The following is a 55,705-nucleotide window of genomic DNA, read 5'->3' on the forward strand; positions in this document are numbered from 1 at the left end:
TGTAGGAGCGAGCTTGCTCGCGAAAAACGTCAACGATAACGCGGGCATCCTGAATGAACGCCGCGCCTGTGAGTTTTTCGCGAGCAAGCTCGCTCCTACAAAAAGCCCTTAACGGACTGGCATTGGGGCAAGCCCGACCCCCACAGAAAAGCCTAGCTACATTCAGACCCGAAACTGATCCATCAACCCCTGCTGCTGGTTCGCCAGGCTGTTCAACGCCTGGCTGACCCGCGCCGATTCATTGGCCTGCTCCGACAACGATTCGGTCACATCGCGAATGGTCGCCACGTTGCTGTTGATCTCTTCGGCCACGGCGCTTTGCTCTTCCGCGGCGCTGGCGATTTGCAGGTTCATGTCGCTGATCACCGTGACCGCATCGCCAATCTGGCGCAAGGCGGTGACGGCCTGGCCGACCTGTTCGACGCTGCCCTGGGCCTGGCGATAGCTGTTGCCCATGGAACCGACCACATCGCTGGTACCGGTTTGCAATTGTTCGATCACCAGGCGGGTTTCTTCCACCGATTCCTGGGTGCGCCGTGCCAGGTTGCGCACTTCGTCGGCGACCACGGCAAAACCGCGGCCGGCTTCACCGGCGCGAGCGGCTTCGATGGCGGCGTTGAGCGCCAACAGGTTGGTCTGCTCGGCGATGCCGCGAATCACTTCGAGCACCGAGCCGATCTGTTCGCTGTTGGCGGCCAAGCCTTCAACTTGGGTCATAGCGGTGCTCATGTCGGCGGCGAGCTCGCCAATGTTGGCGGTGGTGCGGTCGATAACCGTCAAGCCTTGGCGAGTCGCCTGGTCGGCATCTCGGGCGGCTTGGGCCGCCTGGGCGGCGCTGCGGGCCACGTCCTGGGCGGTGGCGCTCATTTCGTGGGATGCGGTGGCCACCTGATCCACCTGACGGTACTGCTGCTCCATGCCGGCGCTGGTTTGCGTGGCAATAGCGGCGGACTGGTCGGCGGTGCCGCGAGCGTCCTGCACCGAGCGTTTGACCTCGGCAATGATCGGCTGCAGCTTGTCGAGGAAACGGTTGAACCAGCCGGCCAATTGGCCCAGTTCGTCCTGTTTGGCATAGGCCAGGCGCCGGGTCAGGTCGCCTTCGCCGCTGGCGATATCCTCAAGCATGTGCGCCACGCCGAGGATTGGCCGGGTCACGCTGCGTGCCATCAGCCACACCAGGATCAAGCCGACCACGGCGGCCAGCAGGCCCAGGCCCAGTTCCAGCAGGGTGCCTTTGGCGTTGTCGGCGTCCAGCTGGTTTTTCAGCGCTTCGGCGGGGGCGACCAGGACTTTTTCAGGTACATCCAGCAATACGCCCCACGCCTTACCGCCGGGAATCGGCGCAAAAGGCGCCAGTACCTTGAGTTGGTGGTCGGTGCGCAGGCTGCGGGTCTGGGTACTGCTGGCCAAGGCACTGGTCAGCTGTGCGCCGCTGGCCGGGTCGACCTGCTCCAGGCGTTGGCTGAGTTTGCTGGCATCCGGGCTGTAGCCAGCCAATAAGCCAGTGGCGCTGAGGATGCTGACCTGGGTCTGGCCGTCGTACAGTTTCTGGCTGGCCTGTTGGCTGACCGCCTGCAGGCTGTTGAGGTTGATATCCACCGACAGCGAGGCGATGACTTTGCCATTGACCATCAGCGGGAACACGATGCTGGTCATCAGCACGTTCTGGCCGTCGATCACATAGAAGTAGGGCTCGATCACACAAGGCTTGAGAGTCGTGCGCGGGCAGGTGAACCAGGCGTTGGCCTTTTCGCCGCTGGGGCCGATGGAGGTGTCGGCCATGTCGCTCTCGGGCAGCGCCATCGAGGTGATTTTCCCCGGCGTCGGTTGCGACCAGTACAGCGCGAAACGGCCTTTGTCATTGCTGCCCAGTTCCGCCTGGTTGGCGAACAGTTCGTCCTTGCCGTCCAGCGCATTGGCTTCGAACACCAGGGACAGGCCGAGCAGGTCGGGGTTGGCCTGCAGGGCGGCCTTGACCTGGCGCGTCAGGTCTTCACGGGTGTCGAAGGCATCGAGAAAGCGCTTCTCGGCCTGCTCGCGCAAAAACAACACCTGGCGGGAAAAGCCATGGCCGTACTGGTAAGCATCCATGAACTGCTGGCGAATGCCCAGCGCTTGCACTTCGCCTTGGGCCTCGATGCGCGACTGGGCAGCTTCGTCGAGCATCTGCATGCTGGACGCCTTGACCTGCTGCGAGCTCTGCGCCATGCGATACAGCGACAGACCCACCAGCAGGGTCACGATCCCCAGCAGGCAGAGGCCCGCCAGCAGGGTGATTTTCCATTGAATGGAGAGCTGCCTGAGCGACATCGGGACATCCTTACCTGAAAGCACATAGAGACAGCGTATCGGCCAGTGCCGGTATTTCTTTATCTGTGCAGAGGGCTTTGTCTCACCACAGTTTTTGACATGACAGCCCAGCTCCTGCAAAGTGCGCGCCCTCTAATAAGACCTCTTTCAAGCCTGCACGCCGGCAGCTGTTCCCATGGGCCGCGCGCGGGCATGCCTGTCTTTTTTGTTTCTGCTTGAGGTAACCATGATTAACGCAGTCATCGCCGCGGTCGGCACCATGCTGGTACTCAGCCTGTCCCGCGTGCATGTGGTCATCGCCATTATCGTCGGCGCCCTGGTGGGTGGCTTGACCGGTGGTCTAGGCATCGAGGCCACGCTCAAGGCCTTCAACGGCGGGCTGGGCGGCGGCGCAACCGTGGCCTTGTCCTACGCATTGCTCGGTGCTTTCGCCGTGGCGATTGCCAAGTCCGGCCTGGCCCATGCGCTGGCGGACAAAGCCTTGCTGCTGGTGGACCGCCAGGACGCCAGCGGTGGCAACCACGTCAAATGGCTGCTGATCGGCCTGTTGTGGGTGGTGGCGATTGCCTCGCAGAACATCTTGCCGATCCACATTGCGTTTATTCCGCTGCTGGTACCGCCGCTGCTGTATGTACTGACCAAGCTGCAACTGGACCGTCGCCTGATCGCCTGCGTGATGACCTTCGGCCTGATCACCCCGTACATGTTTCTGCCGGTGGGCTTTGGCAATATCTTCCTCAATCAGATCCTGCTGGCCAACGTCGCCAAGAGCGGGGTGGATATCAGCGGGGTCAACGTCACCCACGCCATGGGCCTGCCGGCGCTGGGCATGGTGGTCGGCCTGCTGGTGGCGGTGCTGATCAGCTACCGCAAAAAGCGTGTGTACGACCTGAAGAAAATCGAGCGTGTCGAGCAAGTGGCGGTGCAGTACAACCCGCTGACCCTGCTGGTGGCCGGCCTGGCAATTGCCTCGGCGTTCATCATCCAGCTGTGGTTGGACTCGATGATCATCGGCGCCCTGGCCGGGTTCCTGATCTTCTCGGTGTCGGGCATCGTGCGCTGGCGCGACACCGATGACCTGTTCACCGAAGGCATGAAAATGATGGCGATGATCGGCTTCATCATGATCGCGTCCTCAGGTTTTGCCGAAGTGCTCAAGGCCACCGGTGACGTGAACTCGCTGGTGCAAACTTCGGCGGCGTTCATCGGCCACAGCCGGGGCGTCGGGGCGTTGTTGATGCTGCTGGTGGGGTTGTTGGTGACCATGGGCATCGGCTCGTCGTTTTCCACGGTGCCGATCCTCGCGGCGATTTTCGTGCCGCTGTGTGTGCAGTTGGGCTTCAGCCCGGTGGCCATCGTGTGCATCGTTGGTACCGCCGGTGCCTTGGGCGACGCCGGTTCGCCTGCCTCGGACTCCACCCTCGGCCCCACCTCCGGCCTGAACATCGACGGCCAGCACCACCATATCTGGGACACCGTGGTGCCGACCTTCCTGCACTACAACCTGCCGCTGCTGGCGTTCGGCTGGCTGGCCGCGATGACGCTCTGATCCAGGCGAGAACCTCTGTGGCGAGGGAGCTTGCTCCCGCTGGGCTGCGAAGCAGCCCCAAAAAAGCGTGCGGGCGCTGCGCACCCCAGCGGCAGCAAGCTGCCTCGCCACACAAGCTCGCTCCTACAGTAATCGCTCACATGGCCGTTAACCTCTCAAGTCGCCACTAACAAGAGAGAAAAGCCATGCGTCTGAGTTTGAAGGCCAAAGTCCTGGCCCTTGCTGTCGTGCCGGTGTTGTTGTTTGCCGTGGTCATCAGCCTGACCACCGTGTGGATTCTGCAGGGCCAGGCCCGCAACGAGGTGGATGAAACCCGTCAGCGCCTGCTCAACGACGCCAAGGCCACCCTGCAAAGTTATGTCGAGGTGGCCATGACCACCATCAAGCCGCTCTACGACGCGGCAGCCCCCGGCGACAGCGCGGCGCGGGCGCAGGTGGTCAAGTTGTTATCCAATACCAGCTACGGCAAAGACGGCTATTTCTTCGGCTACGACTCCGAAACCATCCGCCTGTTCAAGGGCAACAGCCCGGACGGCGTGGGCAAAAGCTTCAAGGACAACCGCGACCCCAACGGCGTCTACGTCAACCGCGACCTGGTCAAGGTCGGCAAGGACGGCACCCACTACTTGCAATACAGCTCGACCCAGCCCGGCCAGACCGAGCTGGTGCCCAAGCTCGGCTATACCGAGTATCTGCCCAAGTGGGACATGGTGATCGGCACCTCGGTGAACCTCGATGGCATCGACGCCCAAGTGGCGGTGGTGCAGGCAAAAGTCGAGAAGCGCATGCAAGGCGTACTGTTGAGCATCCTCGGCGTGGCCGTGGTGGTGTTGCTGGTGATCGCCGCCGTGGGCATGCTGCTGGCCAATACCATCCTGCGCCCGCTGCACCTGATGAAGGCCAACCTCGATGACATCGCCGCGGGTGAAGGCGACCTGACGCGCCGCCTGGCCATTACCAGCCAGGATGAACTCGGCGATCTGGCCGGTGCATTCAACCGCTTTGTCGATAAAATCCACGGCCTGGTGCGCCAGATCACCGACATGACCGCCCAACTCACCGGGCTGGTGAGCCAGGTGTCCGACCAGGCCCAGCGCTCAGAGCAGGCCATGGAACGCCAGCGCCACGAGACCGACCAGGTGGCCACCGCGATCAACCAGATGTCCTCGGCGGCCCACGAAGTGGCACGCAGTGCCCAAGGCGCCGCCGTCGCTGCGCAGCAGACCGACGCCGAAGGCCAGGCCGCCAAGCGGGTGGTGGACGGCAGCATCGCGCAGATCCATGCGCTGGTGAACGACATTCGCAGCAGCGGCGTGTCCCTGGACAGCCTGCAGCAGGATGTGTCGTCAATCGTCAGTGTGCTCGGCGTGATCCGCTCTATCGCCGAGCAAACCAACCTGCTGGCGCTCAACGCTGCCATCGAGGCCGCACGGGCCGGGGAGGCTGGGCGTGGCTTTGCCGTGGTCGCCGATGAAGTGCGTGCCCTGGCCAGTCGCACCCAAACCAGCACCCAGGAAATCCAGGGCATGATCGATCGCCTGCAAAAAGGCACCGAGGCGGCCGTGGACGCAATGCGCCGCTCCAGCGATGCCGGCGACGGCACCTCGGCCCAGGCCAACCAGGCCGGCGCGTCCCTGGACACCATGGCGCAACTGATTGGCACCATCAACTCAATGAACGCCCAGATTGCCAGCGCCGCGGAAGAGCAGACCGCCGTGGCGGAAGAGATCAACCGCAGCGTGCATCAGATTGCCGTAGCGGTGGACAGCGTGGCGGACGAAACCCAGTTGGGCGCTCAGACGTCTCGCAGCCTGGCAGATCTGGGCCAGCGCCTCGGGCAGTTGGTAGGCCAGTTCAGGATCTGATCCATCCAACCCACGGCAGGGTTTAAACGTCGCGCATCAGCAGGCCAAAACGCAGGTCCATCTGCGCCGGAATCGGCACATACACCGTATGCCCGTCCCCCGGCGCCACCTCAATGCTTTCGCCCTTGGCGTTATGCAGGCTCGGCAAGTCAAAATGAAAATTGCCGGCGGGCGTCATCAACTCCAGGTGGTCGCCCAGCACAAAGCGATTCTTCACCTTCACCTCGGCCAACGCGCCACGGCGCTCGCCGGTCAGCTCCCCGACAAACTGCTGGCGCTCGGAAACCGAGCTGCCGTTCTGGTAGTTCTGGTATTCATCGTGCACGTGGCGGCGCAGGAAACCTTCGGTGTAGCCACGCTGGGCCAGGGACTCGAGGTTGGTCATCAAGCCGCGGTCAAACGCCCGGCCGGCCACTGCGTCATCGATGGCCTGGCGGTACACCTGGGTGGTGCGCGCGCAGTAGAAGTGGGACTTGGTGCGGCCTTCGATCTTCAACGAATGCAAGCCCATCTGTGCCAGGCGCTCCACATGCTGCACGGCGCGCAGGTCCTTGGCGTTCATGATGTAGGTGCCGTGTTCGTCTTCGAAAGCAGGCATGGGGTCATCGGGGCGATTGGCCTCTTGTAGCAGGAACACCTGATCGGTGGGCGTGCCGATGCCCAATGTGGGTTGGTATTCATGGACGATATCGCCAGTGGCATTCTCCACGGCCGGCGTGGCCTGGTATTTCCAGCGGCAGGCATTGGTGCAAGTGCCCTGGTTGGCATCGCGTTTGTTCATATAGCCCGACAGCAGGCACCGCCCGGAATAGGCCATGCACAAGGCGCCATGTACAAACACCTCCAACTCCATCGTCGGCACCTGCTGGCGGATTTCGCCAATCTCTTCCAGAGACAGCTCCCGCGACAGAATCACCCTGCAAATGCCTTGTTGCTGCCAGAACGCCACGCTGGCCCAATTCACCGTATTGGCCTGCACCGACAGGTGGATGGGCATCTGCGGGAAGTGCTGGCGCACCAGCATGATCAGCCCAGGATCGGACATGATCAGCGCATCCGGGCCCATGGCGATCACGGGCGCCAGGTCCTTGAGGAAGGTCTTGAGCTTGGCGTTGTGCGGCGCAATGTTCACCACCACGTAGAAGCGCTTGCCCAGGTCATGGGCTTCCTGGATGCCGAGGGCCAGGTTGGCGTGGTCGAACTCGTTATTGCGCACCCGCAGGCTGTAGCGCGGTTGGCCGGCATAGACCGCGTCGGCCCCGTAGGCGAAGGCGTAGCGCATGTTTTTCAGGGTGCCAGCGGGAGCGAGCAGTTCGGGGGCAGTTATCGGGCGCATGGGTGTGGGTCGCAAAAAGGCGCGAGGGTAGTGCTGGAGCGATAACGGGATATTGACCCAGGTCTAAATAACGCGATCTATGCTTGTTCGATAAACAAGGGCACTCCCACGTTTGGCTGCGGACTAAGCAACAGGGCCGCCATCGGCCCTGTTTTTCTGACATGGACCGGACATGAATCAAACCAACCTGCAATTCAAAACCCTGTTGCTGCTACTGGCCTTGGTCACCGTGGCTTTTATCTGGATATTGCTGCCGTTCTACGGTGCGGTGTTCTGGGCGGTGATCCTGGGCATTATCTTTGCGCCGATGCAGCGCCGCCTGCAGCAACGTTTTAGCTGGAACCGCAACCTGACCTCCCTGACCACCTTGATGGTGTGCCTGGTGATCGCGATTCTGCCGGTGATCATCACCAGTGCTTTGCTGGTGCAAGAGGGGGCCACGCTCTACAAAAACATCGAGAGCGGCAAACTCGACGTAGCGGGTTATATCGAGCAATTCAAGAACGTTTTACCGCCGTATTTCCAGCAGTTGCTCGACCGTTTTGGCATGGGCAACCTTGAAGGGCTGCGGGAAAAGGTCGTCAAGGGCGCGATGCAGGGCAGTCAGTTCTTTGCCTCTCAGGCGTTCAGCTTCGGCCAGGGTACGTTTGATTTCCTGGTGAGCTTTTTCATCATGCTGTACCTGCTGTTTTTCCTGCTGCGCGATGGCCCGGAACTGGTACGCAAGGTGCGCACGGCAGTACCGTTGGCCGAGCCGCAAAAGCGTCGCCTGCAGCTCAAGTTCAACCGCGTAGTGCGCGCCACGGTCAAGGGCAACGTGCTGGTGGCTGTGACCCAAGGTGCGCTGGGAGGCTTGATCTTCTGGTTCCTGGACATCCCGAGTGCCTTGCTCTGGGCCGTGCTGATGGCGTTCCTGTCACTACTGCCTGCGGTGGGTGCCGGGCTGGTCTGGGGGCCGGTGGCGGTTTATTTCCTGTTGAGCGGTTCGATCTGGCAGGGCGTGGTGCTGGGGCTGTTCGGGGTGTTCGTGATTGGCCTGGTGGACAACGTGCTGCGCCCGATCCTGGTGGGCAAGGACACCAAGATGCCGGACTACCTGATCCTGATCTCGACCTTGGGCGGCCTGTCGGTGTTCGGCCTTAACGGCTTTGTGATCGGGCCGCTGGTGGCAGCGTTGTTCATGTCGTGCTGGGCGTTGTTCGTCGAAACCAAGCCGCGGGTCAAGTTGCCATTGCCGTAGCTTTCAGGCCTCGAGCCTGAAGTCGGTTGCCATTCGGCGCTGTGTCTCGGCATCGGATAACGAAGTGAGCGGGCCGCTGATCGGCTCGCCATCGCGCACAACGTACCAGCAGGCGAGCAAGCCCAGTTTGCGCAGAGGGGCGGGGACGGCGCTGCCGATGACGGACATGATTTGAATAGTGGGCATAAGTACCTCCAAACGTTATGGAGGTCACCTTACGGTTTGCCGGTGCCTGGGAAAAATCACCTGGCTCGATAGTCGACATCAACGTCAGGCGTTAGTCCACCACCTGGTCGAGCATGTTCACCACTTCGTGCTCACTGAGCAGGCCCTTGCGCACCAGGTTTTCTGCCAGCAATGCCAGGAACTTGGCGCTGCGATGGCCTTCAAGGTGCTTGAGTTCAGTCAAGGCGCTGTAGACCTTGCTGGAGGTGCAAAGGCCGGCGGTGCGGTGCGGGTTTTGTGTGGGCATGGTCAATCGTCCTTAATTGTTATTGGTTGGACTGGGTCGATAGTGCGACTGTTTTGTGACGCAAACATGACAGCGCAGCCCGTCATCGATCAAGAGGATATTTGACGCTTATCATGTGGGATTGCTGCTCGTACGTTGTTCTCACAGCGACACTGGCAGGATTAATCCAGACTTCCCAGGCAAAAAAAGGCCCCGCGTGTGGGCGAGGCCTGTGGCTGTCAACGGATTAAAACTTACCAACCATGGCGGTAGTAGCCGTGGGGCGGGCCGTAATAGCCGCGAGGCGGCCCATAATAACCGCGCGGTGGGCCGTAGTAGACGGGCGCCGGGCGATAGTAAACCTGCTGTTGCACATACACCGGTGGCGGTGGCGCGTAGTAGACCGGCGGCGGCGCGGCATACACCGGCTGCGGCTGCACATACACCGGTTGTTGCACGTACACCTCACGCGGCTGGCTGGCAACCACAGAGCCGACTACCGCTGCGCCGACAAGCGCACCGAACACGGCCGGGCCACCCCAACCACCACCGTGGGCGGAGGCTTGGCCGGCCATCGCGAGTGCGCCGATAAGCAAGGCGATCCTGGGGAGTTTACGCATGATGGTCTTTCCTCGGTTAGCCCCTGCGCTTGTGGTCTGCAATCAATAGACTCAAGGATTGTCGCGGGGATACTTTTAAGACAACGTATTTCGAGAAAACAGCACGGCCAATGGGTAAAGGTTGTGTAAGGTCTGTACCGATTTGCTTACTTCAAGGAGTTATCCATGCAGATGCACCCCAACAAGGACACCCAACTGTGCATGTCGCTGTCGGCGCGCCCTGGGAACTTTGGCCTGCGTTTTCATAACCACCTGTATGAACAGCTGGGTCTGAATTTTTACTATAAAGCCTTCAGCAGCCAGGACTTACCCGGCGCGATCGGCGGTATCCGAGCCCTGGGTGTGCGGGGTTGCGGGGTGTCCATGCCGTTCAAGGAGGCCGCCATTGCCTTGATGGACGAACTCGACGATTCGGTTCAAGCCATCGACTCCCTGAACACCATCGTCAACACCAACGGCCACCTCAAGGCTTACAACACCGACTACATCGCCATCGAGCAATTGCTGAAAAAACACGCGGTGCCCAAGGACTCCAGCTTCGCCCTGCGCGGCAGCGGCGGTATGGCCAAGGCGGTCGCCAGCGCCTTGCGTGACGGAGGGTACGCCAATGGCGTGATCGTGGCGCGTAATGAGGTGGCGGGCCAGGCATTGGCCAGGAACCTGGGGTATCAGTGGCAGGCGGATCTGGGCAGCCTGCGGCCACAGATGCTGATCAACGTGACACCCATCGGCATGACCGGCGGGGTCGAGGCGGATGCGTTGGCGTTTGAGGCCGAGGCAATCGATCAGGCTGAGACGGTCTTCGATGTGGTGGCGATCCCGGCGGAAACGCCGTTGATCGTGCGTGGTCGTGCCCAGGGCAAGCGGGTGATTACCGGGCTGGAGGTGATCGCTATCCAGGCGTTGGAGCAGTTTGTGCTTTATACCGGCGTGCGGCCTACTCAGGAGCAGTTCGAGGCAGCGGTGGCCTTCGCCCGCAGCTGAAGCCTTACGCACAACCATTCGCTGATCTAACTGACGCGCACGCGATCCAACTGTGGGAGCTGGCTCGCCTGCGATGGCGGCCTGCCAGGCGACGGCTATCTACCTGACACCCCACGATCCAACTGTGGGAGCTGGCTCGCCTGCGAAGACGGCCTCACAGTCGACGCCGTAATACCGAGTACATATCCATTCCTGCGGTAACGGCTACTTAGGGTTCCGCCCTGACGGCGGCTCACTTTCGAAAAGCGCGAAAGTAAGCAAAGCGCTCTTGCCCCACCACTCGGCACCTCGCCTAGGCTCGGTGTGCCCGAACACAGGCTTGAATCCGTGGGCCGCCGCCACGCGCCATCCATGGCGCGGGGCGGCTAACCCGGCGTCCTGCCGGGTTACCCACGAATTAAAGCCTGCGTTCGGCCAGCGTGGTTTAACGGGGCGCCTAAGATCAAAAGCAGAGCAAGATCAAAAGCAGAGCAAGATCAAGAGCGGCTCGCTTCGCATCGTAGTTACCGTCGGCTGCTGCAACCTACAAAGTTGTGTCGATACCAATGGCTATCGCAGGCAAGCCAGCTCCCACATGTTTATCTGCGTTATGCCTGTTCCAGCTGCGCCAGCCGTTCTTCCAGTGCGGCAATCCGCGCTTCCAGCTCTTCAATCCGCTCCACCGAAACAGCCCCCGCGCTACGCTCTACCGGATTCCCCCGTGCGGTCATAATCGCTTCAATATCTGCCGGGTCCCCTAGTGCATGGGTATACCGGTCTTCCCGCTGCCCCGCCTGACGCGGCACCAGAAGCGCCAGCCCTCGTGCAATCAGGCGTTCGAGCTGATGCACAACCTGTTCGGCATCCTCAAAGTCATGCATGCGCCCGCTGCGGGTGAGCAACTCGTTGACGGTCTGCGGCCCCCGCAGGAACAGCAGCCCGGTCAGGATCACCTGGGCCGGCACCAGTTCCAGGGCCTTGTCCACACGGTGCTCCCAGCGGTCGGCGCGGCTGCCCATCACCAGGCGCGTGAAGCCTTGGCCTTCGAGCGCGCGCAGGCTCTGGCCGACCTGGCCTTGGCTGAGGTTCATCACCGGCTCGCGGCTGGTCTTCTGGTTGCAGGCCAGCACCAAGGCGTTGAGGGTGAGGGGGTAGGTTTCCGGGTTGGTCGCCTGTTTTTCGATCAGGCAGCCCAGGATGCGGATTTCCGTGCTGTTCAGGCGCGGCTCAGGGGTGTCGGTGTCGTGCTCGGCGGTCATCGCGCTTTCCCTATGCAGTGAAGCCCCTTAGCCTAAGCTTGAAAAAATAAAAGACAAGCGCCAGGCATGGCTATAATCGCGGCTGGTTCCAACCCCGCCATTACCGTGAGACTGTCATGACTATTTCCCTGTACGCCGCTTCCATCCCGGTCTTCAAGCAAATGCTCAACGCCCTCAGCGATGTGCTGAACAAAGCTGAAGCCCATGCCAGCGCCAAGAACATCGAGCCCAACGCCTTGCTGCAAGCGCGCCTGTTCCCGGACATGTTCCCGTTGGTGCGCCAGGTGCAGATCGCCGTGGACTTCGCCAAAGGTGTGTCGGCACGCCTGGCCGAGATCGAAGTACCGAAGTACGAAGACAGCGAAGTCACCTTTGCCGACCTGCAAGCGTTGATCGCCAAGGTCCTGGCCTTTGTCGACACCATCAAGCCCGAGCAGATCGACGGCAAGGAAGGCATCGAGATCGTCACGCGCCCAGGCACCCCGAAAGAGAAGCGCTTCAGCGGCCATTCCTACCTGCTGACCTACGGCCTGCCGCAGTTCTTCTTCCACGTCACCACCGCTTATGCGCTGCTGCGTCATAACGGTGTGGAAGTGGGCAAGCGCGATTACATGGGCGCGTTCTAAACCCGCAAGCACAAAAAAGCCCGGTGCCGTTCTCTGCGAACGGCACCGGGCTTTTTTATGGGGCTGTGTTAAGCGGCCTGTTCTTCCTTGCCCAAACACGCCGCCGCGGTAAACAGCACATCGGTAGACGAGTTGAGTGCGGTTTCCGCCGAGTCCTGCAGCACGCCGATGATGAAACCGACGGCCACTACCTGCATGGCGATTTCACTGGGGATGCCAAACAGGCTGCACGCCAGGGGAATCAACAGCAGCGAACCACCCGCCACCCCCGATGCACCGCAGGCACACACCGCAGCGACCACGCTGAGCAGCACGGCGGTCGGCATGTCCACGGTAATGCCCAGGGTGTGCACGGCCGCCAGGGTCAGCACGGTGATAGTGATGGCGGCGCCGGCCATGTTGATGGTGGCACCGAGGGGGATCGACACCGAGTAGGTGTCTTCATGCAGGCCCAGGCGTTTGCTCAGCGCCAGGTTGACCGGAATGTTCGCCGCCGAGCTGCGGGTGAAAAACGCGGTGATGCCGCTTTCGCGCAGGCACATCAGCACCAGCGGGTAAGGGTTGCGACGCAGTTTCCAGAACACGATGGCCGGGTTGATCACCAGTGCCACGAACAACATGCAGCCGATCAGCACGACCAGCAGGTGGGCATAGCCGAGCAGGGCGTCGAAACCAGAGGTGGCGAGGGTGGAGGCCACAAGACCGAAGATACCCAGCGGGGCGAAGCGGATCACCACGCGTACGATCAGGGTGACGCCGTTGGACAAGTCGTCCAATACCGTACGGGTGGTCTCACCGGCATGGCGAATAGCGATGCCCATGCCGATGGCCCAGGCGAGGATGCCGATGAAGTTGGCGTTCATCAGTGCACTGACCGGGTTATCCACCACACTGAGCAGCAGGCTTTGCAACACTTCGCCAATGCCCCCAGGAGCGCTCACCGTGGCGTCATGGGTAGCCAATACCAGGAACGACGGAAACATCATGCTGGCAACCACCGCAACCACGGCGGCGGCAAAGGTGCCGAGCAGATACAGGAACAGGATCGGGCGGATATGGGTTTCCTGGCCATGCTTATGGTTGGCAATCGAGGCCATGACCAGCACAAACACCAGGATTGGCGCGACAGCCTTCAGCGCCGTGACAAACACCTTGCCGATAAAACCGGTGGCGCGCGCGGCCTCGGGGAACAGCAGGGCCAGCACGATCCCGGCAATCAGGCCGATGACAATTTGGGAGACCAGGCTGACGCGCATTAAACGTTGCAACAGGGAAGGGGCAGCAGTCATAAAGAGTTGTCTCTAGTTTTTTTAGTAGGGCACAGCATTGCAGGCAGAAAGTACTGTAGGAAGTAGGCGCGAAGTCTAGCATGCTGTAGGACACGTCTCGTTTGCTGCGGCATTCCGTCACCCGTTTCAGTCGGGCTTGGTCAAATCCAGACATGTTCTGTTAAGATTCCCCCCTCTCATCTTTCCTCTCCGTCAGCGGGCCCTTCGGGCTGTCGTTGATGTCGTCGTTTCTGGAGTTTTCATGTTGTTTCCTATCCTGCTGCTGTCAGCCGCTGGTTTTACCGTGCTGACCACAGAATTCGTCATCGTCGGCCTGTTGCCGTCGATTGCTCGGGACCTGAACGTCAGCGTGTCCCAGGCGGGGCTGCTGGTGACGCTGTTCGCGTTCACCGTGGCCGCGTTCGGCCCGTTCCTCACCGCCTACTGCGCGCGTTTTTCGCGCAAGCGCCTGTTTATCAGCATCCTGATCATGTTTGCAGCGGCCAATACCGTGGCGGCATTGGCGCCGAATATCTGGGTGATGGCCATGGCCCGTTTGATTCCCGCCTTGGGCTTGCCAGTGTTCTGGGCCCTGGCCAGCGAAACGGCGGTAGACATTGTCGGCCCTGAGTTCGCCGGGCGTGCGATTGAAAAAATCGGCTTTGGCATTGTTTGCGCCACCGTATTTGGTATTCCGGTGGGCACGCTGATTTCCGATATGTTCGGCTGGCGCACCGCGTTCGCCGTGCTCGCGGTGATTGCCCTGGCCAAGGCATTGCTGCTGTATGTCTACCTGCCGGTTACCGCGGCCAAGCACCAGCAGGCCAGCTTGCGCTCGCAATTCAAGATCCTGCGCAGCCCAGTGATGCAGGGGCATATCCTGCTGTCGGTCCTGGTGTTCAGTGGCATGTTCACCGCCTATACCTACCTGGCAGATATCCTTGAGCGCCTGGCCGGGTTCGACGGTACGTTGGTGGGCTGGTGCCTGATGGGCTTTGGCGCGGTCGGGCTGATTGGCAACTCCCTTGGCGGACGCGCCGTGGATTGTCACCCATTGATCGCGTCCATGGTGTTCTGCGGGTTCATGATCGCGGGCATGGTGGCAGTGGTGCCGGCGATTCACTCGGCCATCGGCCTGGCCGCGGCGATGGCGGTGTGGGGAGTGACCCAGGCGGCGATGTTCCTGGTCAGCCATGTGCGCTTGATGAAGGCCGCGCCCCATGCACCGGCGTTTGCCGCGTCGCTGAATATCGCCGGCGCCAACCTCGGCATTGGCCTGGGCGCGATGGTGGGCGGGCATGTCATCGACACTCTGGGCCTGGGAAGCCTGGGGTTTGCCGCTTCGGGGTTTATCCTGGTGTCGATCCTGCTCGCACTGTGGCTGATGACCGCCAAACCCACGGCGCTCAATGCCTGAGCGATCAGGGCAGGGCGGTAAACAACTCCCGCCGGGCACCCTCGGTAATGGCCACAATGCCGGGGTGCTTGACCTTGCGCTCCACTGAGATCGCATAAAACGACTCGGTCACTGCATCGGTCTGGCCAATCAGCGCCACGCCGTATTGGCGCACCACCTCGTCGGCGATCACGCTGGGCGCGATAAAAATCCCACTGCCGGATTGCCCGAAGGCCTGCATCAAGGCGCTGTCGTCGAACTCGCCGATGATGCGGGGTTGAATCTGCTGTTCGGCGAACCAGCGCTGCAAACGGCTGCGTACCACGGTCTCTGCCCCCGGAATCAACAGCGGTGCGCCTTGCAAACACTGTGGGAAATCCCCCCCATGCTGGTCAGCCAACGCCTGGGTGGCGAAAAAACTGATGCCGCATTCTCCCAGTTTCTGGCTGTAGCCCTTGATGTCCAAGTGCGTGGGCATGGGGCTGTCGGAAATCACCAAGTCCAGGCGCTGGATCGCCAGGTCGGCCAGTAAACGTTCGAGTTTGTCTTCACGGCAGGTGATGCGGATCGGTTCGCTCAACTCCATGGTCGGCGCGATCAGCCGGTACACGATGGATTTGGGCACCACATCCGCCACCCCAACGCGGAACGGGATCTGCTGCTCGTCAGGCTGGGCGCGCAGCATCGCCTCCAGTTCATTGCCGGTCTGGAACATCTGCTCGGCGTAGGGCAGCGCCTGGCGCCCGGCTTCGGTCAGTTCAAGCTGGCGCCCGACCCGCTGAAACAGGGCAATACCGAAGGTCTGCTCCAACAGGCTGATCTGCCCGCTGATGGTCTGCGGCGTGAGGTTCAATTGCTCACAGGCGCGCACGATGCTACCGGTCTTGGCCACCACCCAGAAGTAATGCAGTTGTCGATAATTGAGCATCACGGCCTACACTTCGTAAAAATCGAAGTATACGCGAGAAAAATACGAATTTTCCTGAACTGTTCGCCTGCATAGAATGCCTCGCTATCGAGGGGCCACTACTTGGACCCAATGGTTCTAACGAGGAATACATCATGAAACTCAATTCCCTGGGCGCGGCGTCGTTGCTTGCGCTTTCATTGATAGTGGTCAGCGGCTGTGATCAAGTCGAGAAAAGCGCGCAACAGGTGCTGGGCAAAGCCACCGAGTCGGCCAAGCAGGCCATCGACGAGACCCACAAGGCCGCCGAGCAGGCATTGAGTGAAGCAACCCAGGGCTTGATCAGCCCTGAGAAGCAGGAAAAAGACGCCGAAAACGCTGCTGAATCCGACACCAAAGAAACCTAATTCCCCAGCACTACCACGTCAGGACTGACTTATGGATTACCTTCTACAACTGGCCGCCAGCCCCACCGCCTGGGTCGCACTGGCGACCTTGATCGTCATGGAAATCGTGCTGGGCATCGATAACCTGATCTTTATCTCGATCCTCACCAACAAACTGCCGGAGAAGCACCGGGCCAAGGCGCGGCGCATTGGTATCAGCATGGCGTTGATATTGCGCCTGGGCCTGTTGAGCACCATCGCATTCATCGTGCAATTGACAACACCGGTGTTCGAAGTTTTCGGCCAGGCGTTTTCGTGGAAGGACATGATCCTGATCGCCGGCGGCCTGTTTCTGGTGTGGAAGGCGACCACCGAGATCCATCACAGCATGGACCCGGAGCCTGAAGAGAAGGCAACCGTCAGCAACACCGTGACCATCGGTTTTGCCGCCGCCATCGGCCAGATCCTGATGCTCGACCTGGTGTTCTCCATCGACAGCATCATCACCGCCGTGGGTATGACCGAGCACTTGCCGATCATGATCATTGCCGTGGTGGTCTCGGTGATCGTGATGCTGGTGGCCGCTGAGCCGTTGGCCAAGTTCATCAACGACAACCCGACCGTGGTGATGCTGGCCCTGGGCTTCTTGATCATGATCGGCATGACGCTGATCGCCGAAGGCTTCGGCGCCCACGTACCAAAAGGCTACGTGTATGCGGCCATGGCGTTCTCGGCTGCGATCGAATGCTTGAACATCGCCCGGCGTAACCGGCACGCACGTTTGCTCGCTGCACGCCAGTAACCGCTGAACAAACAGGCCGGCTGTGCTCACAAGAGCCCAGCCGGCCTTTTGCTGTCTGCTAGAATCGGCCCACTTGATAGCTTGAGGTCCCCCATGAACGAGCCGATTCGCCTTACCCAGTACAGCCACGGTGCGGGTTGCGGTTGCAAGATTTCGCCCCAGGTCCTGGAAGTGATCCTTGCGGGCAGCGGTGCACAGAACCTCGACCCCAACCTGTGGGTGGGCAATGCCTCCCGCGACGATGCGGCGGTATACGCCATCGACGACGAGCGCGGCGTGGTGTCCACCACGGACTTTTTCATGCCGATTGTCGACGACCCATTCGACTTCGGCCGCATCGCCGCCACCAATGCCATAAGCGATATCTACGCCATGGGCGGCGATCCCTTGATGGCCATCGCCATTCTCGGCTGGCCGGTCAATGTGCTCGCGCCGGAGATTGCCCGCGAAGTGATTCGCGGCGGTCGGGCGGTGTGCGACGCAGCTGGCATTCCGCTTGCGGGCGGGCATTCCATCGACGCGCCGGAGCCGATCTTCGGCCTGGCCGTGACCGGCATCGTGCAAAAGCGCCATATGAAGCGTAACGACACGGCTACCGCCGGTTGCCGCCTGTACCTGACCAAGCCCCTGGGCATCGGCATCCTCACCACCGCCGAGAAGAAGGGCAAGCTGCGCGAGGCGGATATCGGCCTGGCGCGTGACTGGATGTGCACACTCAACAAGCCGGGCAGCCGTTTCGGCAAGTTGGCCGGTGTGACGGCCATGACCGATGTCACTGGTTTCGGCCTGCTTGGCCACCTGGTGGAAATGGCCGATGGCAGTGGCCTGACGGCCCGTATCGACTATGCAAAGGTTCCGCGCCTGCCGGGGGTGGAGTATTACCTGGACCAGGGCTGCGTGCCGGGTGGCACCTTGCGCAACTTCGAGAGCTACGCCAGCAAGCTGGGGCGTGTGCAGGAGCTGCACAAGCGCGTGCTGTGCGACCCCCAGACCAGCGGTGGCCTGCTGATCGCCGTTACCCCAGAAGGTGATGCCGAGTTCCACGCCGTGGCTGCCGAGCTGGGCTTGGCCCTTGAGCCTATCGGTGAACTGCTGGAGCGACAGACCAACGCGGTTGAGGTGATTTGATGGCGACGGACATCACCGATTACCGCGACATTTTCCTCAACGACCGGCCGATGATGGATACCCGCGCGCCGGTCGAATTCACCAAGGGCGCGTTCCCCGGGGTGATCAACCTGCCGCTGATGACCGACGATGAGCGCCAGCGAGTCGGCACCTGTTACAAGCAGCAAGGCCAGCAAGCGGCGATCGTGCTGGGGCATGAACTGGTGTCGGGGGCAATCAAGGCCGAGCGCATCGAACAGTGGGCGCAGTTTGCCCAGGCTAACCCCAATGGCTATCTGTACTGCTTTCGGGGCGGCCTGCGTTCGCAGATCGTGCAGCAATGGTTGAAAACCGAAGCGGGCATCGAATACCCCCGCGTCGGCGGTGGCTACAAGGCCATGCGTACCTTCCTGCTGGAAACCCTGGAGCAGGCGACTGCCCAGTGTGATTTCGTACTGCTGGGCGGCATGACCGGCACCGGCAAGACCGAAGTGCTCGGCCAACTGCGCAATGCCCTGGATTTGGAAGGGCACGCCAACCATCGCGGTTCCAGTTTCGGCAAGCGCGCCACGGCGCAACCCACCAATATCGACTTCGAAAATCGCCTGGCGGTGGATTTGCTGAAGAAGCGCGCAGGTGGTATCGAGCAGTTTGTGGTCGAGGACGAGAGCCGCATGATCGGCAGCTGTGCGCTGCCGCTGCCATTGCACAAGGGCATGCAGACGTTTCCTATGGTGTGGCTGGAAGACAGCGTCGAGGGCCGTGTCGAGCGCATCCTGAAGGATTACGTGGTGGACCTGTGCGCCGAGTTCATTGAGGTGTTTGGGGAAACCGGCCAGCGATTATTTGCCGAGCGCCTGACTCAGAGCCTGGCCAATATTCACAAGCGCCTGGGCGGCGAGCGTTTCCAACGGTTGCAGGCGGTGTTGCAGGAGGCCCTGGCCGAACAGGCACGCAGCGGCGCAGTGGAGTTGCATCGGGTATGGATTGAAGGCTTGCTGCGTGAGTATTACGACCCGATGTATGCGTTCCAGCGCGAGAGCAAGGGCGCGCGTATCGAGTTTGCCGGGGAGCAGGGTGCGGTGGTGGAGTATTTGCGCGAGCGAGCAGCTCGGGTGGGGTGACCTTTCGGACGCCATCGCAGGCAAGCCAGCTCCCACCTTTTGAAGTGTGAATACATACAAAGGTGGGAGCTGGCTTGCCTGCGATGAGGCCATCAGCCCCACTTGAAATCTAAAGAATTACCGCTCCAATCAACCCACACACCACCCCCACCAGCATGGTCAAGCCGGCCACCGTCACCAGCACCCGCGCATCGAAATCCTTGCGCAGCATCAACAGCGACGGCAGGCTCACGCTCGGCAGGGTCATCAGCAAGGCAACGGCCGGGCCGGTGCCCATGCCCAGGGCCATCATGGTTTGTACGATGGGAATCTCTGCCGCTGTCGGAATCACAAACAGCGTGCCCACAATCGCCAGCGGCACCAGCCACACCAGGCTGTCGGCCATCGCCCCGTCCACATGAGGGAACAGCCAAACCCGTGCCGCGCCGAGGATCAGCACCGCCAGGATATACACCGGGATAGTGCTCCAGAACAGCTGCCACAGCGTGCGTAACCAGCGGCTCAGGAACGGTTGCGACTCCACTGTGCTGACGTCGGCAACGGCTTCAAGTGCTGCTTCCGGCACCTGGTCCGGGCGCGCAATGCGCTGTGCCACCAGGGACACGCCCACCACCAGCACAATCCCCGCCACCAGCCGCAGCGCGGTGAAACCCCAGCCCAGCACAAAGCCCATGAACACCAATGTCGCCGGGTTCAATACCGGGTTGGCAATCCAGAACGCCAGCGCCGCGCCGACCGACACCTGCTGGCGGCGCATGCCCGCCGCCACCGGGGCCGCGCAGCAACTGCACATCATCCCCGGCAGGGCGAACAGCCCACCGCGCAGGGTCGAGCCCAGCCCGGCGCGGCCAAACAGGCGCAGCAGCCAGTCGCGGGGGATCAATACCTGCAGCAATGAACCGAGGATCACTGCCAGTACGGCGGCTTTCCAGATGGCCAGGAAATACACCTGGGCATAGGCCAGCGCCGCCGCCAGAGGCGAGCTTTGCTGGTCATTGAGAATCGAGGCGCCAATGCTGTGGTTGTCGGCCGCTACAAACGCCTTTAGGTAGTAGGGCGACCACTTCACATAGTAGAGGCCGATGCAGGCCACCAGGAGAAACAGCGCAGGTTTGCACCAGAATGCCCAGCCGCGGTTGGGCTGGGTGGAAGCGAGGTTGGACATGGAGATGATCCGCAGGTGAGTCGATAGCCCGGCATCATACGCCCCTGCGGCCCAAGCTTCAGATATCTGCGCTGACCTGGGTCGGGTCCGGGCAGTTTTCCCCGCCGTTATTCAGCCCTTGCTTGTAGTTGCGGCTGAGCAGCGAAGCCTTGCCGTTGTGCCAGGTCAATGTCAGCACGTACAGGGAGTCGTAGTCATTTCCAGACCAATCATCGGTAATGGTGTGTTTTTCGCCGGCGGCTTCGCTGGCGACTTTGTTGATCAGTTCCGGCAAGTAACCATGGGACCAGGCCGTGTAGATGGTCGCGTTGCGGTACTTGTCCTCGACCAGTTCTTCGGCCAGGGCACTGGTGTCATTCGCTGAGAACTCGATGTTCACCGGCAGGCCGAGCTTGATCGCGCTGGGGCTGATGGTGATCAGTGGGCGAATGTAGCTGTAGGAGTTATCCAGTTCGCCTTCCTCGACGTTACGCGTCGGGTTGGCAGCGAACACATAGTTGGCTTTGCCGAACTTTTCCGGCAACAGAGTCGCCAGGTTCATGGCGCGGTTCAGGCCCTGGCAATTGAGTTGGCCCAGGCCTCCGGCCGGTTTTTCGCCGTGGCGCAGGAATACCAGGGTTTGTACGCCATCGACCGGTTGCGCACGGCTTTCACGGGCGTCCAGGGCGGTGACGATGGCAGCGCTGACCAGCAGCAGCGGCAATACCATGTAGGAATAACGTTTGAGTCGTGGCACAAGGCGCAGAGGCTTGATCTTCATGATAGGTTCGAGTCTTCGTGCGTCGGGTTAAGGCGGACAAGCCCGGCCCCAGTGACGCATCAGCGTCCTGCGGTGTTCCCTGTCGATATAGCAAGCAGCCTCCATTCATTGTTCGGGCGCTCTTAAGAGTGCATTCGGGCGCTTTGGTTCGCCCACGCGGGATACTAGCTGGCAAATGTTGCGCAACGATGACCCATGCACGATGGCAGGCAGATGACTATCATGGGGACTTTCCGACCAGGGGGTTCTCGATGAACGCACTCGCCGCTTTCCCGATCAACAGCAAATGGCCCGCCCAGCACCCGGAACGCTTGCAGTTGTATTCGTTGCCTACGCCCAATGGCGTCAAGGTGTCGATCATGCTCGAAGAACTGGGCCTGCCTTATGAGGCGCACAAGGTCAGCTTCGACACCCAGGACCAGTTGTCTCCCGAGTTCCTGTCCCTGAACCCCAACAACAAGATCCCTGCGATCATCGACCCCAACGGCCCGAGCGGGCAGCCGTTGGCGTTGTTCGAATCCGGCGCGATCCTCATTTACCTGGCGGAAAAGACTAGCCAGTTGCTCTCCGAAGACCCGGCCACACGCTATGAAACCCTGCAATGGTTGATGTTCCAGATGGGCGGCATTGGCCCGATGTTTGGTCAACTGGGGTTCTTCAACAAATTCGCCGGCAAGGCGTATGAGGACAAGCGCCCGCGTGATCGCTACGCCGCCGAATCGCGGCGCTTGCTGGGCGTGCTGGAAAAGCGCCTGCTGGGCCGCACCTGGATCATGGGCGACGAGTACAGCATCGCCGACATTGCCATCTTTCCGTGGGTTCGCAACCTGATCGGGTTCTACGAGTCCGGTGACCTGGTAGGCATCACCGATTTCCCTAACGTACTGCGCGCGTTGGACGGCTTTGTCGCACGTCCTGCGGTGATCCGTGGCCTGAACATTCCGAGCTGATGCATGCCGACTTTCGATTTTCAACAACTGGACGTATTCAGCAGCGTACCGCTCAAAGGCAACCCCTTGGCCGTGGTGCTGGGGGCCGATAGCTTCACCGACCAGCAGATGGCGGACTTTGCCAATTGGACCAACCTCAGCGAAACCACGTTTTTACTGACGCCGCGCGACCCACGTGCTGACTATCGGGTAAGAATCTTCACCACCCTCAAAGAGCTGCCGTTCGCCGGGCATCCAACCTTGGGCAGTTGCCACGCCTGGTTGCAGGCTGGCGGCGTGCCACGTGGGGAGGAGATTATCCAGGAGTGCGAAATCGGCTTGGTGCGTATTCGTCGCCAGGGTGACCAACTGGCGTTTATCGCGCCGCCATTGTTGCGTGCAGGGCCCGTGGAGGCGCCGTTGCTGGAGCGCGTGCGCCTGGCTTTGAAGCTGGCGCCCGAGGCGATTGTGCGCAGCCAGTGGGTCGACAATGGTGCGGGTTGGCTGGCGGTGATGCTGGCTGATCGTGACGCGGTGCTTGCGTTGCAACCGGACTATGCGCAACTGCTGGGTCTGGCCGTAGGGGTGATCGCTCCCTGTGATCCGACGCGTGATGCGGTGGACGCGCAATTTGAAGTGCGCGCTTTTGTCGCTGGCGATGGCGCCGCCGAAGACCCGGCCACCGGCAGCTTGAATGCCGGCGTGGCCCAGTGGCTGCTCGCCGAGGGCCTGGCGCCCAGCCGTTACGTGGTCAGCCAAGGCACGGCGATCGGGCGAGCGGGGCGTATTCATATCGAGCGCCAGGGCGATGAAATCTGGGTGGGCGGCGCCGTAGCGTTGTGCATCGAAGGGCGTCTACAGCTGTAGATCAATGAATTGTTACGCACCCGGCAATACACTATTGGCCCCTCGGCATTTGTGTTGCCGGGACTTGGGGGCATAAGCTTTCGCCCCAAAGTGTTCAGCCATTTTTCAGGATTGCCATGACCAGCCAGTTCCCCCAAGCCCGTCCACGTCGCCTGCGCCGCTCCCCGGAACTGCGTGGCCTGTTCCAGGAAAGTGAGTTCACCCTCAACGACCTGGTACTGCCGATTTTCGTCGAAGAAGAAATCGACGACTTCGTGCCCATCACCAGCATGCCGGGTGTGTTGCGCATTCCTGAGAAAAAACTCGCCGGTGAGATCGAGCGTTACGCCCGCGCTGGCATCAAGTCGGTGATGACCTTCGGTGTGTCCCACCACCTCGACGCCAGCGGCAGCGACACGTGGAAAGAACGCGGCCTGGTTTCGCGCATGTCCTCGATCATCAAGGACGCCGTGCCGGAAATGATCGTGATGTCCGACACCTGCTTCTGCGAATACACCGACCACGGCCACTGCGGCGTGATGCACGGTGCCCATGTCGACAACGACGCGACCCTGGTCAACCTCGGCAAGCAAGCCGTGGCCGCCGCCCGCGCCGGCGCCGACGTGATCGCCCCGTCAGCGGCGATGGACGGCCAGGTCCAGGCCATCCGCCGCGCCCTGGATGACGCCGGCTTCACCCACATCCCGATCATGGCCTACTCCACCAAATTCGCCTCGGCCCTCTACGGCCCCTTCCGAGAAGCCGGCGGTAGCGCGCTCAAGGGCGACCGCAAAAGCTACCAGATGAACCCGATGAACCGCCGCGAAGCCGTGCGCGAATCGCTGCTGGACGAACAGGAAGGCGCCGACGCGCTGATGGTCAAGCCTGCCGGTGCCTACCTCGACATCATCCGCGACATCCGCGAAGCCTCGCGCCTGCCGGTGGCGGCGTACCAGGTGAGCGGTGAGTACGCGATGATCAAGTTCGGCGCACAGGCAGGGGCGATTGATGAGGATCGAGTGGTGCGCGAGACGTTGGGGTCGATCAAGCGGGCGGGGGCGGATTTGATATTTACGTATTTTGCGATGGATTTGGCGTTGGCGGGGATTTAAGGATATCGTTTCTCCCCTGTGGTGAGCTGGCTAATCACAGGGGGAGGGGCACTCATAACTTAGTTGAATTTTTCGTAATCTTGCGCACCTAGTGACACCAACCATTTCCTGAAGAAATCAATTTGTTCCTGTGGGTCGTTTGTTAGGTTCTCCTCTTCGTAGTCAAACAAATGGACTATGTCGTCGTTGGTAGCTTGCTGACCTAAAGTCATTTCGTATGCGACGAGCCCCGCGCTCATCTGAGAAGCCATTCTTGAAGGTTTAACATTTATTTTTGCCCCTTTGCATAAAAAAGTTATATGCGGGAAGTCTGCTCTGATTTTTGCGAGGCATATATATAGGTCATGCCCTTCATAAACTTTTTTAAAGTTATCGGCCTCTGAAAATGTCATGATGAGCTTCCTTGGGTCATATTTGACGGTGACCTCCTTGTGCTCGTTTTTGATTATCACCTTTATATTTTTGGTTTTCATTTTATTTCCTGTTGGGGTTTGGTATGGAATATCCAACGTAAGTTCCATCAGATTTTACTGGGGTGGCGCCTAATATATCCTCTGGGTCGATTTTGTTATGGATAGCGAATTCTAGCTCTTTAGGGTAGGGCGCCTGCTTGCCTAGTTCTGTATTTATATCATGCCCCTCAATACTCTTAAGTGTGTACAAATAGCCTTTTTTATCTCCGTAGCTGGTAGCAAAAGTGATCCCGACTGCCCGTGATGGCGATGTGCTTATGAAATTGCTGGGAGGGTCATTACTGTCAATTGCGTGTAGGTACAAATCTTCGCTATCGCCTTTGCTTTTAAAGCCATTTTTGAATACCTCGTTTGGAGGGGTTTTGTCTCCGCGAAAAAGATACTCTTCGTCATTATGAGGAGTCGGAACGTTGGGTTCTGATTTCTTACTTGATGCTGGAGTTGAAGGATCTTCAGCGCCTAAGGATGGTTCGCATCCTACCGTACCTGGGCATCTGTTCAGTCCCAGCGGGTCTACCCAACCTGTCGGATTGGGCACATACCGGTACCCATTGATCCCACCCGCCAACTTCACCGGGTCCGGTGTCAGGTAACGACCAATATCCGGATTGTAGTAGCGATGGCGGTTGTAGTGCAGTCCGCTTTCCGCATCGAAATACTGCCCTTGAAACCGCAGTGGGTTGTCGATTTTGCCCACGTCGAGCCGGGCGATCTGGCCGAAGGCGCGGTAGTGGGCGGACCAGACGATTTCGCCTTCGGGGCTGGTCAGTTCCTGCGGGGTGCCGAGGTGGTCGAGTTGGTAGTGGTAGGGCTTGGTTTCTTTTGGGCCGAAACCTTCCAACAGGGCCAATGGGCGGAAGCTGTCGGGTTCGTAGAGATAGCTGCGATGGCGCTCTGCATGGTGTTCGGCTATCAGCTTGTCGCCTTGCCAGAAAAACTCGGTGGTTTTGTCGTCCACGGTTTTGCTGATGCGGCGTCCAAATGGGTCATAGCGATAGCTGGCGGTTTCGCCGTTCGGCTTTGTGATGCTGATTAACCGATGCTGGCAGTCGTAGCGGTATTCGGTGATGAGTTGCTGGCCCTTGCCGCGCCGCTCACGAATCAAGTTGCCAAAGGCGTCGTAGTCGTAGTGGCGGTCGCCCTGGATCATTAGACGATTCGCCGCGACGATGTCCGGGCCGGGGCGGTCTTGCATCAGCAGGTTGCCGGCCGGGTTGTGGGCGAAGCGTTCCTGTACGTCCTGGGAGTGGTCGGCGCGGGTCAGGCGATTAAGCGGGTCGTAGCGGTAAAGGTGTTCGCCTTTGCGGGTGTCGAGCAGGCGGGTGAGGTTGCCGCTTTTGTCGTAGTCGTATTGGCGTTGGTAGAGGTGGTTTTGTTGCTGCGTTACCGCGTGGGCGTGCAGGCGGTGTTGGTCGTCGTAGTGGTAGTGGCTGAGCACTTGGCCTTGCTGGCGCTGATGCTCGCGGCCGCTCTTGAACAGATGTGAGGTGAGCACTTCACCGTTGAGTTCGACGGTAGCGAGGTGGCCGCCTTTATCGTGGGTGAAGGTGACGCGGTTATTGTCCGGCAGGCACAGGTTTTTCAGCTGGCCGCAAGCGTCGTAGCCGTAGCGCAGAGTGCCCCAGCCCTGGTGTTCGGCGGTGAGGCGGTTTTGGCGGTCGTATTCGTAGGCCAGCGCCCAGTGGCCGTCCTCGACGCTGAGGAGGTTGCCCTGGCGGTCGTAGGCATAGTCGACAACGCTGGCATCGGGCAGGATTTTTCGGACGAGGCGACCGACGTGGTCGCGCTCGTAGCGGGTGACTAGCTGACTGCCATCGTCGCCGTATTCAGTTTTTTCCTGCAGGTTGCCGTTGAGGTCGTAGGCGTAGGCGGTGCGCTGGCCGTCGAAGCCGGTTTCCTGGCGGATCAGGCCGTTGGGGTGGTAGTCGAGTTGGTAGGTTTCGCCGGCTTCGTTTTCGATCTCGGTGAGCAATAGCCGAGCGTTGTCGTAGCGGTACTTGACCTGGGTGCCGTCGGCGTTGAGACGGCGGCTGATCAGGTGCAGGCCATCGGCGTATTCGTAGCGGGTGACGTGGCCGAGCTCGTCGCGTTCGGCGATGATTTTGCCGTAGGGGTTGTAGCTGAATTCCCTACAACCACCGCCTGGCTGGGTCAGTTTCAGCAAGCGTCCTGCGGCGTCCCACTGATACTGGATTAGTGCGCCATGCTCATCCTCACGGGCAACCTGTCGACCCAGATCGTCATAGCGATAACGCTTGATCCCGCCATTGGGCAATTGCTCCTCCAGCAGTTGCCCACGTTCGTTCCACACCAGTCGATGGCAACTGTGATCCGGGTACCAAACTCCAGTCAGTTGTCCGTGCTTGTTGTAGCTGTAGTCCGTAACCTCACCATCGGGATCGGTCTTGCGCGTAACATCGCCCTGGTCATTACGCTCGTACTTCCAGACCGCCTCCCCACGCCTGACAACTCGTACAAAACCGTTGTCATGTTCGTAGGAAGTCGGCTCATCCTCACCGGGAAACAACGCCACCAAACGTCCGGCGTCGTCGTACTGATAGGCCGTCACTGCACCCATCGGGTCTTGCTCGACGGTCAGCCGGCCCTGGTCGTCGTAGGATTTAAAGTGCGTGGCGCCGTCCGGATCAATCCTCTGCACCAGCCGCGCCCGCTGGTCATGGACATACACTTCCTGGCTACCATCGGCGTTATGCACGGTGACGCGCCCGTCATCGCCCCAGGCATAACGCGTGTCCATCTGCGAAAAACTCGCCCAATGCCGCACGCAGCGCGCCGCCTTGCCCGCGTGTTCCCATTCCCAATAGAAACTCGCGCCTCCGGCCAACTGCCGCTCGACAATGACGTGATGATCGTCGTACCGATAACGCTCGCTTTCACCGACGGCATTGGTCGCACACACCAGTCGGCCAGCTTCGTCATAGGCGTAGGAAACGATGTTCTGCTCGGTTTCCCAAACGTAGGGCTCACGCCCTTTGGCGCGATGCACCTGGTAGTCCACCGCGACAATGCGATCCAGCTCATAACGCAACAGCAACGAGCGCCCCGCGCCGTTATCCAGCCGTTCAATCCGCCCAGAACGATCCCGGCAAAGGCGCAGCCGGTTGTCATACGCATCGCTGATGGTTGTCAGCACACCGTCGCGGAAGTGGTAGAAACGCGAGGCTTGGGCCAGCACCAGTTCATCAGGCGAGGCTCCCAAATAGATCGCCGCTTCGGCCAGGCTATTGGTGATCGCCGGCCGAGAAACGGTGGGCAAGGGCAGGGTAGTCGAGCGGTTCTCATGGTCGGTCCACACCACCGAATCGCCCGACACCACCAGCCGATGAGCCAGCCCATGACTCCAGCCAAACCCCAACCCACACTCGACTTCCACCGCACTGGTGCGGTACAACCGCGTCCACTCAAACGGCAAGATCCCATCCAGCGCGCCGTCGGTAAGGGTCAGCAATTCCTCGCCGGTGACCATCGACACCGGGCAACCGTGGGTGACGGTTTTATCCGCTGGCGCCGCCGCATCCCCCTTCGGGTTCGACGCCACAGCCGGCACATCATCGACAGGCTCCTGACGAACCAACGTGGTGCGCTGGGTCTTGCCGCGCACCATCGACACCGGGTTCGAAACCAGCGTGTCGCCTGCCTTCAACGGCACCACTGGCACCGCCTTGACCGGCGTCGCCGCACTGCTCAGCAACACCGGCTTGGCGGCCTCCACATGGGTTTTCAGCCGAGGCCCCGTCACCTGCTTGGCCAGCAATTCCAACAACGCCCGCGCCCGCCCGGATTTAACGTGACTGAGCACACGAGCCCCCAATCGCACCACCACGCCCATCGCACCCAAGACGCGAATCAACAGCAGATTGATCAGCACCTCACCGGTAATTTCACCCCACAGTTCCGCCATCTCCGGCGGCGGGAGCATGCGCATCCAGCTGACCAGAGCCGACAGGTAGATAAACAGCAGCGGCTCGTCACTGAGCACCAACAAGCCCTGGGCTATCGCATCACTGCCCAGGGTCAGCAGTTCGTCGAACTCAGTTTGCGAAAGGTATTTCAGTAGCTTTTCGCTGTTGGGCTTGAGGTCCGCCAGCAGCGCAGACAGCTCGCCAATGTTGTCCCACAGGCCGTAAAGCGCCTTGCCCAACCCACTGGCAAAAGCCGCTTCCAGCAGGCGGCGCCGCTCAAGCGGGCGGGCGTCTGTGTAGTTTTTCCATTGGGCCTGGAAGGTGTCGGTCCACTCTTCGCGTAGCCGGGCTTCCAACGCTGTGATCACTGAGTGGTAGGACGTATACAGCGCCTTGAGGTGATCCTGGGAAACGTTGGGGTAGAAACTCACCCGGTATTGCTGGTTGCGATCGCACTCGGTGACTTCGAGGATGCCACTGGGGCCGATGGTCTTATGGAGGGGCTCGCCCAGCGGGCCGCCGTTTGGATCAACGCGTTGCACGATCACCGGGGTGTTGCCGATGGGTACGAACCTCGTGCTCTGGAACATATGCACCAGGGTCAAGGTACCCGTGGCCTGGCAGGTGGCGACGGTGCTGCTGGGAAACAGGGAGCGATTGACCGGGGCAACCAGCGCGACGTCATCCCCGACCTTGAACACCTGTTCGACGTCCAGCGCGGAGAAGCTCCAAAAGCTTTTGGCCCACTCGTCAAAGGTGTTCAAGCAGTCGCGAAAGTCACGGAAGACGCCCTCGACGTCGACCGTTTCCACGTTCATTGGCGTCAGCGCCAACCTGCCAATGGCCGGGTTCAAGTGGCGGCCCCGTCAACCGCACGCGTCACGAAAAAAACCATCTGCACTCCCTCGCACTGTTTGATCAGGCGAGGGACTTTGCAGAGGTTTGCCGGGGTGAGGAGTAGAGCTTATCCGGCAGTTGTGTGGGATGTTTCAGTTACTGCCAGGCACTGGGTTCGGCATGCCAACGAACCCCGGTTAGACTTACCTGTCGATATCAGCACTGCCCGGCCCGTCGTTAACCAAGGAAGCCTCATGTATTCAACGCGTCTGCTGCTCTGCCTTTTTCCTTTACTGGTACTGGCCGGGTGCTCAACTTCCCGTGGCCCCCAGCAGCCCGAGCGCAGTGAAGCCGAGGTGAAGGCGCAGATCGTGCGCCTGCTGCCGGCCAAGGTTGCGGACCGTAACGGTTGGGCCCAGGACATCTACACCGCGTTCGACACCCAGAAAATCTACCCCAGCACCGAAAACATCTGTGCGGTGCTGGCGGTGACCGAGCAGGAGTCCACCTATCAGGTCGACCCGCCAGTGCCGGGCATGGGCAAGATCGCCCAGGATGAAATCTTGCGCCGCGCCGGCAAGGTGCACGTGCCGGCATTCGTGGTGCGCAGCGCCTTGCAACTGCGCTCGCCCACCGGCAAAACCTACGCCGACCGTTTGAATGCCGCCCGTACGGAAAAGGACCTGAGCGCGATTTTTGACGACTTCATCAGCATGGTGCCCCTGGGCAATACGCTGTTTGGCGGGTTCAACCCGGTACACACTGCTGGCCCCATGCAGGTCAGTATCGACTTTGCGCAGAAACAGGCGCGGGGTTATCCCTACACGGTGGACGGCACGATTCGCCGCGAAGTGTTCACCCGTCGCGGCGGCATGTACTTCGGCATCGCCCACTTGCTCGGTTACCCGGTGAGCTACGATCAGCCGCTGTACCGCTTTGCCGATTTCAACGCCGGTTGGTACGCCAGCCGCAATGCCGCGTTCCAGGCCGCGGTCAGCCGTGTTTCAGGCAAAGAGCTGGCGCTGGATGGGGATTTGATCCGCTATGGCTCATTGTTGCCCGGCACCACCGAGTTGGCGGTGCGTTCACTGGGGGCGAAGTTGGATATGCGCAACCCGAGCATCCGCAGCCAACTGGAGCAGGGCGAGCAGTTGGATTTCGAGGACACCACCTTGTACAAGCGCGTCTTCGCCTTGGCTGACCAGGCGGCCGGCAAGCCGCTGCCACGGGCGATCCTGCCGGGTATTGTGCTCAAGAGCCCGAAGATCACCCGCAACCTGACCACGGCCTGGTTTGCCAAGCGTGTGGATGAGCGCTACCAGCGCTGCATGAAGCGTTGATCAACTGCGGCGCTTGACGAACCGGCGCCACAAGCCCACCCACAACCACACCACCGGGAACGCCAGGATCACGAAGGGCAGCACATAGCTGGCACGTTCCAGGGCGTCTGCGGTGCCGTTCACCAGGTTGTCTCCCAGGTTGCTGAACATCCGGGTGAACCTTGACACCTGGTTGGCGCCGTCGGAGGAGCGGAAGTCCAAGGTCATGCGGTTGGTGTCGAGGCGGCGTTGCTGGCCGGCGGCAACCTGGGCCAGTTCCTGCAGCTCGTTTTCAATGCCGGCTTGCTCTTTGCTCAGGACGATCAGGTCGCTGACGGTGATGTCCTTGCGCTTGGCCAGTTCATCGAGGCGTTGCTGCTGGGCTTGCAGGCGGTCCTGGCGACGGCGCACATCCGCCACGGCATCGGCCAGGTCTTCGGCAGTGGTGATGCGCTGGCCGAGCTTACCGCCTTCGGCCGCCAGGGCGACCATCGGCTCCACACCCGTGGGCGCGATTCGCAGGATGATCTGGCCACCCTGGCCGTCTTCGGTAATGCCCAGGATATTGCAGGCACCAAAGCGCGCCGTTTCACACGCCTCACGAGTGGCCTGCATACGCGGCGCAAGCAGGGCGCCGGGCAGGGCCAGGGTCAATTCATGCTCATAGGCCAGTTGCGCCCCGGCCTTGCCCTGTTCGCCATTGATGACGGTGGCGCGAGAGTGGTCCGTGGGGGAACAACCGGCCAAGGCCAGGCCGGCGAGCAAGATCAACAGCGGCGCGCGAAGCGGGTGGGAGTTGCCGTCCAGGTGGCGCATGGCGTTTCCTTGAAATGTGCAGGAGAAATTGGCCGAGATTAAAGCGGGTCTGGCCCATTAACGCAAAGCATTGCCCGGGATTTGCCCGGCTGATGGTGGTGGCTGCCGGGTCGGGGCTGGCGTACACCTCAGGCCTCACCCCAGGGAAGCATCCGCCATGAACGCTCAGACTGTCCCCCAAGGCTTTGTCCCGTTGCCGCGCAGCAGTCCGTTGCTGGAACTGCTCGGCCCGGCGTATTGCCGTGGCGAAGGTTTGCAATTGGAAGTCGGCTTGCGCGCCGATCATCGTCACGCCAATGGGCGCGGTACGGTACATGGCGGGGTGCTGGCGACGCTGGCCGATATCGGCATGGGGTACGCCATGGCGTTTTCCAGTGAGCCGCCGTTGCCGTTGATTACCGCCAGCATGACAGTGGATTACCTGGGCGCCGTGCAGGTAGGGGAGTGGATGGTGGTGCGTCTGGAAAGCCACAAGCGCGGACGGCAGATGGCGTTCGCCACGTTGAGTTTGCAGGTGGGGGAGCGGGTGGTGCTGCGGGCGAGTGCGGTGTTCGCGGTGCCGCAAGCTGACAGGCAGTGAGATCAAATGTGGGAGCTGGCTTGCCTGCGATAGCGGTGTGTCAGTTAGCAATGGTCTGACTGATAGACCGCTATCGCAGGCAAGCCAGCTCCCACATTTTGATCGAGTTCATTCAGGGGGATCGATAAAAGAAAAGGCCTGGCTTTTCGTGGAGCCAGGCCTTTTCTATGTTGCTCTATTGGCGTGGGGCTGCTACGCAGCCCAACGGGAGCAAGCTCCCTCGCCACAATAGCGATCCGATTCAGTTGCGTTCGAGCGCCAGGGCGACACCTTGGCCGCCGCCGATGCACAGCGTTGCCAAACCTTTCTTGGCATCGCGCTTGATCATTTCGTGCAGCAGGGTCACCAGTACGCGGCAGCCTGAAGCACCGATCGGGTGGCCGATGGCGATGGCGCCGCCGTTGACGTTGACCTTCTGCGCGTCCCACTCCAGCTCTTTGCCCACCGCCAGTGATTGCGCGGCGAAGGCTTCGTTGGCCTCGATCAGGTCCAGGTCCGCAAGCTGCCAGCCGGCCTTGTCCAGGCAGCGGCGGGTGGCCGAGACCGGGCCGATGCCCATGATGGCCGGGTCGACGCCCGCGTTGGCGTAGCTGGCGATACGCGCCAGTACGGGCAGGCCGAGTGCCTTGGCTTTGTCGGCGCTCATCAGCAGCACGGCCGCAGCGCCGTCGTTCAGGCTGGAGGCGTTGCCGGCGGTGACGCTGCCGTCTTTCTTGAACGCAGGCTTGAGCTTGGCCAGGGATTCGGCGGTGGTGCCGGCGCGGGGTTGTTCGTCCACGGCGAAGGCCACCGGGTCGCCTTTGCGCTGGGGAATCAGGATCGGTGTGATCTCATCGGCAAAGCGTCCGGCTTCGATAGCGGCGGCAGCTTTTTGCTGGGAGGCGGCGGCAAAGGCGTCCTGGGCTTCGCGGCTGATGCCGTACTTGTCCACCAGGTTCTCGGCGGTGATGCCCATGTGGTAATCGTTGAACGCATCCCACAGGCCGTCGGTGATCATGCTGTCGATCATCTTCGCGTGGCCCATGCGCAACCCGGTGCGTGCGGCAGGCAGTACGTACGGGGCCAGGCTCATGTTCTCCATGCCACCGGCAATGATCACCTCGGCGTCGCCGCAACGAATGGCCTGGGCGCCCAGGTGCAGGGCCTTGAGGCCCGAACCGCAGACCTTGTTCAGAGTCAGGCTCGGCACGGCATGGGGCAGGCCGGCAAGGATCGAAGCCTGGCGCGCCGGGTTCTGGCCGCTGCCTGCGGTGAGCACCTGGCCGAGGATCACCTCATCCACTTGCGCCGGGTCCAGGCCGGTCTGCTCCAGCAGGCGACGGATCACGGCGGCGCCCAGTTCCGGGGCCGGAATGTTCGCCAGCGAACCTTGGAAGCTGCCCACGGCGGTGCGGGTGGCAGCAACAATCACGACGTCTTGCATGGAATCTGTCCTCACTGGAAGTGCATTTCTGGAACGTGGTCCGGGACGATCAGTTTACCGGCGGTCTTGCTCACAATCTCTTCAACGCTGACGCCAGGTGCGCGTTCCTTGAGGACAAAAGCGCCATTTTCGATTTCCAGGTACGCCAGGTCCGTGAGCACACGCTTGATGCAGTTGGCACCGGTCAGCGGGAGGCTGCATTGGCTGAGCAACTTGGACTCACCGTCTTTGGATGCGTGAGTCATGATCACAATGATGTTTTCTGCGCCGGCCACCAGGTCCATGGCACCGCCCATGCCCTTGACCAGCTTGCCGGGGATCATCCACGAAGCGATGTTGCCCTGTACGTCCACTTCGAATGCGCCCAGTACGGTGAGGTCGACATGCCCACCGCGAATCATCGCGAACGACTCGGCGGAAGAGAAGATCGAGGCGCCGATGCGTGCGGTGACGGTCTGCTTGCCGGCGTTGATCATGTCGGCGTCGATGGTTTCTTCGGTTGGGAACGGGCCCATGCCAAGCAGGCCGTTTTCCGATTGCAGCATCACTTCCATGCCGTCGGGGATGTAGTTGGCCACCAGGGTCGGAATGCCAATACCGAGGTTCACGTAGTAACCGTCCTGCATCTCGCGGGCAACGCGTTGAGCCATTTGTTCGCGGGTAAGCGCCATGATTGTTTCCTCTTGTTGTTCTGGACGGGGATTATTTGCGGACGGTGCGCTGTTCAATGCGCTTTTCGAAGGTGCCGCAGATGATCCGGTCGACGTAGATGCCAGGGGTGTGGATCTGCGCCGGGTCCAGCTCGCCCGGTTCGACGATTTCCTCGACTTCGACCACGGTGATCTTGCCGGCGGTGGCGGCCAGCGGGTTGAAGTTCTGGGCGGTGTGACGGTAGATAACGTTACCGAAGTGGTCGGCTTTCCAGCCTTTGACGATGGCAAAGTCGCCGGTGATGGACTCTTCCATCAGATACGGGCGGCCCTTGAATTCGCGGGTTTCCTTGCCTTCGGCAACGGGGGTGCCGACGCCAGTGGCGGTAAAGAAGGCCGGGATGCCGGCACCGCCTGCGCGCATTTTTTCTGCCAGGGTGCCTTGAGGGGTAAGCACCACCTCAATCTCGCCGCTGAGCAGTTGTTTCTCGAAGAGGGCGTTTTCACCCACGTAGGAAGCGATCACTTTGCTGATCTGCTTCTGTTCCAGCAGCACACCCAGGCCGAAGCCATCGACGCCACAGTTGTTGGAGACCACCGTCAGGTCGCGGGTACCTTTGCGCTTGATTTCGGCAATGAGGTTTTCCGGAATGCCACACAGGCCAAAACCACCGGAGAGCACGGTCATGCCGTCTTCCAGGCCTGCCAGCGCTTCTTCATAGGACGCCACGCGTTTATCGAAACCTGCCATATGCACCTCTTTTATTGTTTGTGGTCCAGCCAGTAAGTCGAGTGTTGCGCCAGCGGATTGATTTGTTAAGTTGTTTTTTAAGGTTGATTGATTTAGAAAACAGCATAGTCCAATCGTCGTCCGGAGCTGCGTCATGACCGTTAAACAGATGCGTGCCTTTCTCGCCGTCGCGCAAAGCCTGAGTTTTGCCGCGGCCTGCGAGCGTTTGCACCTCTCTCAATCGGCGTTGAGCTTGACCATCAAGGGCTTGGAAGAAGGCTTGGGCGGGCGCCTGTTCAGCCGTAATACCCGTAACGTCGCGCTGACCCCTGAAGGCGAGTCCCTGCTGCCCCTGGCCCGCCGGTTGATTGCCGATTGGGACAACGCCGAAGACGAACTGCGCCAGCGTTTTACCTTGCAACGTGGCCGCGTCACGGTGGCCGCCATGCCCTCGTTCGCGGGGAACCTGTTGCCGCCGATCCTGAAGATATTCCGCGCCCGTTACCCTCAGGTGAACGTGACGGTGCATGACCTGATCAATGAACAGGTGCTGGAGATGGTGCGCGACCGTCAGGTGGAGCTGGGGGTGGCGTTCGAGCCGTCCGATGGTTCGTCATTGGTGTTCACGCCGTTGTATCTGGATCGCTTTGTCGCCGTGGTCCCGGGGGATTCACCCTTGGCACAGCGTGCTGAAATCGACTGGAAAGCCTTGTTGGAGCAGCCGTTCATCACCCTGCAGCGGCCTTCCACTGTGCGAGTGATGCTGGAAGAACACCTCGGTGCCTTGCAGATGAAACTGCCCGTTGCCTTGGAAAGCCATCAACTGGCGACGGTGGGCAAGATGGTTGCCAGCGGTTTGGGGGTTAGTGCAGTGCCAGCGTTATGCGCCAGGCAGATGGAGGAGGCGGGAGCCCATTGCATTACCTTGACTGGCCCGGTGATCGAGCGACCGATTGGGGTGCTGACCAAGCCGGGGCATGAACTGTCGGCGGCGGCGCAGGTGTTGTTTGATATCTTTCGGGATGAGGCGGGGAAGGGCAGGTTTCCAACTTTTTAAATCAGTAAATACAAATGTGGGAGCTGGCAAGCCAACTCCCACATTGATTGAGTACTACCTAGTAGTAACGGTCGATCACTTTAACTTGCGAGCTGTCTTTGAAAGACGCCCAGGCATTGTTAAGTGTGTCGAACACTTGCTCGATAAAGTTGCGATCAGCGGCGGCCTTCTTGCCGACATAACCCTGGCCACGGCGGTACATCTTCAGGCGCGCCGCCAGCTCACGGTTGTTACGGTCAAACTCGGCTTCTTCGGTATGGGGCGCCAGGCAGTCAATTTGCACTTCGCCCGATTTGCCAATCCACAGGATATGGTCGTCGAGTGTGTCTTTCTGCGCTGCGAACATCTCAGCCAATTCATCGATAGTTGGTTGGTTGTTCAAATTCATGTGTAAGCCCCTTGACCAGTTGGCGATCTATCAGTTGATTCGTTAATACCAGTAAGTTGTCTCCGGTCACTAAAACCGGGCGTCAGCGACGGGCTGCCGAATACGGGCAGGGTCTTGAAGCTGATGCATGTAGTCTTTCTGATGAACTGCTACGCAATGCTCTGATTGCGAAGACAAGCCGCGTTTGAGCGCCTTGTACCTGTCCCTTCCGGGGCCGGTCAGCTTCATCGATCTGCCTTGTGGGCAGTGCACATCCGGAAAAACAGCTCGGCGGTCAGACGAGCCTGTTCAAAACGCTTGTTACCAACGCTCCCGATCCGGGAGACGTCTAGATCATGCAAGGACAAAAAGGTTACGTCAACGGTTATGTAGTGATTATTTTTGCTCACTACATAAATTGCCGTGGGGACGGGGGAATACGCGAAAACGTGACTTGGGCGTCATTTTCTGTGCGGTGGGTCGCGGGATTTTGGTGGCGGATTTACGCCGAACCCTGTGGGAGCTGGCTTGCCTGCGATGGCGGTGCGTCAGTGGGTACATGTATGCCTGACACACTGCTATCGCAGGCAAGCCAGCTCCCACATGTTGATGTGTCGCTATCTCAATCTCTCGGTCAATAAGGGTAACAGTTGCTCGCAAGACGCCTGGATCTTCACCTGCAACAACTCATCCCCCCGAGTCTTGCCCAGGTTGATGGCAATCACCGGCTTACCCTGTTCAACCATAGCCTTGCACAGGCGAAACGCCGAATAGGCCATCAGCGACGACCCCACCACCAACAGCCCTTCGGCATGCTCTACCGCCGTCATTGCTTTGAGCGCCGTCGCCGGCACGACGTTTTCGCCAAAGAACACCACATCCGGTTTCAGTCGTTCGCCATTGCAGTGCGGGCAGCGGGGCATCTGGAAGCGCTGTTCAAACGCCGGATCAAGCAAGGTGTCGCCATCCGGCGCTTGCACCGCATGAACCTGTGCCATGTGCGGGTTATCGACCTCCATCTGCCGCTGGATCACGTCGCGCTCGCTGCGCAGTTGGCAATCCAGGCACAGCACCCGATGCAAGCTGCCATGGAGCTCGATCACATCCTGGCTGCCGGCCTGGTCATGCAGGGTGTCGACGTTCTGCGTGATCAGCCCGCTGATATGGCCACGGTGCTGCAGCGTCGCGAGCGCCAGGTGGGCCTTGTTCGGCTGGGCAATGCGCACCCGTGGCCACCCCAGCATCGCCCGCGCCCAGTAGCGGCGCCGCGCCTCGGGAGTGGCGAGGAACTCCTGGTACATCATCGGTGGCTTGCCCCGGCGTACACCTTCCCCGTCCCGGTAATCCGGAATACCCGAAGATGTACTTATCCCTGCGCCGGTCAGCACCAGGAAACGCCGGCCGGACATGGCCCGGTGCAGAGTATCGAGGTGGTCTTCCTGATGGTCCAGCGTGTCGAGCATGGGTTCCCCCTATTCGCCGCGGATGTACTGTTCCAGTTGCTGGATCAAGGCCGCTTGTTCGGCAATTGCTTCCTTGACCAGGTCACCGATAGACAGCAGGCCCAGCAGTTTGCCGTCTTCGACCACCGGCAGGTGGCGCAGGTGACTGTCGGTCATGATGTTCATGCATTCCTCGACACTCTTGTGAGTATCCACAGTGATCACCGGCGAGCTCATCACCTCATGGACCTTGGTGGTAACTGACGAGAGGCCCTTGAGCATGATTTTACGTGCGTAATCCCGTTCACTGATGATGCCGACCACCACGTCATCCCTGACCACTGGCAAGGCACCGACGTTTTTCTCCGACATCCGCACCAGCGCTTCAAATACGGTGTGGTCCCATTTGATCGTGTGGACATCCTGGTTTTTCTGGTCCTTGGCTTTCAGCAGTTGTGCAACGGTCTTCATGGCGGCCACTCCGGTGTTGTTGTTGGTAGTCCAGATCCCCTACAGAATCCTAGACCGAACCCGCCGGAGCAAGGGCCAATGCGGCGTTAAACCTGTCGAAAAACGTCATGTGCCAGTCTTTTTTGGTATTTATCCCGCATTTGCCGGCTTTTTTCCGCGCTTGGGGTTGGTGCCAGCTTTACGTGGGGCGGCCTTGCGCTTCTTTTTCCACGGCGTCGCACCTCGGCCAGCCGGGCTGGCGGGGCCAGTGATAGTCATGCGCATGCCGTTACAGCGTGCCACCTGCTTGCTCATCCAAGCCGCTTGCTTGGCGACGAATTCCTCCAGGCTCATTTCGCCGCTTTGCACCATGTCCAGTGCCTGTTCCCAGATGGCGGTGGTGCCGGGGTCGGCGATGGCGCGGGGCACCGCGTCGATCAGGCTGAACGCGGCCGGGGTTGCCGACAGGGCCTTGCCGTTTTTCACCAGATAACCGCGATCCAGCAAGCCCTGGATGATCCCGGCGCGGGTGGCCTCGGTGCCGATGCCAGTGGTGTCCTTGAGTTTTTGCTTGAGCAACGGGTCCTCCACCAGCTTGGCGACGTTTTTCATGGCCTTGATCAGGTCGCCTTCGGTAAAGGGCTTGGGCGGCTGGGTCCACAGGTCTTTGAGGTTGACCTTGGCCACGGCATAGTCGTGGCCCTGCACCAGCGTCGGCAAAGCTTGGGGCGCAGGCGCTTCGCGACCTTTGGCGGGTGCCAGCGCTTCGGGCAAGGCGCGTTTCCAGCCCGGTTCAATAATGACTTTGCCCACCGCGCGCAACGCTTGGCCGGCACAGTCGAAATCGGCCTGGGTGCGGTCGTATTCATGGTTGGGCAGGAACTGCGCCAGGTAGCGCGCACGAATCAGCGTATAGACCGCACGGTGCTTGCCGGTCAGTTGGCTGACCTCCTTGCCGGCTCCGGTGGGGATGATGCCGTGGTGGGCGCTGACTTTCGCGTCGTTCCAGGCCCGCGAACGGCGCCGAGGGTCGATGTGCGACATCAGCTCGTTGACCGCCGTGTCCGCACGGCCCAGCGCCGCAAGGATCTTCGGCGCTTCACTGTGCTGGCTCAATGGCAGGTAGCCGCAATCGCTGCGCGGGTAGGTGATGGCCTTGTGGGTTTCGTACAGGGATTGGGCGATATCCAGGGTTTCCTGGGCACCCAGGCCGAGCTTCTTCGAACAGATCTCCTGCAAGGTGCCGAGGTCGAAGGGCAGGGGCGCCACTTCGCGCATGCGCTCGGTACGCAGCTTCACCAGCCGCGCCGTGGCGGCGTTGAGCATGGCGTCGGCGGTGTCCCGCGCCAGTTGCGGGTTGAGGCAACGGCCCTGGTCGTCACAGGCATCCTCAGGGGCGCGCCATTGGGCGGTGAAGGTCATGTGCTCGTGGCGCAGGTCGACATCAATGGCCCAGTAGGCCACCGGCACGAAGTCGGCAATGCTGCGATCACGGTCCACCACCAGGCGCAGGGTCGGGGTTTGCACCCGGCCTACCGGGAGTACGCCCTGGTAACCGGATTGGCGCCCCAGCAGGGTAAACAGGCGGCTCATGTTCATACCTATCAGCCAGTCGGCGCGCGAGCGCCCCAGGGCCGAGTGATACAGGCTGAAGGTTTCTGCACCGGGTTTGAGCGCCGCCAAGGCCTTGCGAATGGAGGCGTCGTCAAGTGCCGACAGCCACAACCGCTGGATCGGCCCGCGGTAGCGGCAGTGTTCCACCAGTTCACGGGCGATCATCTCGCCTTCACGGTCGGCGTCGGTGGCGATCACCAGTTCCTGGGCTTCCCCCAGCAAGCGCTTGACGGCCTTGTATTGGCTGGCGGTCTTGGGCTTGACCAGCATCTTCCATTTATCCGGGACCATCGGCAGGTCTGCCAGCACCCAGCGTTTGTATTTGGCGTCGTAGGCGTCGGGCGGGGCGGTTTCCAGCAGGTGGCCGATGCACCAGGTGACCGTGACTCCATTACCCAGCCAGCACCCATCGCCACGGCGGCTGGCGCCGAGCACGGCCGCGATATCCTTGGCCTGGGAGGGTTTTTCACAGAGGTACAGCCGCATGGTCATCACATCAGATCGGGTTGATGCCTTGCAGGATGCTTATTTGAAGGGGTTTGAGCAACCATTATCTGTATGGATGTACAGCAATTTGTGTGGGTGCCATACGCCGCTGTAGGAGCGAGCTTGCTCGCGAAGGTCGTTAACGATGACGCGGGGCGCCTGGTGCCCCGCGTTGCTCTCAGGTTCTTCGCGAGCAAGCTCGCTCCTACAGGGCAGAGGTATCAGTTGTTTTCGATATCCACATGCCGGGTTTCCTTGAGGCAGAACAACCCGACGATCAGGCTCACGCCCGTCACCACCACCGGGTACCACAACCCATAGAAGATATCGCCGGTGTACACCACCAAGGCAAACGACACCGTCGGCAGAAACCCGCCAAACCAGCCGTTACCGATGTGGTAGGGCAGGGACATCGAGGTGTAGCGGATGCGCGTCGGAAACAGCTCAACCATCAGCGCTGCCAACGGCCCGTAGCACATAGCAGCGATGAAGATCAGCACCACGATCAGCACCACCACCATCAGCTTGTTGACTTGGGCCACATCTGCCGAAGACGGGTAACCGGCCAGGGCCACGGCGCCACGCAGGGCCGCTTCATCAAAGCCGTCGATACGCACATCGCCCACGCTCACTTGCACCGGGCTGCCCGCAGGGGCGGCGGCGCTGCTGTAGGGCAGACCCTGTTTGACCAGGAAGGTCTTGACCTTGTCGCACGGGCTGTCAAAACGGGCCTTGCCCACCGGGTCGAACTGGAAGGTGCAGGTGGCCGGGTCGGCCAGTACGGTGATCGGCGCCTGTCGGCTGGCCTGGTCCATTGCCGGGTTGGTGTAGTGCGCCAGGCCCTTGAAGATCGGGAAGTACAGGGCGGTCGCCAGCAGCAGGCCGAGCATCAGCACTGGCTTGCGCCCGACCTTGTCCGACAGCCAGCCAAACAGGATAAAGAACGGCGCGCCAATTACCACGCTGATGATCAACAGCATATTGGCCAGGGCCGGGTCCATGCGCAGGAATTGGGTGAGGAAGAACAGCACATAAAACTGCGCCGCGTAGAAGGTCACCGCCTGCCCGCCGTTGATACTGAACAGCGCGATCAGCACCACCTTGAGGTTTTCCCATTTGCCGAAGGACTCGCGAATCGGCGCCTTGCAGGCCTTGCCTTCCTCTTTCATCTTCAAGAAAGCGGGCGATTCGTGCAGGCTCATGCGGATCCAGGTCGAGATGCCCAGCAGCACGATGGAAAACAAGAACGGAATGCGCCAGCCCCACACTTCGAACTGATCGCCGGTGAAGTAACGGCAGGCCAGCACCACCAGCAGCGACAGCAGCAGGCCGAGGGTGGCGGTGGATTGAATCCAGCTGGTGTGCAGGCCGCGCTTGCCCGGTGGCGCATGCTCGGCCACGTAGGTGGCGGCGCCACCGTACTCACCGCCCAGCGCCAGGCCCTGCAGCATGCGCAGCACAATGAGGATGATCGGCGCAGCAATGCCGATGCTGGCGTAGGTCGGCAGCAACCCGACGCAGAAGGTTGCCACGCCCATCAGGATGATGGTCACGAGGAAGGTGTATTTACGCCCGATCATATCGCCCAGGCGGCCGAACACCAGCGCACCGAATGGCCGCACTACAAAGCCTGCGGCAAAGGCCATCAAGGCAAAGATAAACGCCGTGGTGTCGTTGACCCCGGCAAAGAACTGCTTGCTGATCACCGCCGCCAGGGCGCCGTAGAGGAAAAAGTCATACCACTCGAACACCGTCCCCAAAGAGGAGGCGAAGATGACCTTTCTTGATTCGTTGGCGGTACTTGCACTGGCCGCCGAGCCCAGGGGTTGAGCATGTTCTGACATCGGGTGTCCCTCACAGTGATTATTTATTGTTGTTCCACTGTCGGCGCTGACCTCGGCGCCGCTATTTTTTCAACGTCTTCAATATCGTTAATGATTACGCGGGGTGCCTTGTAGTGCGCGGTGCCGTTGGGTTTTTCGCGAGCAAGCTCGCTCCTACAGTGTTTGGGGACAGGATCAGCTGCGCGGCCTTCTCCGCGATCATCAGCGTGGGTGAGCAGGTATTGCCGGAGGTGATGCGCGGCATGATCGACGCATCCGCAATGCGCAGGCCGGGAATGCCGTGTACGCGCAGCTGGCTGTCGACCACGGCGTCTTTGTCATCGCCCATGCGGCAGGTGCCCACCGGATGGAAAATCGTGGTACCGATCCGTGCAGCGGCCTCGTGCAGTTGTTCTTCAGTTTGCAGGGCTTCGCCGGGCAGGTATTCCACCGGTTTGAACTGGCTCAGGGCCGGAGCGGCGACGATGCGCCGGGTCAGGCGAATAGCGTCGGCGGCCACGCGCAAGTCTTCGGGGTGGCTGAGGTAATTAGGCTGTATCAGCGGCGCATCCGCCGGGTTGGTCGAACGGATATCCACCCGGCCGCGACTTTGCGGGCGCAGGTCGCAGACCGATGCGGTAAACGCCGGGAAGCCGTGCAACGGTTCGCCAAAGCGTTCCAGGGACAGTGGCTGCACATGGTATTGCAGGTTGGCCGAGGTCTGCTCCGGGCCGGAGCGGGCAAACGCGCCAAGCTGGCTGGGCGCCATCGACAGCGGGCCGCTGCGGTCGTACAGGTAGCGCAGGCCCATGCCCATCTTGCCCCACAATGTGCCGGCGATCTGGTTCAGGGTGCGGGCATTTTCCAGCTTGTAGATCAGGCGCAGTTGCAGGTGATCTTGCAGGTTGCCGCCAACGCCTGGCAGCTCGTGCACCACGTTGATACCCAGCGGCTTGAGCACATGGGAAGGGCCGATCCCTGAGCGTTGCAGAATGCCCGGCGAACCCACCGAGCCGGCGCACAGTACGATCTCTTTGCGCGCCTTCCAGCTCAGTGCCTGGCCGTGTTGGCGTCCCAGTACCTGCGAGGCACGACCGTTTTCCAGTAGCACACGCTCAACCTCTACCTCAGTCAGCACGGTGAGGTTGGGGCGCTGGCGGATCGGCTTGAGGAACGCCTTGGCCGCATTCCAGCGCACACCGGCTTTCTGGTTGACCTGGAAGTAACCGCAGCCCTCGTTGTCGCCCTGGTTGAAGTCATTGATATTGGCGATGCCGCTTTGGGCAGCCGCTTCACGAAACGCATCGAGGATCGGCCACGACAGGCGCTGTTGCTCGACGCGCCACTCACCGCCCTCGTTGTGGAATTCAGAGCCGCCGGCAAAATGGTTTTCGCTCTGTTTGAACAGCGGCAGTACGTCTTTCCAAGCCCAGCCCGCGTTGCCCGCCGCCGCCCAGCCATCGTAGTCCTGGGCCTGGCCACGCATGTAGATCATGCCGTTGATGGACGAGCAGCCGCCCAGCACTTTGCCCCGTGGGTAACTCAAGGCGCGCCCCTGCAGGCCGGCTTGAGGTTGGGTCTTGAAGCACCAGTCGGTGCGTGGGTTGCCGATGCAGAACAGATAGCCGACGGGGATATGGATCCAGGGGTAGTTGTCGCGGCCACCGGCTTCCAGCAGCAGGACACGGTGAGCCGGGTTGACGGACAGACGATTGGCCAGCAGGCATCCGGCAGGGCCGGCGCCGACGACGATGTAATCGTATTCAGCAGTTGCATTGGGCATCTGGGGTCTCGCTTGTTTTTCTTATTGGGCCCATCCTAGTTGTTAGTTTTCGTCTTAAAAATGTTAGTTTTTACCCACCCGCTGTGCGTTTTTAAACAACGCCGGCGGGCCCAGGCTCTGGAGGCGATATGTTCGACTGGAATGACCTGCGGTTTTTTCTCGAGTTGCAGCGCAGTGGCCGCCTGCTCACCGCCGCCCAACGCCTGAAAACCACGCATGCCACCGTGGCGCGGCACATCGACGCCATCGAGAAAAGCCTCGGCACGGCGCTGTTCGTGCAGCACGCCCAGGGCTATGAACTGACGCCTGCCGGCGAAGCATTGCTCAAACATGCCGAAGCTATGGAAAACGTGGCACTGCTGGCCGAAGACGAGCTCACCCACTCTGCGGCGCCCCTGGGCAAGATTCGCCTTGGTGTAGCCGAAGGGCTGGGCGTGATGTTTCTGGCCGCACGCATGGGCGGGTTGTTTGAACGCTATCCAGGTTTGGAGGTGGAGCTGGTCGCGGTGCCGCGTTTCGTCAGCATCCTCAATCGCGAAGCGGAGATCAGCATTCACTTGGAACGCCCCAGCGCCGATCAACTGGTGACGCGCAAACTCACCGATTATCGTCTGGCGCTGTACGCCAGCCGTGCCTACCTGGCGCGTAACCCGCCCATCGAAAAACGTGAAGACCTCTCTGCCCATGCCTGGATCGATTATGTCGATGACCTGCTGTTCAGCCAGGAATTGAAGTTCCTCAACAGCTTCTGCCGTAGCCCCCGGGTGGTGTTCCACAGCACCAGCGTGATCGCCCAGCACCAGGCGGCGCGTTCGGGGTTGGGCATTGCGGTGTTGCCATGTTTCATGGCGGCTGGGGATGGAGAGTTGGTGCCGTTGCTACCGGCGGAGGGTATCCAGCGCAGCTATTGGATCAGTTCGCGCCGGGAGCTGCACAAGTCGGTGCGGTTGCGGGTGTTGTGGGATTATGTGGTGGAGCTGTGCGCAAGGGAGCAGGGCTTGTTGCTCGGCGAATCCCGCTGACACACACGGATTAAAATGTGGGAGCTGGCTTGCCTGCGATGGCGGTGTGTCAGTCACCGATGGGCAAGCTGACTGGCCGTCATCGCAGGCAAGCCAGCTCCCACATTTGGATCGTGGTGTGTCAGGGACAGTCTAGAGCTTTACTACCTGATGCACCTGCTCGGCACAGGCCCGGGCCTCTTCAATCATCTTTCCGAACGCATCGCTGGTGACTTCGGCATGGGTCAGCCAGCGCTTTTTCTGGCTCAGGCGATAGTGATAGCGCAGCGAGCCGTCCTCCAGTTTTCCGTCCAGGTAGAGGTCGTACCAGGGCGAGCGTACCTTGCAGCCGGGGATGGCTTTTTCCATCTTCCCGCCTGCCAGGGTGTAGGTGTAGTCATAGGTTTCAGGATTGCCCAGGTAAAGGTCGGCCTGTTGCCCCTGGCGGCGATAGTTGATGTAGCCCTCCCAGCGGTCTTTCAAGGACGGGTCGGTGTAGACATAGTCATTGGCCAGTTTTTCCAGGGCGCGCTGATCGTTCATGCGGGCGGTGACGCTGTAGCCGTCATGTACCACAAAGCGGGTGGGTTCGCGGGTGATCTGGCAGTCGCTGATATCGTTGCCGAAGTTGGCGCAGATGTTCTGGTCGGTGGCGGTGGTGCCTTGCTGGCGGTCTGCGACGCTCAGTTGCATCAGCGGCAGGCGGCTGAAGGTAATAGTCGCCTTGACCGCGCCATCTCCCTCTTTGCCGTACTGCACCTGTTTGTCCAGGCGTATCGAGACTTCGGGGCGCTCCAGTGGGATGTGTTCTTCGCGCACCTGGCCCTGCGCATCGTTGACCAACACCCAGCGGTCCTGAATATCGGGCATGGTCTGGCCAGGGGCGAAGACCGGGTTGGTCGGGTCAAGCCACCACACCTGGCCATTCACTTCGGCACGCACGATGGCGTGGTTCGGCGCCTGGGTGCCAGGAATCAGCAGGGCATCGACCACGTCGCCACGGCTGACCCACGCGGTCTCAGCCTTGATGCCACTGGCTTTGAGCATGGCCGTCAGCAGCGTCGCCAGGTCCTTGCAGTCGCCGTAGCCGTGCTGCTCGATTTCCGCCAGGCTGAACGGCACATAGCCGCGCTCGGTCGCGCGCCAGTCACCCAGGTAGCGGTAGTGATCATTGATGTGCTGCATCATTGCCGCGACTTGCTCAGCTGGCGCCAGGCTGCGTGCGGCGGCCACGGCGGCGGCGGCTTGCGCCGGCAGGGTGGCGCCGAGGATCTGGTTGTAACGCTGGGCGAAATCACCGAAGTACGCCTGGCGGTCCACGGCGCTCCCCACTTCCAGGCGTGGGACGCGCAGTAGTGCGGCGGCGGAGGATTCATTGATGTAGTTGAGGTAGGTCGGGGCTTTTTGCACCACATCCAGGGTCTTGCCGTTGCTCGAAGGCGTTACCTTGAAACCGTCGAACAATTCACTTCGCCACTGGATCGGCCGTTCGGCGGTAAAGCGCGCCTTGAAGCGATCGCGGCGGGCTGAGCTGGGCCCGAATTTGAGCACATAGTGGAACTGGGTCATCAGCGGTTTGGCCGGGTAATGCTGGCGTACCGTGTAGCGGATCTGCGTGCCCACGCGCAGGTTGGGGAAGGCCAGGGAGGTTTGCTTGTCGCGGCTGAAGCCTTGGTCCGGGTTGGGTGCGCTGCGGGTATCGATTTGCGTGGCGGCCAGGGCGACGGGCTTGGCGCCAGGCTGGGTGGATTGAGCGCTGACCACTTCAAAGGTGTCGGCTTCGGAGTAGTCGAAGTCGATGCGCGAAAGCATTTCGCGGCCGTTGGCCTTGAGGATCGTGTAGCGGTAAGTGGTGGTGCAGTCTGTGCTGGCGTCGCGGTTGAAGTGGCAGTGCAGCTCGGTGTCACTGGCCAGCGGGGCTTCGGCTATGGGTTGCAGGGCTGCGCTGACGGAATGGGAAACCAGCCCCAGGCTGATGGCAATCAAAGGGCGGTGAAACGAAAAACGGTACATGGGCGCCTCGGGTGACACATTGAAACAGCTACCCGGCGGGTAGCGAGAAGGCGCCGGATGATAATGGATCTCAACGGCAAAGGCCAGGATTGTTCGACAATTTATCGGGCTGAAAGGCCCGTGCTAGAGCCTTTTGTTTGATTTGTGTCAAGGTTTCAGCAGTTCGAACTCTGCACTGGCCAGGCGTTCACCGTTGATCAAAACATGTATCCGATGCGTGCCGGGGTAGTGCTTGCGCGTGGTCAATTCGCGGATGTGCTGCTCGCGGTTGATGGTCTGCCGTTCGCCGGCGCCCAAGGTAAAAGCCTTGAGCTTGAACACTTTGGATGCGCTGTGGCCAGCGCTTTTTACGTAGTCGATGGCGTAGTCCACCACCAGTTTTTGCGCGTGGTTGGCGGTGGATTCCAGCTGGAATGACAGATTGATCCGCTCGCCCAATCGGATCACGGCGGGGGTGACGCTCAGTCCACGGATCGTCACCTCAGCCTTGGCTCCGGCCCCCATGATCGTCAGCGCGCGGGTGTCGCCTTGCTTGATCAAGCTGCGCAACGCATGGCGAGCGATCCAGGCGGTGTGGGCGTTGGCCAGGTTCCAGCCTTCGATCACGTTGAGCACCCAGTCGGGGTGGTCCTTGGTGATGTCATTGAGGTGGTTGGCCACCGACTTGCGCACATAGAGGCTGCTGTCGGCCCTGAGGTTATCCAGGATCGACGCACATATCTTGGGGTTGGCCTGCACGTTGGCGAGGCGAAACGACCAAGGCAGGCGAGGGCGTGAGCCTTCACTGGCCAGGCGGCGTACGTGTTCGTTGCCATCCAGCGACCATTGCTGCATCACTGCCAAGGTGCGCTCGAAGTCGTGCAGTAAGAAGTGGCGAATGGCGAACTCGGCCGAACCAAAGGTGGTGAAAAACTTCAGCGCGGCCATTGAACGTTTGAAATCACCCAGGCCATAACTCGCCACGTAATGCGCCAGGAACAGGCTGACAAAGCCGCTGTTGATGCGCGGTGCCAGAGCGTAAAGCAGCTTGAGGGTTTGCGCATAATCCAGCGGGATCACCGCGTGCAGGCTCTCGCTGACCCGGGCCATGCGTTGCATCACCGATAACTCGGCCAGCCCGACGCAAGCGTGCTGGAGAAAACCCTTGGCGTCGAACGCCGGGTACACCACAGTCATTTCGGTGGCGATGTGTTGCAGGCGTTCGATGTTGAAGATTTCCTTGAGGGCCGGGGCGGCTTGGTCGCTCATCTGCATTTCCATGGTGGGGTCAGAGAAACCAGCGATATTCTCGCGCATGGATCTCTTGTTGAAAGGCCAGGTGATCCTGGCGTTTGTTCTCGCAATACACTTCGACAAATTCCGCGCCCAGCTTGTCGCGCAGTATTGGTTGCTGCTGCATGGCACGCACGGCGTCGAGCATTTCCACCGGGAAATCGGTGCCGCTGTTGCGGTCTTCGTTCAATGGCGCGATGGGTTCGCGCTTGGCCTCAAGCCCGTGCTCCAGGCCCACCAGGATTGCCGCCAGCACCAGGTAAGGGTTGGCATCGGCGCTGGCCAGGCGGTGCTCGATCCGCAGGTTGCGCGGGTCGGACTCGGGGATGCGCACACAGGCATCGCGGTCTTCAAAGCCCCAGCTCGCCCGCGTCGCAGCGTTGACCGTGCCGCCCAGGCGACGGAAGGCGTTGTGGTTGGGCGAGAAGATCGGCATGCAGTGGGGCAGCAATTCCAGGCAACCGGCTACGGCGTGGCGCAATGGCTGCTGCTGATGGGCCGCTAGCAAGTTATTGCCCGCTGCGTCGTAAAGGCTGACATGCACGTGCATGCCGCTGCCGGGAAATTGCAGATAGGGTTTGGCCATGAAGCTGGCGCGGTAACCATGCTTGAGCGCAACGCCACGGGTGCTGCGGCAGAACAGGGCGGCCCAGTCGGCGGCGCGCAGGCCGTCATCGCAGTGGCCGAAGTTGATCTCGAACTGGCCGGGGCCGATCTCGGCGGTGATCACCGTGATGTCGATGCCTTGGTCCTTGGCGGTTTGCGCCATGTCGTCGAGCACGTCGCTGAAACGCGACAGCCGTTCGATATGCAGGTTGGGCTGGTCGTCGGCATCCCCACTGAGCGGGTCGCGGGCGAATTGCGGCAGGCCGTTTTCCAGCTGTTTATCGAACAGGTAGAACTCCAGCTCAAACGCCACCACGGGATGAATGCCCTGATGCTGCAAGCGTTCCAGGACCTTGGCCAGGACTTCGCGGGGTTCGAACTCGATGGGCGCTTCGGTGCCGTCCGAGGTGATGAGCATTTGCCCCAATGGCTGCGACTCCCAGTTCACCGGTTTGAGCGTGCCGGGCACCAATCGGCGATTGGCGTCCGGGTCGCCATCGTTGAAGCAGTAGTCGCCAATCTTGAACAACCCCCCCTGGACCCCCAGCAATACCGCATTCTGCGGCAGCTTCAGCGGGCTGCCGGCGGCGACTTTTTCAAGCATCTCCACGGGGTAGCGCTTGCCGTAGAAATGCCCGGGAATGTCTAGGGCGATCAGGTCGACATAGCGCACGTCGGGGTGGTTCTGGCGAAAGCTACGTACTTCGGCCAGCAACGTGGAGGAATGGCTTTTCACGGGTGCAGCTCCTAGTTGTAAACCCACAAGACGCGGGCGGGCAGGTCGGTCAGGTTGGCGTAGCGGCAGTGGGCGAAACTGGCGAGGTGGAAACTGTCGCCGGGGCTGAGGGTGACTGGCGCGGCTTCGTCATCCACCCACAGGGTCAACTCGCCTTCGAGCACAAATCCGGCCTGTTCGGCACGGTCGCTCATGCTCTGTTCGCCGCTGTTGGCACCGGGGGCCAACAGGCTGTCAAGCATCGAGAACGCACCGTTCATGCTCGGCGACACCAGGATGTCGGTGATGCCATTGGCGTAATACACCGTGCGCCGCTCGTTGGGGCGTGTGACCCAATCCACCGCCTTGGGTTTGGGCAGGCTGTAGAAATAGGTGGTGGGCACATCGAGGGCGTGGCTGATGGCGGTTAAATCGGCCACGGTCGGGCGCGACAGGCCACGTTCGACCTGGGACAGAAACCCCACCGACCGTTCGATTTTTTGCGCAAGTTGGGCCAGGGTGAGCTTCTTGTGCTTGCGCAGGTCGTGGATCAGCGCCGCGAGGGTGGCGAGTTCTTCTTGAGGGGTCATGAAATTTAATTCGAATAATTTCATGAAAAATTACACGATTATTTTCACGCTCGCAAACCCTATGCACAAACCCTTGTGGCGAGGGAGCTTGCTCCCGCTGGGCAGCGAAGCGGCCCCAACCCATTCACCGCATGCGTTCAGTGGATGCGCGGTGTGGCTTTTTGGGGCTGCTGCGCAGCCCAGCGGGAGCAAGCTCCCTCGCCACAGAGGATTGGGAAATATGGGGAAACTGTATTGGGCAGGGACATCTCAGGTGCCTGCTAGGTTGAATGGACCATTCAACCATTCAGGGGAGCAAAGGATTGCTTCACAAGCCCAACTCTCATTTGTTGCGACGTGGCCGTTATTCAGAACCTGGTCGAGCTTATTTGGTGACTGCCGTGGTTTATCAACGTCGCCCGGTATTTGCCGATCTTTACCTGGGGCGGCTATTGGTTGCCGAGCTCAAACGAGCCCATGACCTTGGACTGGTCAACTCGCTGGCTTGGGTCATTATGCCGGACCACCTTCACTGGTTATTTGAATTGCGAGGCGCGACGCTGCCTGAAGTGATGAAACGGGTGAAGTCGCGCAGCACACTGACCATCAACCGAGCCCGTCGCACGCACGGTGCTTTTTGGCAGTACGGCTATCATGATCGTGCGGTGCGGGCCGATGAAGACCTTATCAAGGCTGCTCGCTACATCATCGCCAACCCACTGCGAGCCGGACTGGTCGAGCATGTTGGCGACTACTCGCTCTGGGACGCCGCCTGGCTATAACGGTGTACCCCCCTGTGGCGAGGGAGCTTGCTCCCGCTGGGCCGCGAAGCTGCCCCAAAAAGCCCGACCGCGTACCCACTGAAAACATGCGGTGAATGGATTGGGGCCGCTGCGCATCCCGGCGGGAGCAATCTCTGGCCACAGGGAAATACGGCTGAATGATTACGCGCCGCCGCGGTCGGAATCTGGGTACGCACCATTAATTGAAGGAGCACCCCATGAAGTCGAAAACCTTAGCCGCTTGCCTGCTGGTCGCTGCCAGCTTTTCCTCCGTCAGCGCTGTAGTGCAGGCCGGCGATACCCCTCAGGAAACCGTGCAACCTTCAAACATCAACGCTCGTGATTTGAAAGAAGGCGACCGCGCTCCGGATATCCTGATGCGCAAGGAGTCGGCCATCAGCGATTGGAAAAAGCGCGGCCTGAAGCAGCCCGAAGAAGAAAGCCAGTGGGCGCGCGTAGGCGACAAGTACGTCCTGCTCAAGACCACCAACGGCACCATCCTCGAGATTACGCCAGTCAAGAAATAATCCCGCCGGGGCATCTGCTCGTTTCATGTTTCTTGCGTTAAGGTAACCGACCGCAATGGTCGCGTTACCTTTGAAGAACGAGAGCAGGATGCTTGCCACCATCAGAAACTACCCCCGCACCGTGAACCTGTTGCTGTGCGCCACGTTGCTGCTTACGCTGGCCAAGGCCATCACTTTTCCTTATCTCGTGATCTACCTCACCAGCCATTTCGCCTTGGACATTACCCAGGTCGGCCTGGTAATCGGCAGTTCGCTGATCGTCGGTTCGCTACTCAGTGTCTACGGTGGTTTCCTGGTCGACCGCATCAATAGCTATCGCCTGTTGCTCGGCTTGAGCCTGGTGTTTGTGCTGGGGTTTATCGGCACGGTGCTGGCGCAAAATATCTGGTCGTTCTATGGCTACCTGATCCTGATCAACCTGGCCTACGCCGTCATCGATATTGCGGTGAAAGCCGGCTTCGCCAGCCTGCTGCCCGAAGACGCGCGCAGCGAAGTGTTTTCCATCAAATACACGCTTACCAATATCGGCTATGCCGTGGGGCCGTTCTTTGGCGCGATGGTGGCCAAGCTGGATATCAGCCTGCCGTTTATTCTGTCGGCGCTGTTGGGGCTGGGGTTTTTTCTGCTGTACGGGCGCTGGGGTGACCGTAACTTGGCCACGGTGGACGCCACGCAAAAGCCGCTGCCGTTCCTTGCCGTCGCCCGCGTTTTGCTGCAGGACCGTCGCCTGGTGTGCTTCACCCTCGGCGGTTTACTCAGCGCGGTGGTGTTCGGCCAGTTCACGGCCTATCTGTCGCAATACCTGGTGACCACCACGACCGCCGAATACACCTACACGGTGATCAGCGCGGTGCTGACCACCAACGCCGTGCTAGTGATTGCCTTGCAGTACTTGATTGGCCGGCGCATCTCGCACCGTTACCTGAGCCAGTGGCTGATCGCTGGCTTGAGCATGTTCATGCTGGGGTTGATTGGCTTCGGGCTGTCCACCAGCGTGGTGGGCTGGGTGCTGGCGATGGCGGTGTTCACCGTCGGGGAGATCATCGTGTTTCCGGCCGAATACATGTTTATCGACCGAATTGCCCCAGACCACCTGCGGGGCATGTATTACGGGGCGCAAAACCTGTCCAACCTCGGTGCGGCGCTGGGGCCGGTGCTGTGTGGGCTGGTGTTGGCCAGCCTGCCGGCCCATTACATGTTCTACATGCTGGGGGCGTTTATCGTTGCCGGCGGGGTGTTTTATTTCATGGGAGCGGCGATAAAGGCAAATCATCCAGCGTGAGCTTGCCGACGTTGTTGCTTTGCAGCTCGTAGCGCAACTCATCCACCATTTTCGCTACTTCCTGCGGGGTCTGCAGGCGGTTGGTGCTGATGCCGGTAACCACCAGGTCGACGCGGCCGGTCTCGGCATCGTAGACCTTGAGGGTCAAGGACGCGTCCCGGCACAGGGTGAATTCGCACGTCAGCGGTGACAGGCCTTCTTCGATGCAGTTGCGCAGCTGAGAGAGGGTAAACATGCGGGTTCCTTCTAGGCATAAATACGATCCCTTGAAGGTTATTGCTTGCACCGCCGCTCAATAAGGCGAATTCGCACTAGTCGCACTAGTGCATTTGCAGGGTCAGGGTTTGTTTTTCAGGCGCAAATCGCTGGCAAACAGCCCGCGTTCACGGGCCCAGACGATCGCTGCACTACGGCTGTGCACCCCCAGCTTGGAATACACCGTGGCCACATGGTTGCGCACGGTGTTGGGCGCCAGTTTCAGGCGCGAGGCGATTTCTTTGTCCGCCAAGCCCTCGCAGATCAGGCCCAATACATCGCGCTCGCGGGCGGTTAGGTCGGTGAAGGAAACATTCGGCAGGTTGGGGCTGTTGACGCTCTTGGCGTTGGCCAGCTTCTCGATCAGGGTCTGGCTGAACCAGGACGCGTCCTGCATGACTTCCTCAATGGCCGCCACCAGTTCCAGCTCCGAGCGTTTGCGCTCGGTGATGTTCATCAGCACCATCAGGTAGCAGGGCACGTCCTGGATAATCACGGTGTCGGCGGATACCACGCAGTCGATCACCTCGTTGCCTTTCTTGCGCACCTTGAGGTCCTGGCCTTCAAGGTTGCCGGCTTTTTCCAGGGTGGCGAACAACTGCGCGCCGGCCTGGGGGCTGTCGATGAAGTTGATGTCTTCGATGGATTTGCCGATCAATTCCTCGCTGATGTAGCCGGTGATGCTCATGAAGGCTTCGTTGATGTCTACCACCTGGCGGTTGTCGGCACTGCATACCAGGGTCGGCACGGGCGTCAGGCGGAAGGATTTGGCGAAGCGTTCTTCGCTCTGGCGCAGGGCGATCTCGGCTTTGCGCCGAGGCTCCAGGTCGGTGAAGGAAAACAGCATGCAGTCTTCCTCGTTCATGTCCAACGGTTGGCCGGCGACGATCACCAGTTTGCTGCCACCTTCGGGCAGTCTCAGTTCGGCCTGCATCTGCGGGATGGTCGCGCCTTCGCCCAGGCGCTGGATCGCCAGGTCCTTGCGCTCGGCCTGTTCCAGCACATCCAGTTCATACACAGATTTGCCGATGACCTGGTCGCGGTTGTAGCCGGTCATCTCCAGAAAACCCTGGTTGACCTTGATGTAGCGCAGGTCGCTGAGGCGACAGATCACCGCGGGCGCCGGGTTGGCGTTGAAGGTTTTCTCAAAGCGTTGCTCGGCGCTGGCCCATTCGGTGGCGTCGCTGAGGATCAGTACCAGCAACTCAGGTTCACCCTGGGCATCGGTCAGCACCAGGCTGCGCAGGCGATGTACCCAACTGCGGTGTTCGTCGTCGGCGGGTGTGACTTCCACCACCACATCGCTGAACTCTTCGCCGGCAGCCACGCGGCTGAGGGGGTAGCTGTCCAGTGGCAAGGGATGGTTGTTGCGATAGCGCAGGGCAAAGCGTTTGGCGTACGCCTCGGTATTGGCGCCCAGTTCCTTGACCTCGCTGACCCCATGCATGGTCAACGCCGCTTCATTGGCCCAGAGAATGGTCTGGTCGACCTCGGCCAGAATCACACCGTCGGACAGCCCGGAGATGATGGTTTGCAGTTGGCGGCGGTTGGTTTCTTTGGCGAGAACATCCTGGGTCATAACGTCTCCGATTAGGGCAGGGCAAGGCACATTGGGTTACGACATCCTGGCTTCAGGATAGTGCAGAGTAATTACCCACGGGGCAGTGCGAATGCACCAGACCACCTGGTGCATATGGGCCAGGACTGAACGTATGTCGTTTCGCCACACTCACACCCATCAAGGCACATTGCCTTGCTCCTCAATTTGAAAAGGACCTTTGTATGACCACTGTCTATGAAACCAATCGATCGCTGTTTCGAGTGTCGTGGAGCTCGGTATTGGCCGGTAGTGCAATCGCACTGGTCACCTACCTGGTCTTGAGTGTGTTGGGCACCGCCATTGGCGCCAGTGCCGTTGACCCGATGGAAGCGGGCAACCCGTTGAGCGGTTTTGGCACGGGTGCGGGTATCTGGTTGTTTGTATCGACTCTGGTCGCCATCGCGTTCGGCGCGTTCGTGGCCGGCCGCACCGCGCCGGATCGTGGCGGCCTGCATGGGGTGCTGACCTGGACCTTGACCACCTTGCTCACCACTTGGCTGTTGGCGGGCCTGGCTTCCAGCGTGGTCGGTACGGCCGGCAACGTGGTGGGTAAAGGTCTGTCTGCTGCGGGCAGTGGCATTGCTGCCGCCGCGCCGGGGATTGGCAATAGCATCAAGCAACAGTTGAACGAGCAGGGCATCGAGTTGGACTGGAACAGCCTGCAAGGCCAACTGGATACCTTGCTCAAGCAGAGCGGCAAGGCTGAACTGGACCCTGCCAATGTCGAGCAGAAAGCCGATCAGGCAGCTGTCGATGGCAAGCAGTCGGCTACCGATGCAGCGACCAATCCTGCCCAGGCCGGTGATGAGCTCAAGCAATGGTTCGAACGTGTGAAAGCGTCCGGCGAGCCAGCATTGAATGCAGCGGATAAAGAGGCGCTGGTCAACATCGTCGCGGCCCGCACTGGCAAGAGCAAAGAAGAAGCCACGCAGATCGTCGACAACTATGCCCAGGCTTATCAGCAAGCCATGCAAAAGGTTGATGAGCTGAAAAAGCAGGCTGAACAGAAAGCCCGTGAAGCCGGTGAAGTCGCTGCCAAGCAACTGTCCCGCGCGGCCTGGAGCACCTTGGCCATGCTGCTGTTGGGTGCGGCGTTGAGCTTCTTTATTGGTCGTATCGCGCTGACTACCCGTCGCGTGCCTTTGGCTTAAAGATGTCTGCGGCAAGGACGCCGCCGGTGTGAAGGGGTAAAATGCTGGCATTTTACCCTTATCCCACAAAGGTGACCCTTGAGCGCAGGCAAAGCCGTCGGACTGTTATTACTCACTTCCCTGTTGGCGGCGTGCGGC

50 protein-coding genes and 2 pseudogenes (1 of these 52 cut by a window edge) are annotated in these 55,705 nt (G+C 60.6%); 23 read left to right on the forward strand and 29 right to left on the reverse strand.

The window, feature by feature from the left end:
- Positions 1 to 162: 162 nt before the first annotated feature.
- Both ACP7CZ_RS10870 and ACP7CZ_RS10875 read right to left on the reverse strand, forming a co-directional pair.
- Entirely contained in the window at positions 163 to 918 is a 756-nt protein-coding gene (locus ACP7CZ_RS10870; protein ID WP_370694801.1) for a methyl-accepting chemotaxis protein, read from the reverse strand.
- Positions 919 to 1,020: 102 nt separating this feature from the next.
- Positions 1,021 to 2,310 (reverse strand): annotated as a pseudogene (locus tag ACP7CZ_RS10875) (HAMP domain-containing protein); the annotation flags it as partial.
- 229 nt (positions 2,311 to 2,539) lie between these two features.
- Here ACP7CZ_RS10875 and ACP7CZ_RS10880 point away from each other — a divergent pair.
- From ACP7CZ_RS10880 to ACP7CZ_RS10890, 3 genes and pseudogenes are all read left to right on the forward strand, one after another.
- Positions 2,540 to 3,859 carry a Na+/H+ antiporter family protein gene (locus tag ACP7CZ_RS10880; RefSeq protein ID WP_164919368.1) on the forward strand — a complete coding sequence of 440 codons (1,320 nt, stop codon included), beginning with the start codon at positions 2,540 to 2,542 and terminating at the stop codon, positions 3,857 to 3,859.
- Positions 3,860 to 4,044: 185 nt separating this feature from the next.
- A pseudogene (locus tag ACP7CZ_RS10885) lies at positions 4,045 to 4,866 on the forward strand (cache domain-containing protein); the annotation flags it as partial.
- 102 nt (positions 4,867 to 4,968) lie between these two features.
- Positions 4,969 to 5,724, forward strand: coding sequence for a methyl-accepting chemotaxis protein (locus ACP7CZ_RS10890; RefSeq protein ID WP_370004746.1), 756 nt, complete (start codon positions 4,969 to 4,971; stop codon positions 5,722 to 5,724).
- 22 nt (positions 5,725 to 5,746) lie between these two features.
- Here the strand turns inward: ACP7CZ_RS10890 and yegQ are convergent, their stop codons facing one another.
- Positions 5,747 to 7,060, reverse strand: a complete 1,314-nt coding sequence (yegQ, locus tag ACP7CZ_RS10895) for a tRNA 5-hydroxyuridine modification protein YegQ (RefSeq protein WP_072448711.1) — start codon at positions 7,058 to 7,060, stop codon at positions 5,747 to 5,749.
- Positions 7,061 to 7,232: 172 nt separating this feature from the next.
- Between yegQ and ACP7CZ_RS10900 the strand changes: the two genes are divergently transcribed.
- On the forward strand, positions 7,233 to 8,300 hold the full coding sequence (locus tag ACP7CZ_RS10900; protein ID WP_019818663.1) for an AI-2E family transporter: 1,068 nt from the start codon (positions 7,233 to 7,235) through the stop codon (positions 8,298 to 8,300).
- Between the two features lie 3 nt (positions 8,301 to 8,303).
- Here the strand turns inward: ACP7CZ_RS10900 and ACP7CZ_RS10905 are convergent, their stop codons facing one another.
- The 3 genes from ACP7CZ_RS10905 to ACP7CZ_RS10915 form a co-directional block, all read right to left on the reverse strand.
- Positions 8,304 to 8,486 carry a hypothetical protein gene (locus ACP7CZ_RS10905; protein WP_034125803.1) on the reverse strand — a complete coding sequence of 61 codons (183 nt, stop codon included), beginning with the start codon at positions 8,484 to 8,486 and terminating at the stop codon, positions 8,304 to 8,306.
- 91 nt (positions 8,487 to 8,577) lie between these two features.
- A complete protein-coding gene (locus ACP7CZ_RS10910; protein WP_003190284.1) occupies positions 8,578 to 8,772 on the reverse strand; it encodes a hypothetical protein in 195 nt (64 codons plus the stop codon).
- A gap of 233 nt (positions 8,773 to 9,005) precedes the next feature.
- On the reverse strand, positions 9,006 to 9,371 hold the full coding sequence (locus ACP7CZ_RS10915) for a hypothetical protein (RefSeq protein ID WP_003190286.1): 366 nt from the start codon (positions 9,369 to 9,371) through the stop codon (positions 9,006 to 9,008).
- 165 nt (positions 9,372 to 9,536) lie between these two features.
- Here ACP7CZ_RS10915 and ACP7CZ_RS10920 point away from each other — a divergent pair, with 165 nt between their 5' ends.
- Complete coding sequence (locus ACP7CZ_RS10920) at positions 9,537 to 10,355, forward strand: shikimate 5-dehydrogenase (RefSeq protein ID WP_034125801.1); 819 nt, start codon at positions 9,537 to 9,539, stop codon at positions 10,353 to 10,355.
- A 587-nt stretch (positions 10,356 to 10,942) separates the two neighbouring features.
- Here ACP7CZ_RS10920 and ACP7CZ_RS10925 read toward each other — a convergent pair.
- A complete protein-coding gene (locus ACP7CZ_RS10925) occupies positions 10,943 to 11,593 on the reverse strand; it encodes a YceH family protein (protein WP_054898808.1) in 651 nt (216 codons plus the stop codon).
- Positions 11,594 to 11,709: 116 nt separating this feature from the next.
- Between ACP7CZ_RS10925 and ACP7CZ_RS10930 the strand changes: the two genes are divergently transcribed.
- Positions 11,710 to 12,219 (forward strand): DUF1993 domain-containing protein, encoded by a 510-nt coding sequence (locus ACP7CZ_RS10930; RefSeq protein WP_294165690.1) that lies wholly within the window; start codon positions 11,710 to 11,712, stop codon positions 12,217 to 12,219.
- A 68-nt stretch (positions 12,220 to 12,287) separates the two neighbouring features.
- On the opposite strand, the gene sstT is transcribed toward ACP7CZ_RS10930, so the two are convergent.
- Positions 12,288 to 13,508, reverse strand: coding sequence for a serine/threonine transporter SstT (gene sstT, locus ACP7CZ_RS10935; RefSeq protein WP_294165691.1), 1,221 nt, complete (start codon positions 13,506 to 13,508; stop codon positions 12,288 to 12,290).
- 241 nt (positions 13,509 to 13,749) lie between these two features.
- Between sstT and ACP7CZ_RS10940 the strand changes: the two genes are divergently transcribed.
- Entirely contained in the window at positions 13,750 to 14,904 is a 1,155-nt protein-coding gene (locus ACP7CZ_RS10940; protein ID WP_197900687.1) for an MFS transporter, read from the forward strand.
- A gap of 4 nt (positions 14,905 to 14,908) precedes the next feature.
- Here ACP7CZ_RS10940 and nhaR read toward each other — a convergent pair whose 3' ends face one another.
- Positions 14,909 to 15,811, reverse strand: coding sequence for a transcriptional activator NhaR (gene nhaR, locus ACP7CZ_RS10945; RefSeq protein ID WP_034125797.1), 903 nt, complete (start codon positions 15,809 to 15,811; stop codon positions 14,909 to 14,911).
- A gap of 134 nt (positions 15,812 to 15,945) precedes the next feature.
- Here nhaR and ACP7CZ_RS10950 point away from each other — a divergent pair, with 134 nt between their 5' ends.
- The 4 genes from ACP7CZ_RS10950 to mnmH all read left to right on the forward strand — a co-directional run bounded on the left by ACP7CZ_RS10950 (position 15,946) and on the right by mnmH (position 19,209).
- Complete coding sequence (locus ACP7CZ_RS10950; RefSeq protein ID WP_054898810.1) at positions 15,946 to 16,197, forward strand: hypothetical protein; 252 nt, start codon at positions 15,946 to 15,948, stop codon at positions 16,195 to 16,197.
- Positions 16,198 to 16,228: 31 nt separating this feature from the next.
- Positions 16,229 to 16,978, forward strand: a complete 750-nt coding sequence (locus ACP7CZ_RS10955; protein WP_014717958.1) for a TerC family protein — start codon at positions 16,229 to 16,231, stop codon at positions 16,976 to 16,978.
- 93 nt (positions 16,979 to 17,071) lie between these two features.
- A complete protein-coding gene (selD, locus tag ACP7CZ_RS10960) occupies positions 17,072 to 18,106 on the forward strand; it encodes a selenide, water dikinase SelD (protein ID WP_020302053.1) in 1,035 nt (344 codons plus the stop codon).
- Positions 18,106 to 19,209 (forward strand): tRNA 2-selenouridine(34) synthase MnmH, encoded by a 1,104-nt coding sequence (mnmH, locus tag ACP7CZ_RS10965; protein WP_198791579.1) that lies wholly within the window; start codon positions 18,106 to 18,108, stop codon positions 19,207 to 19,209. Before selD ends, mnmH begins: the two co-directional genes overlap by 1 nt.
- A gap of 109 nt (positions 19,210 to 19,318) precedes the next feature.
- On the opposite strand, the gene ACP7CZ_RS10970 is transcribed toward mnmH, so the two are convergent.
- Both ACP7CZ_RS10970 and ACP7CZ_RS10975 read right to left on the reverse strand, forming a co-directional pair.
- Complete coding sequence (locus tag ACP7CZ_RS10970; RefSeq protein ID WP_032903692.1) at positions 19,319 to 20,374, reverse strand: permease; 1,056 nt, start codon at positions 20,372 to 20,374, stop codon at positions 19,319 to 19,321.
- A gap of 58 nt (positions 20,375 to 20,432) precedes the next feature.
- Complete coding sequence (locus ACP7CZ_RS10975) at positions 20,433 to 21,134, reverse strand: hypothetical protein (protein ID WP_019817513.1); 702 nt, start codon at positions 21,132 to 21,134, stop codon at positions 20,433 to 20,435.
- Positions 21,135 to 21,385: 251 nt separating this feature from the next.
- On the opposite strand from ACP7CZ_RS10975, the gene ACP7CZ_RS10980 reads away from it, so the two are divergent.
- The 3 genes from ACP7CZ_RS10980 (at position 21,386) to hemB (ending at position 24,021) form a co-directional block, all read left to right on the forward strand.
- Positions 21,386 to 22,084, forward strand: coding sequence for a glutathione S-transferase N-terminal domain-containing protein (locus ACP7CZ_RS10980; protein WP_034135269.1), 699 nt, complete (start codon positions 21,386 to 21,388; stop codon positions 22,082 to 22,084).
- Positions 22,085 to 22,087: 3 nt separating this feature from the next.
- A complete protein-coding gene (locus ACP7CZ_RS10985) occupies positions 22,088 to 22,930 on the forward strand; it encodes a PhzF family phenazine biosynthesis protein (RefSeq protein WP_054898813.1) in 843 nt (280 codons plus the stop codon).
- A gap of 116 nt (positions 22,931 to 23,046) precedes the next feature.
- The gene (gene hemB / locus ACP7CZ_RS10990; protein ID WP_016977356.1) at positions 23,047 to 24,021 is read left to right on the forward strand and encodes a porphobilinogen synthase; all 975 of its coding nucleotides are present in this window, start codon (positions 23,047 to 23,049) and stop codon (positions 24,019 to 24,021) included.
- A gap of 59 nt (positions 24,022 to 24,080) precedes the next feature.
- On the opposite strand, the gene ACP7CZ_RS10995 is transcribed toward hemB, so the two are convergent.
- A complete protein-coding gene (locus ACP7CZ_RS10995; RefSeq protein ID WP_034125790.1) occupies positions 24,081 to 24,494 on the reverse strand; it encodes a hypothetical protein in 414 nt (137 codons plus the stop codon).
- A gap of 1 nt (position 24,495) precedes the next feature.
- Positions 24,496 to 29,235, reverse strand: coding sequence for an RHS repeat-associated core domain-containing protein (locus ACP7CZ_RS11000; protein ID WP_294363321.1), 4,740 nt, complete (start codon positions 29,233 to 29,235; stop codon positions 24,496 to 24,498).
- Between the two features lie 273 nt (positions 29,236 to 29,508).
- Here ACP7CZ_RS11000 and ACP7CZ_RS11005 point away from each other — a divergent pair, with 273 nt between their 5' ends.
- Positions 29,509 to 30,594, forward strand: coding sequence for a DUF1615 domain-containing protein (locus ACP7CZ_RS11005; protein ID WP_060764285.1), 1,086 nt, complete (start codon positions 29,509 to 29,511; stop codon positions 30,592 to 30,594).
- Here the strand turns inward: ACP7CZ_RS11005 and ACP7CZ_RS11010 are convergent, their stop codons facing one another.
- Positions 30,595 to 31,389, reverse strand: a complete 795-nt coding sequence (locus tag ACP7CZ_RS11010) for a DUF4349 domain-containing protein (protein WP_197901477.1) — start codon at positions 31,387 to 31,389, stop codon at positions 30,595 to 30,597.
- Between the two features lie 157 nt (positions 31,390 to 31,546).
- On the opposite strand from ACP7CZ_RS11010, the gene ACP7CZ_RS11015 reads away from it, so the two are divergent.
- A complete protein-coding gene (locus ACP7CZ_RS11015; RefSeq protein WP_197901476.1) occupies positions 31,547 to 31,969 on the forward strand; it encodes a PaaI family thioesterase in 423 nt (140 codons plus the stop codon).
- 241 nt (positions 31,970 to 32,210) lie between these two features.
- On the opposite strand, the gene ACP7CZ_RS11020 is transcribed toward ACP7CZ_RS11015, so the two are convergent.
- From ACP7CZ_RS11020 to ACP7CZ_RS11030, 3 genes are read right to left on the reverse strand one after another with little or no spacing between them, the layout of a single operon-like run.
- Positions 32,211 to 33,392, reverse strand: a complete 1,182-nt coding sequence (locus tag ACP7CZ_RS11020) for an acetyl-CoA C-acetyltransferase (protein ID WP_003190325.1) — start codon at positions 33,390 to 33,392, stop codon at positions 32,211 to 32,213.
- 11 nt (positions 33,393 to 33,403) lie between these two features.
- Positions 33,404 to 34,063 (reverse strand): CoA transferase subunit B, encoded by a 660-nt coding sequence (locus tag ACP7CZ_RS11025; RefSeq protein ID WP_005786928.1) that lies wholly within the window; start codon positions 34,061 to 34,063, stop codon positions 33,404 to 33,406.
- Positions 34,064 to 34,094: 31 nt separating this feature from the next.
- Positions 34,095 to 34,793 (reverse strand): CoA transferase subunit A, encoded by a 699-nt coding sequence (locus ACP7CZ_RS11030; RefSeq protein WP_003190329.1) that lies wholly within the window; start codon positions 34,791 to 34,793, stop codon positions 34,095 to 34,097.
- 133 nt (positions 34,794 to 34,926) lie between these two features.
- Here ACP7CZ_RS11030 and ACP7CZ_RS11035 point away from each other — a divergent pair, with 133 nt between their 5' ends.
- Positions 34,927 to 35,829 (forward strand): LysR family transcriptional regulator, encoded by a 903-nt coding sequence (locus ACP7CZ_RS11035; RefSeq protein ID WP_198791581.1) that lies wholly within the window; start codon positions 34,927 to 34,929, stop codon positions 35,827 to 35,829.
- A gap of 58 nt (positions 35,830 to 35,887) precedes the next feature.
- Here ACP7CZ_RS11035 and ACP7CZ_RS11040 read toward each other — a convergent pair whose 3' ends face one another.
- The 6 genes from ACP7CZ_RS11040 to ACP7CZ_RS11065 form a co-directional block, all read right to left on the reverse strand.
- Entirely contained in the window at positions 35,888 to 36,217 is a 330-nt protein-coding gene (locus tag ACP7CZ_RS11040) for a hypothetical protein (RefSeq protein ID WP_003190335.1), read from the reverse strand.
- A gap of 596 nt (positions 36,218 to 36,813) precedes the next feature.
- Positions 36,814 to 37,659: an NAD-dependent protein deacetylase gene (locus ACP7CZ_RS11045; protein ID WP_060764282.1), complete on the reverse strand. Its 846-nt coding sequence runs from the start codon at positions 37,657 to 37,659 to the stop codon at positions 36,814 to 36,816.
- A gap of 9 nt (positions 37,660 to 37,668) precedes the next feature.
- Entirely contained in the window at positions 37,669 to 38,109 is a 441-nt protein-coding gene (locus tag ACP7CZ_RS11050) for a CBS domain-containing protein (protein WP_034127063.1), read from the reverse strand.
- Between the two features lie 129 nt (positions 38,110 to 38,238).
- Positions 38,239 to 40,188, reverse strand: a complete 1,950-nt coding sequence (locus tag ACP7CZ_RS11055; RefSeq protein WP_294204611.1) for a DNA topoisomerase III — start codon at positions 40,186 to 40,188, stop codon at positions 38,239 to 38,241.
- Positions 40,189 to 40,409: 221 nt separating this feature from the next.
- A complete protein-coding gene (locus ACP7CZ_RS11060) occupies positions 40,410 to 42,032 on the reverse strand; it encodes an MFS transporter (RefSeq protein WP_054895765.1) in 1,623 nt (540 codons plus the stop codon).
- A gap of 94 nt (positions 42,033 to 42,126) precedes the next feature.
- Entirely contained in the window at positions 42,127 to 43,794 is a 1,668-nt protein-coding gene (locus ACP7CZ_RS11065) for a GMC family oxidoreductase (protein ID WP_072448753.1), read from the reverse strand.
- 128 nt (positions 43,795 to 43,922) lie between these two features.
- On the opposite strand from ACP7CZ_RS11065, the gene ACP7CZ_RS11070 reads away from it, so the two are divergent.
- The gene (locus tag ACP7CZ_RS11070; RefSeq protein ID WP_034127066.1) at positions 43,923 to 44,816 is read left to right on the forward strand and encodes a LysR family transcriptional regulator; all 894 of its coding nucleotides are present in this window, start codon (positions 43,923 to 43,925) and stop codon (positions 44,814 to 44,816) included.
- 132 nt (positions 44,817 to 44,948) lie between these two features.
- Here the strand turns inward: ACP7CZ_RS11070 and ACP7CZ_RS11075 are convergent, their stop codons facing one another.
- The 4 genes from ACP7CZ_RS11075 to ACP7CZ_RS11090 all read right to left on the reverse strand — a co-directional run bounded on the left by ACP7CZ_RS11075 (position 44,949) and on the right by ACP7CZ_RS11090 (position 49,991).
- Positions 44,949 to 46,808, reverse strand: coding sequence for a DUF3857 domain-containing transglutaminase family protein (locus tag ACP7CZ_RS11075; protein WP_198791583.1), 1,860 nt, complete (start codon positions 46,806 to 46,808; stop codon positions 44,949 to 44,951).
- A 147-nt stretch (positions 46,809 to 46,955) separates the two neighbouring features.
- Positions 46,956 to 48,056, reverse strand: coding sequence for a DNA alkylation repair protein (locus tag ACP7CZ_RS11080; RefSeq protein WP_198791584.1), 1,101 nt, complete (start codon positions 48,054 to 48,056; stop codon positions 46,956 to 46,958).
- A gap of 19 nt (positions 48,057 to 48,075) precedes the next feature.
- Entirely contained in the window at positions 48,076 to 49,422 is a 1,347-nt protein-coding gene (locus ACP7CZ_RS11085; RefSeq protein WP_054895761.1) for a glutamine synthetase family protein, read from the reverse strand.
- A gap of 11 nt (positions 49,423 to 49,433) precedes the next feature.
- On the reverse strand, positions 49,434 to 49,991 hold the full coding sequence (locus ACP7CZ_RS11090) for a helix-turn-helix domain-containing protein (protein ID WP_072448734.1): 558 nt from the start codon (positions 49,989 to 49,991) through the stop codon (positions 49,434 to 49,436).
- Between the two features lie 269 nt (positions 49,992 to 50,260).
- Here ACP7CZ_RS11090 and ACP7CZ_RS11095 point away from each other — a divergent pair, with 269 nt between their 5' ends.
- From ACP7CZ_RS11095 to ACP7CZ_RS11105, 3 genes are all read left to right on the forward strand, one after another.
- A complete protein-coding gene (locus tag ACP7CZ_RS11095; protein WP_233453222.1) occupies positions 50,261 to 50,752 on the forward strand; it encodes an REP-associated tyrosine transposase in 492 nt (163 codons plus the stop codon).
- Between the two features lie 218 nt (positions 50,753 to 50,970).
- Complete coding sequence (locus tag ACP7CZ_RS11100; protein ID WP_054895758.1) at positions 50,971 to 51,279, forward strand: RcnB family protein; 309 nt, start codon at positions 50,971 to 50,973, stop codon at positions 51,277 to 51,279.
- A gap of 88 nt (positions 51,280 to 51,367) precedes the next feature.
- Positions 51,368 to 52,561 carry an MFS transporter gene (locus ACP7CZ_RS11105; protein WP_294204590.1) on the forward strand — a complete coding sequence of 398 codons (1,194 nt, stop codon included), beginning with the start codon at positions 51,368 to 51,370 and terminating at the stop codon, positions 52,559 to 52,561.
- Here the strand turns inward: ACP7CZ_RS11105 and ACP7CZ_RS11110 are convergent.
- Complete coding sequence (locus ACP7CZ_RS11110) at positions 52,524 to 52,796, reverse strand: DUF1652 domain-containing protein (RefSeq protein ID WP_003190355.1); 273 nt, start codon at positions 52,794 to 52,796, stop codon at positions 52,524 to 52,526. The two genes, ACP7CZ_RS11105 and ACP7CZ_RS11110, sit on opposite strands and share 38 nt — an antisense overlap.
- A gap of 102 nt (positions 52,797 to 52,898) precedes the next feature.
- Positions 52,899 to 54,395, reverse strand: coding sequence for a helix-turn-helix transcriptional regulator (locus ACP7CZ_RS11115; protein ID WP_034127073.1), 1,497 nt, complete (start codon positions 54,393 to 54,395; stop codon positions 52,899 to 52,901).
- 203 nt (positions 54,396 to 54,598) lie between these two features.
- On the opposite strand from ACP7CZ_RS11115, the gene ACP7CZ_RS11120 reads away from it, so the two are divergent.
- Positions 54,599 to 55,567, forward strand: coding sequence for a hypothetical protein (locus tag ACP7CZ_RS11120; RefSeq protein WP_054895757.1), 969 nt, complete (start codon positions 54,599 to 54,601; stop codon positions 55,565 to 55,567).
- A gap of 78 nt (positions 55,568 to 55,645) precedes the next feature.
- A protein-coding gene (locus ACP7CZ_RS11125) for a lipoprotein (protein ID WP_034127075.1) crosses the window boundary here: on the forward strand, positions 55,646 to 55,705 show its beginning. It continues 561 nt past the right edge of the window; only the first 60 of its 621 coding nucleotides appear in the window; it begins with the start codon at positions 55,646 to 55,648; the stop codon falls past the right edge of the window.

The organism is Pseudomonas sp. DWP2-2, from assembly GCF_049897065.1.
Taxonomy (GTDB): Bacteria; Pseudomonadota; Gammaproteobacteria; order Pseudomonadales; family Pseudomonadaceae; genus Aquipseudomonas; species Aquipseudomonas paracarnis.

What these genes read in the sequence shown, in the direction of transcription:
- ACP7CZ_RS10870 (WP_370694801.1), bottom strand. Translation starts at nt 918, where the DNA reads ATGGAGCAGCAGTACCGTCAGGTGGATCAGGTGGCCACCGCATCCCAC.
- ACP7CZ_RS10890 (WP_370004746.1), top strand. Translation starts at nt 4,969, where the DNA reads ATGGAACGCCAGCGCCACGAGACCGACCAGGTGGCCACCGCGATCAAC.
- yegQ (WP_072448711.1), bottom strand. Translation starts at nt 7,060, where the DNA reads ATGCGCCCGATAACTGCCCCCGAACTGCTCGCTCCCGCTGGCACCCTG.
- ACP7CZ_RS10900 (WP_019818663.1), top strand. Translation starts at nt 7,233, where the DNA reads ATGAATCAAACCAACCTGCAATTCAAAACCCTGTTGCTGCTACTGGCC.
- ACP7CZ_RS10905 (WP_034125803.1), bottom strand. Translation starts at nt 8,486, where the DNA reads ATGCCCACTATTCAAATCATGTCCGTCATCGGCAGCGCCGTCCCCGCC.
- ACP7CZ_RS10910 (WP_003190284.1), bottom strand. Translation starts at nt 8,772, where the DNA reads ATGCCCACACAAAACCCGCACCGCACCGCCGGCCTTTGCACCTCCAGC.
- ACP7CZ_RS10915 (WP_003190286.1), bottom strand. Translation starts at nt 9,371, where the DNA reads ATGCGTAAACTCCCCAGGATCGCCTTGCTTATCGGCGCACTCGCGATG.
- ACP7CZ_RS10920 (WP_034125801.1), top strand. Translation starts at nt 9,537, where the DNA reads ATGCAGATGCACCCCAACAAGGACACCCAACTGTGCATGTCGCTGTCG.
- ACP7CZ_RS10925 (WP_054898808.1), bottom strand. Translation starts at nt 11,593, where the DNA reads ATGACCGCCGAGCACGACACCGACACCCCTGAGCCGCGCCTGAACAGC.
- ACP7CZ_RS10930 (WP_294165690.1), top strand. Translation starts at nt 11,710, where the DNA reads ATGACTATTTCCCTGTACGCCGCTTCCATCCCGGTCTTCAAGCAAATG.
- sstT (WP_294165691.1), bottom strand. Translation starts at nt 13,508, where the DNA reads ATGACTGCTGCCCCTTCCCTGTTGCAACGTTTAATGCGCGTCAGCCTG.
- ACP7CZ_RS10940 (WP_197900687.1), top strand. Translation starts at nt 13,750, where the DNA reads ATGTTGTTTCCTATCCTGCTGCTGTCAGCCGCTGGTTTTACCGTGCTG.
- nhaR (WP_034125797.1), bottom strand. Translation starts at nt 15,811, where the DNA reads ATGCTCAATTATCGACAACTGCATTACTTCTGGGTGGTGGCCAAGACC.
- ACP7CZ_RS10950 (WP_054898810.1), top strand. Translation starts at nt 15,946, where the DNA reads ATGAAACTCAATTCCCTGGGCGCGGCGTCGTTGCTTGCGCTTTCATTG.
- ACP7CZ_RS10955 (WP_014717958.1), top strand. Translation starts at nt 16,229, where the DNA reads ATGGATTACCTTCTACAACTGGCCGCCAGCCCCACCGCCTGGGTCGCA.
- selD (WP_020302053.1), top strand. Translation starts at nt 17,072, where the DNA reads ATGAACGAGCCGATTCGCCTTACCCAGTACAGCCACGGTGCGGGTTGC.
- mnmH (WP_198791579.1), top strand. Translation starts at nt 18,106, where the DNA reads ATGGCGACGGACATCACCGATTACCGCGACATTTTCCTCAACGACCGG.
- ACP7CZ_RS10970 (WP_032903692.1), bottom strand. Translation starts at nt 20,374, where the DNA reads ATGTCCAACCTCGCTTCCACCCAGCCCAACCGCGGCTGGGCATTCTGG.
- ACP7CZ_RS10975 (WP_019817513.1), bottom strand. Translation starts at nt 21,134, where the DNA reads ATGAAGATCAAGCCTCTGCGCCTTGTGCCACGACTCAAACGTTATTCC.
- ACP7CZ_RS10980 (WP_034135269.1), top strand. Translation starts at nt 21,386, where the DNA reads ATGAACGCACTCGCCGCTTTCCCGATCAACAGCAAATGGCCCGCCCAG.
- ACP7CZ_RS10985 (WP_054898813.1), top strand. Translation starts at nt 22,088, where the DNA reads ATGCCGACTTTCGATTTTCAACAACTGGACGTATTCAGCAGCGTACCG.
- hemB (WP_016977356.1), top strand. Translation starts at nt 23,047, where the DNA reads ATGACCAGCCAGTTCCCCCAAGCCCGTCCACGTCGCCTGCGCCGCTCC.
- ACP7CZ_RS10995 (WP_034125790.1), bottom strand. Translation starts at nt 24,494, where the DNA reads ATGAAAACCAAAAATATAAAGGTGATAATCAAAAACGAGCACAAGGAG.
- ACP7CZ_RS11000 (WP_294363321.1), bottom strand. Translation starts at nt 29,235, where the DNA reads ATGAACGTGGAAACGGTCGACGTCGAGGGCGTCTTCCGTGACTTTCGC.
- ACP7CZ_RS11005 (WP_060764285.1), top strand. Translation starts at nt 29,509, where the DNA reads ATGTATTCAACGCGTCTGCTGCTCTGCCTTTTTCCTTTACTGGTACTG.
- ACP7CZ_RS11010 (WP_197901477.1), bottom strand. Translation starts at nt 31,389, where the DNA reads ATGCGCCACCTGGACGGCAACTCCCACCCGCTTCGCGCGCCGCTGTTG.
- ACP7CZ_RS11015 (WP_197901476.1), top strand. Translation starts at nt 31,547, where the DNA reads ATGAACGCTCAGACTGTCCCCCAAGGCTTTGTCCCGTTGCCGCGCAGC.
- ACP7CZ_RS11020 (WP_003190325.1), bottom strand. Translation starts at nt 33,392, where the DNA reads ATGCAAGACGTCGTGATTGTTGCTGCCACCCGCACCGCCGTGGGCAGC.
- ACP7CZ_RS11025 (WP_005786928.1), bottom strand. Translation starts at nt 34,063, where the DNA reads ATGGCGCTTACCCGCGAACAAATGGCTCAACGCGTTGCCCGCGAGATG.
- ACP7CZ_RS11030 (WP_003190329.1), bottom strand. Translation starts at nt 34,793, where the DNA reads ATGGCAGGTTTCGATAAACGCGTGGCGTCCTATGAAGAAGCGCTGGCA.
- ACP7CZ_RS11035 (WP_198791581.1), top strand. Translation starts at nt 34,927, where the DNA reads ATGACCGTTAAACAGATGCGTGCCTTTCTCGCCGTCGCGCAAAGCCTG.
- ACP7CZ_RS11040 (WP_003190335.1), bottom strand. Translation starts at nt 36,217, where the DNA reads ATGAATTTGAACAACCAACCAACTATCGATGAATTGGCTGAGATGTTC.
- ACP7CZ_RS11045 (WP_060764282.1), bottom strand. Translation starts at nt 37,659, where the DNA reads ATGCTCGACACGCTGGACCATCAGGAAGACCACCTCGATACTCTGCAC.
- ACP7CZ_RS11050 (WP_034127063.1), bottom strand. Translation starts at nt 38,109, where the DNA reads ATGAAGACCGTTGCACAACTGCTGAAAGCCAAGGACCAGAAAAACCAG.
- ACP7CZ_RS11055 (WP_294204611.1), bottom strand. Translation starts at nt 40,188, where the DNA reads ATGCGGCTGTACCTCTGTGAAAAACCCTCCCAGGCCAAGGATATCGCG.
- ACP7CZ_RS11060 (WP_054895765.1), bottom strand. Translation starts at nt 42,032, where the DNA reads ATGTCAGAACATGCTCAACCCCTGGGCTCGGCGGCCAGTGCAAGTACC.
- ACP7CZ_RS11065 (WP_072448753.1), bottom strand. Translation starts at nt 43,794, where the DNA reads ATGCCCAATGCAACTGCTGAATACGATTACATCGTCGTCGGCGCCGGC.
- ACP7CZ_RS11070 (WP_034127066.1), top strand. Translation starts at nt 43,923, where the DNA reads ATGTTCGACTGGAATGACCTGCGGTTTTTTCTCGAGTTGCAGCGCAGT.
- ACP7CZ_RS11075 (WP_198791583.1), bottom strand. Translation starts at nt 46,808, where the DNA reads ATGTACCGTTTTTCGTTTCACCGCCCTTTGATTGCCATCAGCCTGGGG.
- ACP7CZ_RS11080 (WP_198791584.1), bottom strand. Translation starts at nt 48,056, where the DNA reads ATGAGCGACCAAGCCGCCCCGGCCCTCAAGGAAATCTTCAACATCGAA.
- ACP7CZ_RS11090 (WP_072448734.1), bottom strand. Translation starts at nt 49,991, where the DNA reads ATGACCCCTCAAGAAGAACTCGCCACCCTCGCGGCGCTGATCCACGAC.
- ACP7CZ_RS11095 (WP_233453222.1), top strand. Translation starts at nt 50,261, where the DNA reads ATGGACCATTCAACCATTCAGGGGAGCAAAGGATTGCTTCACAAGCCC.
- ACP7CZ_RS11100 (WP_054895758.1), top strand. Translation starts at nt 50,971, where the DNA reads ATGAAGTCGAAAACCTTAGCCGCTTGCCTGCTGGTCGCTGCCAGCTTT.
- ACP7CZ_RS11105 (WP_294204590.1), top strand. Translation starts at nt 51,368, where the DNA reads ATGCTTGCCACCATCAGAAACTACCCCCGCACCGTGAACCTGTTGCTG.
- ACP7CZ_RS11110 (WP_003190355.1), bottom strand. Translation starts at nt 52,796, where the DNA reads ATGTTTACCCTCTCTCAGCTGCGCAACTGCATCGAAGAAGGCCTGTCA.
- ACP7CZ_RS11115 (WP_034127073.1), bottom strand. Translation starts at nt 54,395, where the DNA reads ATGACCCAGGATGTTCTCGCCAAAGAAACCAACCGCCGCCAACTGCAA.
- ACP7CZ_RS11120 (WP_054895757.1), top strand. Translation starts at nt 54,599, where the DNA reads ATGACCACTGTCTATGAAACCAATCGATCGCTGTTTCGAGTGTCGTGG.